General features: G+C 42.2%; 43 protein-coding genes and 1 pseudogene (1 of these 44 cut by a window edge). 20 read left to right on the top strand and 24 right to left on the bottom strand.

The window, feature by feature from the left end; genetic code table 11:
- Positions 1-496, bottom strand: partial view of an ATP-binding cassette domain-containing protein gene (locus tag PY091_RS09350; RefSeq protein WP_275614580.1) — the 5' portion only. It extends 1,847 nt beyond the left edge of the window; only the first 496 of its 2,343 coding nucleotides appear in the window; its start codon is at positions 494-496; its stop codon lies beyond the left edge, outside the window.
- A 13-nt stretch (positions 497-509) separates the two neighbouring features.
- Positions 510-1,340, bottom strand: a complete 831-nt coding sequence (locus PY091_RS09355) for a M48 family metallopeptidase (protein ID WP_275614581.1) — start codon at positions 1,338-1,340, stop codon at positions 510-512.
- Between the two features lie 34 nt (positions 1,341-1,374).
- On the opposite strand from PY091_RS09355, the gene PY091_RS09360 reads away from it, so the two are divergent.
- Together PY091_RS09360 and PY091_RS09365 are read left to right on the top strand one after the other, a co-directional pair.
- Complete coding sequence (locus PY091_RS09360) at positions 1,375-1,572, top strand: hypothetical protein (RefSeq protein ID WP_275649424.1); 198 nt, start codon at positions 1,375-1,377, stop codon at positions 1,570-1,572.
- Positions 1,573-1,788, top strand: coding sequence for a hypothetical protein (locus tag PY091_RS09365; protein ID WP_275614582.1), 216 nt, complete (start codon positions 1,573-1,575; stop codon positions 1,786-1,788).
- An 88-nt stretch (positions 1,789-1,876) separates the two neighbouring features.
- On the opposite strand, the gene ppk1 is transcribed toward PY091_RS09365, so the two are convergent.
- From ppk1 to PY091_RS09390, 5 genes are all read right to left on the bottom strand, one after another.
- A complete protein-coding gene (gene ppk1 / locus PY091_RS09370; protein WP_275614583.1) occupies positions 1,877-3,940 on the bottom strand; it encodes a polyphosphate kinase 1 in 2,064 nt (687 codons plus the stop codon).
- Between the two features lie 455 nt (positions 3,941-4,395).
- Positions 4,396-4,575 (bottom strand): SDR family oxidoreductase, encoded by a 180-nt coding sequence (locus PY091_RS09375; RefSeq protein ID WP_275649425.1) that lies wholly within the window; start codon positions 4,573-4,575, stop codon positions 4,396-4,398.
- The gene (locus tag PY091_RS09380) at positions 4,572-5,153 is read right to left on the bottom strand and encodes an SDR family NAD(P)-dependent oxidoreductase (RefSeq protein WP_275649426.1); all 582 of its coding nucleotides are present in this window, start codon (positions 5,151-5,153) and stop codon (positions 4,572-4,574) included. Before PY091_RS09380 ends, PY091_RS09375 begins: the two co-directional genes overlap by 4 nt.
- Positions 5,154-5,183: 30 nt before the next feature.
- Positions 5,184-5,894 carry a DsbA family oxidoreductase gene (locus PY091_RS09385; protein ID WP_275614584.1) on the bottom strand — a complete coding sequence of 237 codons (711 nt, stop codon included), beginning with the start codon at positions 5,892-5,894 and terminating at the stop codon, positions 5,184-5,186.
- A gap of 93 nt (positions 5,895-5,987) precedes the next feature.
- On the bottom strand, positions 5,988-6,929 hold the full coding sequence (locus PY091_RS09390; protein WP_275649427.1) for an alpha/beta hydrolase: 942 nt from the start codon (positions 6,927-6,929) through the stop codon (positions 5,988-5,990).
- 85 nt (positions 6,930-7,014) lie between these two features.
- Here PY091_RS09390 and PY091_RS09395 point away from each other — a divergent pair, with 85 nt between their 5' ends.
- Positions 7,015-7,347, top strand: a complete 333-nt coding sequence (locus PY091_RS09395; protein ID WP_275614586.1) for a winged helix-turn-helix transcriptional regulator — start codon at positions 7,015-7,017, stop codon at positions 7,345-7,347.
- Between the two features lie 368 nt (positions 7,348-7,715).
- Here PY091_RS09395 and PY091_RS09400 read toward each other — a convergent pair whose 3' ends face one another.
- The 3 genes from PY091_RS09400 to PY091_RS09410 are packed head-to-tail and all read right to left on the bottom strand — an operon-like array spanning position 7,716 to position 9,866.
- Positions 7,716-8,294, bottom strand: coding sequence for a YceI family protein (locus PY091_RS09400; RefSeq protein ID WP_275614587.1), 579 nt, complete (start codon positions 8,292-8,294; stop codon positions 7,716-7,718).
- Positions 8,295-8,347: 53 nt separating this feature from the next.
- On the bottom strand, positions 8,348-8,980 hold the full coding sequence (locus tag PY091_RS09405) for an NAD(P)-dependent oxidoreductase (RefSeq protein WP_275614588.1): 633 nt from the start codon (positions 8,978-8,980) through the stop codon (positions 8,348-8,350).
- 16 nt (positions 8,981-8,996) lie between these two features.
- The gene (locus tag PY091_RS09410) at positions 8,997-9,866 is read right to left on the bottom strand and encodes an SDR family oxidoreductase (protein WP_275614589.1); all 870 of its coding nucleotides are present in this window, start codon (positions 9,864-9,866) and stop codon (positions 8,997-8,999) included.
- Between the two features lie 123 nt (positions 9,867-9,989).
- Here PY091_RS09410 and PY091_RS09415 point away from each other — a divergent pair, with 123 nt between their 5' ends.
- A complete protein-coding gene (locus tag PY091_RS09415) occupies positions 9,990-10,319 on the top strand; it encodes a winged helix-turn-helix transcriptional regulator (protein ID WP_275614590.1) in 330 nt (109 codons plus the stop codon).
- A 182-nt stretch (positions 10,320-10,501) separates the two neighbouring features.
- On the opposite strand, the gene PY091_RS09420 is transcribed toward PY091_RS09415, so the two are convergent.
- The gene (locus PY091_RS09420) at positions 10,502-11,413 is read right to left on the bottom strand and encodes a lysophospholipid acyltransferase family protein (protein WP_275614591.1); all 912 of its coding nucleotides are present in this window, start codon (positions 11,411-11,413) and stop codon (positions 10,502-10,504) included.
- Between the two features lie 311 nt (positions 11,414-11,724).
- On the opposite strand from PY091_RS09420, the gene PY091_RS09425 reads away from it, so the two are divergent.
- The 7 genes from PY091_RS09425 (at position 11,725) to PY091_RS09455 (ending at position 18,437) form a co-directional block, all read left to right on the top strand.
- Positions 11,725-12,321 carry a TetR/AcrR family transcriptional regulator gene (locus PY091_RS09425; protein ID WP_275614592.1) on the top strand — a complete coding sequence of 199 codons (597 nt, stop codon included), beginning with the start codon at positions 11,725-11,727 and terminating at the stop codon, positions 12,319-12,321.
- A 126-nt stretch (positions 12,322-12,447) separates the two neighbouring features.
- Positions 12,448-13,647 (top strand): TolC family protein, encoded by a 1,200-nt coding sequence (locus PY091_RS09430; protein WP_275614593.1) that lies wholly within the window; start codon positions 12,448-12,450, stop codon positions 13,645-13,647.
- Positions 13,648-13,650: 3 nt separating this feature from the next.
- Positions 13,651-14,544 carry an HlyD family secretion protein gene (locus PY091_RS09435; RefSeq protein WP_275614594.1) on the top strand — a complete coding sequence of 298 codons (894 nt, stop codon included), beginning with the start codon at positions 13,651-13,653 and terminating at the stop codon, positions 14,542-14,544.
- 2 nt (positions 14,545-14,546) lie between these two features.
- Entirely contained in the window at positions 14,547-15,455 is a 909-nt protein-coding gene (locus tag PY091_RS09440; RefSeq protein ID WP_275614595.1) for an ABC transporter ATP-binding protein, read from the top strand.
- 7 nt (positions 15,456-15,462) lie between these two features.
- Positions 15,463-16,209 carry an ABC transporter ATP-binding protein gene (locus PY091_RS09445; protein WP_275614596.1) on the top strand — a complete coding sequence of 249 codons (747 nt, stop codon included), beginning with the start codon at positions 15,463-15,465 and terminating at the stop codon, positions 16,207-16,209.
- Positions 16,210-17,316 (top strand): ABC transporter permease, encoded by a 1,107-nt coding sequence (locus PY091_RS09450; RefSeq protein WP_275614597.1) that lies wholly within the window; start codon positions 16,210-16,212, stop codon positions 17,314-17,316.
- Complete coding sequence (locus PY091_RS09455; protein ID WP_275614598.1) at positions 17,313-18,437, top strand: ABC transporter permease; 1,125 nt, start codon at positions 17,313-17,315, stop codon at positions 18,435-18,437. The genes PY091_RS09450 and PY091_RS09455 overlap by 4 nt, the downstream gene beginning before the upstream one ends.
- Positions 18,438-18,773: 336 nt before the next feature.
- Here PY091_RS09455 and PY091_RS09460 read toward each other — a convergent pair whose 3' ends face one another.
- Positions 18,774-19,661, bottom strand: a complete 888-nt coding sequence (locus tag PY091_RS09460; protein WP_275649428.1) for a helix-turn-helix domain-containing protein — start codon at positions 19,659-19,661, stop codon at positions 18,774-18,776.
- A 134-nt stretch (positions 19,662-19,795) separates the two neighbouring features.
- Between PY091_RS09460 and PY091_RS09465 the strand changes: the two genes are divergently transcribed.
- The 7 genes from PY091_RS09465 to PY091_RS09495 all read left to right on the top strand — a co-directional run bounded on the left by PY091_RS09465 (position 19,796) and on the right by PY091_RS09495 (position 29,774).
- Positions 19,796-20,839, top strand: coding sequence for an efflux RND transporter periplasmic adaptor subunit (locus tag PY091_RS09465; RefSeq protein ID WP_275614600.1), 1,044 nt, complete (start codon positions 19,796-19,798; stop codon positions 20,837-20,839).
- A gap of 12 nt (positions 20,840-20,851) precedes the next feature.
- Positions 20,852-23,962 (top strand): efflux RND transporter permease subunit, encoded by a 3,111-nt coding sequence (locus PY091_RS09470; RefSeq protein ID WP_275614601.1) that lies wholly within the window; start codon positions 20,852-20,854, stop codon positions 23,960-23,962.
- Between the two features lie 33 nt (positions 23,963-23,995).
- On the top strand, positions 23,996-25,342 hold the full coding sequence (locus tag PY091_RS09475; protein ID WP_275614602.1) for a TolC family protein: 1,347 nt from the start codon (positions 23,996-23,998) through the stop codon (positions 25,340-25,342).
- Positions 25,343-25,393: 51 nt separating this feature from the next.
- Positions 25,394-25,984, top strand: coding sequence for a DUF6134 family protein (locus PY091_RS09480; protein WP_275649429.1), 591 nt, complete (start codon positions 25,394-25,396; stop codon positions 25,982-25,984).
- A 43-nt stretch (positions 25,985-26,027) separates the two neighbouring features.
- Positions 26,028-26,801, top strand: a complete 774-nt coding sequence (locus PY091_RS09485; RefSeq protein WP_275614604.1) for a patatin-like phospholipase family protein — start codon at positions 26,028-26,030, stop codon at positions 26,799-26,801.
- 754 nt (positions 26,802-27,555) lie between these two features.
- A complete protein-coding gene (cls, locus tag PY091_RS09490) occupies positions 27,556-28,980 on the top strand; it encodes a cardiolipin synthase (protein ID WP_275614605.1) in 1,425 nt (474 codons plus the stop codon).
- Positions 28,981-28,997: 17 nt separating this feature from the next.
- Entirely contained in the window at positions 28,998-29,774 is a 777-nt protein-coding gene (locus PY091_RS09495) for a patatin-like phospholipase family protein (RefSeq protein ID WP_275614606.1), read from the top strand.
- Between the two features lie 34 nt (positions 29,775-29,808).
- Here the strand turns inward: PY091_RS09495 and PY091_RS09500 are convergent.
- Together PY091_RS09500 and PY091_RS09505 are read right to left on the bottom strand one after the other, a co-directional pair.
- Positions 29,809-31,461 (bottom strand): annotated as a pseudogene (locus PY091_RS09500) (ABC1 kinase family protein).
- Positions 31,462-31,572: 111 nt separating this feature from the next.
- On the bottom strand, positions 31,573-31,908 hold the full coding sequence (locus PY091_RS09505) for a DUF308 domain-containing protein (RefSeq protein WP_275614608.1): 336 nt from the start codon (positions 31,906-31,908) through the stop codon (positions 31,573-31,575).
- A gap of 587 nt (positions 31,909-32,495) precedes the next feature.
- Here PY091_RS09505 and PY091_RS09510 point away from each other — a divergent pair.
- A complete protein-coding gene (locus PY091_RS09510) occupies positions 32,496-33,245 on the top strand; it encodes an SDR family NAD(P)-dependent oxidoreductase (protein WP_275614609.1) in 750 nt (249 codons plus the stop codon).
- A 597-nt stretch (positions 33,246-33,842) separates the two neighbouring features.
- Here PY091_RS09510 and PY091_RS09515 read toward each other — a convergent pair.
- From PY091_RS09515 to PY091_RS09535, 5 genes are all read right to left on the bottom strand, one after another.
- Positions 33,843-34,877, bottom strand: coding sequence for a bestrophin family protein (locus PY091_RS09515; RefSeq protein WP_275614610.1), 1,035 nt, complete (start codon positions 34,875-34,877; stop codon positions 33,843-33,845).
- Between the two features lie 709 nt (positions 34,878-35,586).
- Complete coding sequence (locus PY091_RS09520; RefSeq protein WP_275614611.1) at positions 35,587-36,648, bottom strand: LLM class flavin-dependent oxidoreductase; 1,062 nt, start codon at positions 36,646-36,648, stop codon at positions 35,587-35,589.
- A complete protein-coding gene (locus tag PY091_RS09525) occupies positions 36,629-37,204 on the bottom strand; it encodes a YceI family protein (protein WP_275614612.1) in 576 nt (191 codons plus the stop codon). The genes PY091_RS09520 and PY091_RS09525 overlap by 20 nt, the downstream gene beginning before the upstream one ends.
- A 50-nt stretch (positions 37,205-37,254) precedes the next feature.
- Positions 37,255-37,590 carry a hypothetical protein gene (locus PY091_RS09530; RefSeq protein WP_275614613.1) on the bottom strand — a complete coding sequence of 112 codons (336 nt, stop codon included), beginning with the start codon at positions 37,588-37,590 and terminating at the stop codon, positions 37,255-37,257.
- A gap of 817 nt (positions 37,591-38,407) precedes the next feature.
- Positions 38,408-39,175, bottom strand: a complete 768-nt coding sequence (locus PY091_RS09535; RefSeq protein WP_275614614.1) for an NUDIX hydrolase — start codon at positions 39,173-39,175, stop codon at positions 38,408-38,410.
- A 132-nt stretch (positions 39,176-39,307) separates the two neighbouring features.
- On the opposite strand from PY091_RS09535, the gene PY091_RS09540 reads away from it, so the two are divergent.
- Positions 39,308-41,617: a glycoside hydrolase family 3 protein gene (locus PY091_RS09540; RefSeq protein WP_275614615.1), complete on the top strand. Its 2,310-nt coding sequence runs from the start codon at positions 39,308-39,310 to the stop codon at positions 41,615-41,617.
- 379 nt (positions 41,618-41,996) lie between these two features.
- On the opposite strand, the gene PY091_RS09545 is transcribed toward PY091_RS09540, so the two are convergent.
- The 5 genes from PY091_RS09545 to PY091_RS09565 all read right to left on the bottom strand — a co-directional run.
- Entirely contained in the window at positions 41,997-42,896 is a 900-nt protein-coding gene (locus PY091_RS09545; RefSeq protein WP_275614616.1) for a diacylglycerol/lipid kinase family protein, read from the bottom strand.
- A gap of 12 nt (positions 42,897-42,908) precedes the next feature.
- On the bottom strand, positions 42,909-43,856 hold the full coding sequence (locus PY091_RS09550; RefSeq protein ID WP_275614617.1) for an App1 family protein: 948 nt from the start codon (positions 43,854-43,856) through the stop codon (positions 42,909-42,911).
- An 8-nt stretch (positions 43,857-43,864) separates the two neighbouring features.
- Positions 43,865-44,461 (bottom strand): HdeD family acid-resistance protein, encoded by a 597-nt coding sequence (locus PY091_RS09555; protein ID WP_275614618.1) that lies wholly within the window; start codon positions 44,459-44,461, stop codon positions 43,865-43,867.
- 95 nt (positions 44,462-44,556) lie between these two features.
- Positions 44,557-45,249 carry a DUF1269 domain-containing protein gene (locus PY091_RS09560; RefSeq protein ID WP_275614619.1) on the bottom strand — a complete coding sequence of 231 codons (693 nt, stop codon included), beginning with the start codon at positions 45,247-45,249 and terminating at the stop codon, positions 44,557-44,559.
- Positions 45,250-45,423: 174 nt separating this feature from the next.
- The coding region (locus PY091_RS09565) for a lipocalin family protein (protein ID WP_275614620.1) at positions 45,424-45,959 on the bottom strand (536 nt) is incomplete at its 5' end.

Consider the following 45,959-nt stretch of genomic DNA (forward strand, 5'->3'; position numbering starts at 1 on the left):
AGGTCTTATTGGTGGAACCCAGGTCCTCGATCCAAAATTCACCCTGCGAATAGGAAATTATGGCGTGTTCCCGGGTCACCGTGGGATCGTCCAGAACAATGTCATTATTTTCCAAGCGGCCAATTTTATAAGCACCTTTGGAAACGATTTTTTGTTTGAATCCGTTGAACTCCTTTTGGGATTCTGAGGGTTTTGGAACCTTTTCTTTTTGGTTTTCAGTAACTACTTGCAGCTTTTGCGATGCAATAGTGAAAATCTCGTCAGGTGGAATCTTGACCCATGTATTTGGGGCTATCGGCTGTTCTTTGACCATGGTCCCATTGGAGCTTTCAAGGTCCATGATGTAGATTCCGTCCGTCCTGGCTTCAATTTGGGCATGTTTTCTCGAAGCAAGTCTACTGTCTATCTCAACTTGGGCGCCATGACCTTTTCTTCCAATCGTAACAATTTCATTTTTAGACAGGGGAACAGACTGTCCGTTGCAGATGAGGTGCATTTCCGGTATCATTTTATTGGTCGATATAGGATTGGATGCATTTTTTACGATGTTCCGCAAAAGGATGCGTGGAAGTCAATTTTTTTATGAGGTCTTGCTTTTGATAGCGTTCCAATTTCCTGAAGAAATCCGCAAATCGGTTCACATCATATCCAGCCGCTTGGGCCAATTCAAACCCGACCTTGTCGGCCTCATATTCATCAATTTGATCAAAGGGGGGCGAAAAGGTCCTATTGATCTTATTGGCAATATCGGTAAAGCCTTCCATACGGGTCATTCCCTCAAGGTCTGTGGAGAGCGTGAGTTTTGTTACTTTCCTTTGGGTGTGGAGTTTGTCCTCATGGGCCACTTCATGTCCTATGATGAACGCCAATTCATCATAAGAATCAACGAAATTGAGCAAGCCCGTGGTAATGTATAGGTAACCGCCCAAAGTGGCAAAAGCATTTATTTCCTCGGATTTAAGGATGCTTATTCGGTAGGATACATCGTTTCGGGACACATTTTTAACGATACGTTGAAGTATTTCCTCTACCTTTGGTTTGGCAAAATGGTTGTTGTCCAATTGGCCAAGGGCAACATACCTGTTATACATATCCCTTCCAATATTTTTTTTGGAATCACTGGAGATGTTCAGTGCAAAGTCCAACCAATTGTTCTCCACCTGTTTGTAAAAAAAAGCGGGTCCATCAAGGGCATGGCCACAATCTTGGAGAACAGTGGCATGTTCTATTTTTGTCGTGTAATCAGAAAGGGCCTCTTCCAATTTTTCAACGGAGATTTCCTGTGCCAAAGAAATTTGTAAGAAGCAACAGAAGAAAATGGACGATAATGCGTGTCTCATGATGTTTTTTAGTGTATATAACCAAAAATAACAAATGTCATCTTTTTGTAGGGCAATCATTGATTTTCTGTTGCTTTTTTACCATGGAAAAGTTCAAACGGCTATGGAAGGCTTTCAAAAGTTTAAAAAGCCATTGTTCATTTTTGAAGAAACCACTGATCATTTCATCATAAAAAGTTTTATCGATGATTGGTATGTTTTACATATTGCAGAAGGTGCAAGGGCAAAATGAATGACTTTTCCAATCCTGCAAGGTCTTCCCCTTAAAAATGGAGCCAATGGACAGGGTAATGTGGGAGTGTCAGGGCCTTTGAATTTCTTGTTGGCCATGGATGCGTTGAAACCCGAACACTCTTCCCAATTTGTAGATGTCATTGAGCTGGGCAGAGCGTCCGGTTCGGTCATCGATTTTCATTTACACCATGGTTTTATTCTTTCGACCCCCTAGGTGGGGCAGCGTATATTTAATAGACCGGTATTGATTCGATGAGAAACCGGCCATAGGTGGGAATCGATACTTTTTTATTCCGGAATTTTCATTCAAGCATAGCATCAGCCAAGTAATCATAAATGGCATATTGGGACCTGATGGGTCTTTCCCCCTTTTTTATGGGATGGTATAGGTTCATATTGTCCCCTGGAGCGACCCTTCTTGCCTTGACATTGTCAGAAAATTGTAGGGCAAGGATTTGTTTTAGTTCATTGAATACATTTGAATCTAGGATAGGGGTGATGACCTCAATCCTTCTATCAAGGTTGCGGGGCATCCAGTCCGCACTGCCCATAAACATTTTCTCGTCTCCGGCATTATGGAAAAGGAATACCCTTCCATGCTCCAAAAACCTGTCGACGATACTTCTTACCACTATGTTTTCGCTCAAATTGGGCACCTCGGGCACTAAACAGCAAAATCCCCGAACCAGAAGATGGACCCGAACGCCGGCTTTACTGGCCCTATATAGCCAATCGATCATATTCTTATCTTCAAGACTGTTCATTTTTAGGGTTATGCCCGCAGGAAAACCGTTCAGGGCATTTTCAATTTCTTTCAGCACTAAATGTTCAAATGTAAGTCTACTATTATATGGGGAAGCCAAAAGGTGGTTTAATTTTGGAACCAAGACTTTTCGTTTTAGGACTAGAAATACTTGGTCAAGGTCGTTCGTGATCCCACTATGGGCCGTAAACAATCCATGGTCGCAATAAATTCGGGCGGTTTTTGCATTAAAGTTACCTGTTCCGATATAGGCATATGCTTTGGATTTACCATTTTCCCTTCGCTTGATCAAAAGTATTTTTGAATGGACCTTTACATTGGGGAAACTATAAAATACAGTGCCGCCCTCCTTTTCGAAAACCTGTCCCCAGCCAATGTTGTTTTCTTCATCAAAACGTGCCTTGGCTTCAACGAAGACAGTCACTTCTTTTCCATTTCTGATGGCCTTTAGTAGGGCAGAGGTCAGTTCGGAATCCTTGGCTATTCGGTATAGGGATATTTGGATGGAGTGGACATTGGGGTCGGTGGCGGCCTGTTGAAGCCATTTTTCCACATATGAAAAGCTCTGGTACGGAAAATGTAGTATTCGGTCTTTGTCCGCTATCAATTGGAAGTAGTCATCGGAGTCCTCAAAGGCTCTGTGGACAATTGGGGGCATTGGGTCATTAAAAAACTCTTTCCGGTTTCCATAGTAAGCCGTAAAATTAAAAAAGTCGCTAAAATTGTGATGCCCTCCACCTTTTACCAAGTCTATTTTGTCCAGTCCCAATTGTTCTTCCAAAAGATGTTGGACATGTTTTGGCATGGACCCCTCAAAAAGAAGGCGCGTGGGTTGTCCATCCTGTCTTTTTTGGAGCGCATCGTAAATTCGTTGAATCCACTCTCCTTGATAGTCATCGTCCAAATAGAGTTCCGCATCCCTTGAAACCTTGATATTGTACATCCCTAAAATGCTCTTGTTGGGGAAAAAGAAAGAAGCGTTGAGTTTTAGGACATCTTCAAAAAAAGCATAGGATACAATACCATCTTTGGATGGGATTTTTATAAACCTGTCCCATTTCTGTTTATCCACGGAAACAAATGCCAGCTTGGTGGGTTTGTCCAGCAAAATGGCAAGATACAGTTGACCATCCATAAAATTGTCGATTTTAAGATCCGTACCCTTTAACAGGTTGAGTCCGGGCTTTATTTCCTCTTTGAAAAGCAAGTTTAAATAGGAACGGTGGGCGTCATCATATTCTGATATTTCAAGGATTTGAATGTTATTTTTGTTAAGCTCCGGTAGAATGGAATCCCTATATATCCTGCCAAATTCTTCCTGTAGGAAATGGACCCTTTCAAGAATGTGCCGAAGGGTCTTTTTTGGTTTTATCCCCAAGGGACTTCTCATGGATTTATCGACTTTTCCAATCTGTCGAAGCTTGGATACCCTTACCTTAAAAAATTCATCAAGGTTGGATGAAAAGATGGCAAGGAACTTTACGCGTTCCAAGATAGGGTTGGATGTATCCTTGGCTTCCTGCAATACACGTTGGTTGAAATTTAACCAATCTACGTCGCGATTATTGTATCTAAACCCTGATTCCAACCACAATTTTTCCATTGATTAAAAATAATTGAGGTTCACCAACATGTGATTAAATTAATGTTAATTTGAAGTGGAGTGAAGATCGGCTAAGAACGGGCTTGGGGATTTTTCAAAAGACAAGTGCCTATCAAGCCCATTGGAAGGATAACTTGATGTTCGTGCCATTTTACTGTAATGGCGGAAAACCCAACGAAAGGTACTAACGGAAGCTGAACTGTAAACGGGATGGGAAAGGAACTCAAATCACATCGTTTGGAGCGGACAAGAATTCTTTATAAATACTTTGAAAGCGCTGAAAAAAAGGAGGTATTTCCACAAAGCACAAAGATTCCATACGATTTTTAATCGTTTTGGGATTGATGGTTTGGCCACTGTTTTTAATACAGGAACACAAGGGGAACGTCGGTCAACAAAACACAACCAGTGTGCCGACGGGGCTTTACTTGTGCTCCTGATTAAACATACTTTTATTAAATGATGGTCAATCCACCGTCCACTACCACTTCGGACCCAACCATATACGAAGATTCATCGCTTGCCAAGAACAAGGCAACATTGGCTATTTCCTCCGCTTCACCAAACCGTTTTGTGGGTATTCCCTGTACGGCCTGCTGATATGCATCTGCATTATCGACCAAAGCCTGGTTCATCGGCGTCCTAAAAATTCCTGGATGTATGGAGTTGACACGTTATTGTGCTCTATCAATTCGGCGGCCGCTTGCATGGTAAGTGCTCTGACACCTCCTTTGGAAGTTGCATACCCTGGGTCTCCACCCGGCAGGGCAACTGTAGCGCCTACAGTGGATGACATGTTAATGATGGAGCCGCCCTTTCGTTCCATCATTGCAGGTGCAACAGCCTTGATTCCCAGGTATTGGCTATTCAGGTTGACGTCCATTATTTTTTTAAATGTATCATAATCGCTTTCCATAAAAGAGGAATAACTAGCTATGCCCGCATTATTTACCAGGATATCAATTCCGCCAAATTCGGTGGTGGTTTTTTCCACAACTTTTTGCCAATCATATGGGGAAGTGACATTGAGTGTCGCATATATGGCTATGCCACCGTCCTGTATGATTTGTTCCGCAACCTGTTTTAGATTTTCTTCGTTGATATCGGTAAGCACTATTTTTGCACCTTCCTTGGCAAATAATTTGGCGTCCACTGCCCCAAATCCACTGGCCGCCCCGGTAATGATGGCCACTTTGTTTTCTAAACGTTTCATTTTTGTTTACTGTTCTTTAGGTTTCTATTTTTAATCACACTCACCCTCAGGCGTACACGATTGGCCTTCAATAATGTCCATTGGACCTTCCATGTTGTTCTCCCTCCATTCAGCAAAGGTTTTTTCCAGAGTCTCCAAGAAAGTTTCAGGTTCTTTTGCACCTGATATGGCCAGCTTTTTATTGAAAACAAAATAAGGCACTCCCCTGACACCCGCTAGCTGGGCCTCATAAAGGTCCGTCTGTACGTCATCCGCATAGTGGTTGTTTTCCAGGGCAAGCTTTACCTTGTCTCCGTCCAAGCCTATGGCCTCGCCCAATTTAACGAGCGTAGGAATATTGTCAAGGTTTTTACCCTCCACGAAGTATGCTCGGAAGAGTTGTTCTTCGGCCTCATCCTGTTTGCCATTCCCTTTGGCATAATGGGCAAAACGATGTGCATTGATGGTATTGGCCGGGATGGCTTGGTCAAGGCGGTAGTCCAGACCTATATCCTTGGCTATTTGGCTCACATGGTGGTTCATGGAACGGGCCTGTTCAATGCTCACTCCTTTTTCCTTTGCCAGAAACTGGTCAAGTTTTACGTTGGCATCTGTTTTGAGCCCTGGCATTAATTGGAAACTTTTCCATTCTACCTTGACCTTGTCCCTTTGGGGGAATTGTTCCAAGGCCGCCTCAAATTTTCGTTTGCCGATATAACAAAACGGACACATCACATCACTCCAGATTTCTACTTGCATCATAGTTTTATATATTTAAATTCATCAATGGTGGTCCATGGTGGGACCGTTGTTCCTTGAATATTTGGTGGGTTTAAAATACCCCCCCCCTTTTTTTTATCCGAGGAAATCCAATAGTAGTTTCAATAGTTCTTCGGGTTTTTCCTCGGCTGGGAAATGTCCCGAATCGGCAATGATCGCGGATTGGACGTTCTCAGCAAGGTTACGCCATTCATGTTCTACCAGGGGGCCACTGGCCAACGCACCAGCGAATGTGAATACCGGCATGGTCAATTTGGTGGATATCATTTCACGTATTTGTGGAATGGTTTCGTCAATACTTCGATAGTATTCAAAACTTGCTTTTAAAGTGCCGGGTTTTCTGCGCAACAATTCAATGTAGAAATCGCGTGCATATTTCGGTATGGCATCGGGTGTTCCACTTTTGGACTCAAATTGATACCCAAAATAGATGTCTTCCTTGCCTTCTACCAATCGTTCGTTCACTTCAAGGGCTCGGTTGAAATTGAAATGCCAAAGGAAATCGCTTAGACCACGTTCATCTGCAATCAGGGGAGGTGAAGGGGAAGCCCCGGGGATTATGGCCTCACCAACGGCAAGTTTGAGGATTCTCTCCGGGTGCATGGAAGCCATCGCGTAACCCACTATGACGGCAAGGTCATGTCCTACGAATTTGAATTTATCATATCCTAAAACATCCATCAACCTGAACATGTCATTGGCCAAGGATTTTGCATCAAAACCTTTATCTGGCCTACTCGAAAGACCAAAACCGCGTGGATCGACCGCTATCACGGTATAGCGTTCGCTCAAGGGGAGCATTAAATCACGCCAGGCATACCAGTTCTGGGGCCAACCGGCGTGCAACAGCAAAGGCTCGCCCTTACCGCCGATTACAGCATGGATCTTTATATCACCTGTGTCAACGACCATACTCTTGAAAACTTTCTGAAATCCTTTGGGCAGACGCGGAACGTTGCCTACGGAGCCATATTCATCGGTGGTCGTAACCTTCTCCGAATGTTTGATTTTTTCCATTTTTTTGCTTTTATAATTGTCTAAAATTACCAAAGTAATTACTTTTGTACAAGTACCTACATAAAAGTAAAAATTAAGGATAGCGATGGATTATAGCCCAAAAAAAATTGATATATCTGATGAAAAGTGCCCGGTAAAGGCAACATTGTCGATATTGGGGGGGAAATGGACCTTGATTATTTTGTACCAGATAAACAATAGGGTCATACGGTATGGTGAATTGAAAAGGTCTATTCCTGGGATTTCGGAAAAAATGCTCATCCAAAGTCTGAATCAACTGATTGAGCACGGATTGGTCGACAAAAAGGCCTATCCTGAAATTCCTCCAAGGGTCGAATACAGTTTGACCGAAATTGGCTTTAAATCTTTGCCGATCATTGATAAGTTGGAGGAATTTGGCAGGGAAAACCTTATATGAGTATGCTCTAGGGCCATAAGTGTCGATACGTTTGGAAAGTTTTATGTACAGTTTGGAAGTGTAGAGCGCCAAAGATGGATTGATCATCGGGCATTTGTTTCGTGCATCGACCCGAAAGTGGGGAAGTCTTGGAGAAAAAGAAACCTTTCCAAAAATGGGGTTTACCACCATAATGATAACGGGTTTGGCAAATGGAACATATTCCGATGAACCTTACTATGTGATAAAAACACCCTGATTTGAAACACTGAAAGATCAGGGTGCAGGTTGTTGTAGAGACCTATGAAAAGGTCCTTTGTGCAACACCATAAATCAAATGAATTTGCATTTCCATATGATATGGGGCCTACCACCGGGAAAAGAACGGGCTATTGCTTTTGATATTCGGCATTGATGTCAAGATACACCTCTTCACCCAACATTGGTGCCGGGTATGCCGTACCTACGCCAAAATCAGAACGTTTAATGGTCCCCGACAATTTGATGCCTGCTGTCGGTTTTTTGGTCTGCGGATTCTCGACGGTCCCCCTATACCACATGTCAAGGCTTATCTTTTTGGTTTTGCCCTTTATGGTAAGGTCCCCTTCCAGTTTGTATCTACCGGTCCCGAGACTTTTGATTCCGGTACTCTTAAAAGTTATCAGCGGGTATTGTTCCGCCTCAAAGAAATCCGGCCCCTTTAGATGGTCATCCCTATAGCTGTTGTTCGTGTTGATGGATGCCACTTGAATCACCGCTTCAACTTGGGCATCACTAAAATCCTCTTTTGAACTCTTAATGGTCGCTTCAACGTCATTGAAGGTTCCCGAAATGTCGGATATGCCCAAATGCGTGATGCTGAACCTCAATTGGGAGTGGGGAGGGTCCAATGTCCAAAATTGCTGTTCGGTAAATGCCGTCAAGGTCAGCAATGCAACCAAGGAAAGTAATAATCCGTTTTTTTTCATTGTGTTATTGTTTTAAAAGGTTCGGTTATACGTCTTTATATTAGGATTACGGTCTATTTTTTCGCACGGATTGAATAATAGGTCCTTGGTTCTTTGGGTTCCTCGGCCTGTTTGATTAAAAAATCAGCCACATCGGCTCGGCTTATTTCACCCACTTCGATACCTTCGAACAAGCTGTTTTCAACATGATAGTTTTCGGTCAAAGGTCCGTCCAGCAAGAGACCGGGACGGACGATGATCCAGTTCATATTTGAGTTTTCAATGATTTCTTCCATTACGGTCTTGTCGGCATATACGTCCTTTAGGACTGTTTCCATCATTTGCCTTACTGGTTGCGGTACATAGTGCATACTTTCTCCGGCACCAAATCCGGTCACGAAAACAAAAGGGATGTCAAAAGCTTTTTCAGCTTGGATATCGACCAATAGTTTTGCGAAATCGGAAAACAATGTGGTAGCTTTGGTGCTGGTACCCGTTCCCAAGGTCACAATGACCGCATCGGCACCTTCCATGGCATGGAGCAAGTCGGTTTTGTTCGTGGCGTTACCTGAAATGGACAGGAAATCCGTATGGTCCATTGTTATCTCTGAACGGGAGAGGGTCTTTACCTTGTGGTTTCGGTCCAATGCCCTTTTTATGGTTTCCAGGCCTATGCCTGCGGATGCTCCTATTATGGTAATGTTCATTTTTTGTTTTTTTAGATTAATAAACAGTTTCTAAATACGCTTTTAATGTGGTTGGCTTTCTACCCAGCAAATTTTCTAGATCGGTACTGGTGACGTCCAGTTCCCCTTGCTTCTGCGCCACGGAAAAACTTGATAAGATGTCTATTCCTTCGGAGGGAACCCCTGCACTTATAAGGGTTTGTGTGAACTCATCGACAGTTGGGGAGTGGTATTGGATGGTTTTGCCCGTAATCTCTGAAAGATAGTTGGCCACTTGGTCATATCCGAAGGCTTCAACATTGGTGAAATCATACATTTTGTTTCTGTGGAGCGCCGGTTCAACAAGTATGTTTGCGGTGGCCTCGGCATATTCTGAACGCAATGCCACACTTATCTTTCCATTTCCTGCGGGCAAATATATGATCCCTGTTTCCATCACCTTTTCGCCTATAAAAGATGGGATAAAGTCCATGTACAGGTTATTTTTAAGGACCGTAAAGGCAAGTCCACTTTCCTTCAACCATTTTTCTGTCAGCAAATGCGAATGGGCCAAAAGTCCCAACGGGGAGGTATCGGTTTCGTTCCTGCGCTGAAAGCTTGTATACACGATATGTTGGATGCCAGCACTTTTAGCGGCCCTAACGACATTCTCGTGTTGATGGAGACGGGTGGATATTTCCGTGCCAGAAATAAAGAGAAGGGTGTCCGCTCCCTCAAAGGCATCCACCAATGATTCGTAATCCGAATAATCCCCGACTTTTATATGAACGCCCTTGCTTCTTAAGTCTTCTGCTTTTTCCAAATCCCTGACAAGGGCGGAAATTTGATGGGCCTTGATTCCTTTTTGTAAAAGGGAATGTATGACCGTACTTCCATAGTGCCCTGTGGCACCTGTTATAAGTATCATATTTGTTTGAATGAAATTATATATAGATTACATTTGTTTCGCAAAGTAACCAATAATAGTTTATATAAGTTACTTATTAATAAAAGAGAATGGGAAATTGTGGTAACAAAAAGGTAACCAAACATGAAAGTCAACAATGAGATTTATGATTGTCCCGTGACGGCAACCCTTGAGGTCATTGGAGGTAAATGGAAGCCGATTATTTTGTATGTGCTCATGTCGGGGACCAAGCGATTTGGGGCATTGTCGGTCAGGATTCCGACCATTTCCAGAAAAGTACTTACCGAGCAATTAAGGGAGTTGGAATCGGACGGCCTATTGATCAGGAGACAATATAAGGAAATCCCCCCGAGGGTCGAATACACCCTGACCCCGGAAGGACAGAGCCTGTGGTCCGTATTTAACGAAATGGCAATTTGGGGAAACAACAATAGGAGAGTAAGCCAAAAGTAGTCTGAAACACCCAAAAGGATGCCAGGCCGCATCTGGACCTTTGGTTTATTTGTTTTCACGATCTGGTCCCGACTATGGGGGAATACCTTGATTGGGACGGTGCCATTGCAAAAACACGCACAGGCCTTTCACATGTATAAAAATCTGTTGATAAACTTTACATGTCCAGGCACAAAGTCAAGTTATGGCCTTATTTTTTGGCTTTGATAGGCTTTCTTTGGTTTTTTGTCCATGTGCTTCCAACGTTTGTGGGTCCATAGATAATATTCTGGAGCTTCTTTAATGGATTCCTCCACCATTTTGAGGAAGGATTTGGTAAGTTCGAACTTATCCATTTCTTTGGGATGCTCCGTTATCAACTTAAAGGTTCCGTGATAATGGCCACGCTTTACTTTGTTGACCTTTAAATAGACCGCAGGCAATTCAAATTTTTTGCACAGTGTTTCAGCTCCGGTGTGGGCAGGAACAGTGATGCCCATAAAGGGCGTCCATAACAAAGCTTTTTTCACCATAGGTGATTGATCGCTCAAAATCCCGTACATACCCAACTTGCCATCACGTTTGTTTTGGGCCACGATGCCCCAGGTGTCCTTGGTGCTGATCAAGGTAGTTCCAAATTTTTGGCGGATATTACGGACCAGTCTATCGAAATATTTGTTCCCGACTTTCTGGTAAATCGCATATCCCTTGGAAGCAATGTGCCTGTCCAGGGCAATTACCCATTCCCAACTGGCATAATGGGGAAATATGAGCATGACACTTTTGTTTTTGGCCTCAAGGCGGTGCAGCACCTCTAAATGGGAGAAGGTAAACCGTTTTTGAAGTTGTTTGTTGGAAATACCTATGGTCTTGATCATTTCCAAGAACATGTCGCACATGTGCCTGTAGAACTTCTTTTCAATATACAGCCGTTGTTCTTCTGACTTTTCCGGAAAAACAAGAGCCAAGTTATTTCGAACTACACTTTTACGGTATCCTATTGCATAATACATAAGAAGGTAGATGCCATCGGATATAAAGTAGATGATTTTAAAGGGAACTTTGGAAATCAGCCAGAGCCATGGATAGACAAGGATGTATACTGCAAGTTGCATCGATTGTTATTGGAACAAATATAATGGATATCCTTGATTAAATTACCAGTTTGGGTGTAATTAGGTCGTTTATACTTTCAAAAAAATCAAGGTGCGTCTTTATGGGGAGCAAAGATAACAGGCGCGGGAAGAGCACCTATCCCTATTGATGGTACACTATGATGTGTAAGTGTCCCCCCTGCTGTTTTTAAGAGGGGTACGGCAAACCACGTCCATCATCTTCAGTAACATTGTGCACCGGTTTTTTTAGGTGAATCATTTGATTAAATCAAATATTTAATTTATATCTTTGGAATGAATGAAGGATATACATGGTAACTAAACTGGTTGACACTGAGGAAAAAATCAAAATAGCTGCGAGGAAGATATTTACTCAAAAAGGCTACGCGGCAACTCGGACCAGGGATATAGCGGAAGAAGCGGATATCAATCTTTCCCTCCTAAATTATTATTTCCGAAGTAAGGAAAAGCTTTTTAATATTATTATGATTGAAAAGCTGCAGGAATTCTTTGGGGTTATTTCCCCGATCATTACGGATTTCAGGTTGTCGCTGGAGGAAAAAGTCGAAAAAATTGTTGAGAATTATATCGAAATGATTCTCAAAAACCCGGATTTGCCAATTTTTGTTCTCAGTGAAATTCGACATAACCCCAAAAATTTCGGAATAAAAATGGGTGTACTGCACTTGCTGAGTAATTCCTCCCTAGTGGTTCAAATCGCCGAAAAAAACAGTAAAGTGGATCCAATTCATTTTTTGCTGAACATTTTGGGGATGTCGATTTTTCCTTTTATTTCAAAACCCATAATGATGGCAGGTGGGTTATTTGATGAAGAAAAGTTCAAAAGTTTAATGGAAGAACGGAAAAGACTTATACCTATTTGGATAAAGGCCACTTTGGAAACATAAAAAATTTGCCTATATGTTGGTCAATTGATTAAATCAAAATATCGATATGAAATGAAATGGAGTAAACTGTTTGTATGCGTTACATTTTCAACAAGTTTTTTTGGATTTTCCCAATCCGTTAAAACCTTGAGACTAGATGAATGCTATAGATTGGCAGAAGCGAATTACCCGCTTATCAAACAATATGCGCTTATTGAAAATGTGTCAGACTATAAAGCAGAGAATGTTCTGAGGGATGGATTGCCCAAAGTTGCCGTCAATGGTCAAGCGACCTATCAATCGGATGTCACTGCAATTCCTATTGAGGTTCCCGGTATGGATAAGCCGACAATCGATAATGACCAGTATAAACTATATGTGGAAATCGACCAAACCATCTATCAAGGCAATAAAATCAATAAGGAGTCCAAGATAGTTGATGCCCAAAGGGAAATAGACAAGGGGAGGTTGGCTATTGAAGTGTATGGAATCAAAAAAAAGGTGAGTCAGTTGTTTTTTGGGATTTTGTTGATCAACGAACAAATACAACAGAATGCCCTGCTTGCCGAGGATATTGAAAAGGCAATTGAAAGAATTAGGGTCGGTATTGATAATGGTACGGCCATAGAAAGCGATTTCTACGCGTTAAATGCCAATCTACTTTCGACCAAACAAAGGGACACTGAACTCTTGTTACAGAAAAATGCACATTATGAAATGTTGGGCGTATATATCAATGAAAAGATCGATGACAATACGATTTTGATAAAGCCCGGACAGATTGAAAGTGGAAATACCTTGATCAACCGTCCTGAATTGGACGTGATCGATAGCCAAATACGGCTATTTGACCTACAATCCAAGTTGCTTACATCCAAAGTGTCGCCCAAACTCTCGTTTTTTGCCCAAGGAGGATATGGGAAACCAGCATTAAACATGCTCAGTAATGAATTTGATTCCTATTTCATGGGAGGTGCCCGTTTTCAATGGTCCCTGTTCAATTTCTACACGAATAAAAATGAAAAGAAAATAATTGGATTGGAAAAACAAAAGCTATCAGTACAGAAAGAAACCTTTTTGTTCCATACCAATCTTGAACTTACCAATCAAAATTCAGAAGTTGAAAAATACCGACAACTTTTGGCCATGGATGATGAAATAATAGAAATGTACTCCAAAATCAAGGAAGCATCCTTGTTTAAATTGTCCAATGGTACCATCGATGTCAACGACTATTTACGTGATGTGAACCAAGAAAGCCGGGCCATTCAGAATAAATTGCTACACGAGCTAAAACTCTTAATGATATTGGAAGAATCAAAAATTACCCAAGGAATCAAATACTAAACCATGAAACAAAATCAATTAGCAATCATTGTATTATTTTTTCTGTTCCTATCGTGTCATGACAAAAGTGGCGAATATGATGCTTCAGGGACATTTGAAGCAATTGAGGTCAAAATTTCATCGGAAGCCAATGGAGTTATCAAAAGGCTTTCCATGGATGAAGGGGAGACATTGGAGATAGGCCAATATTTGGGTTATATAGATAGCACCCAACTTTACTTGCAAAAACAACAGTTGCAGGCTAAAATAAACGTACTTCTTGCAAAAAAACCAAACATAGCCGTACAACTTTCATCACTGGAGGAGCAGTTAAGGCAGGCAAAAAGAGAACAACAAAGGGTACAAAATTTAGTCTCAGGGAAAGCTGCCCCCCAAAAAATGCTTGATGATGCCAATTCACAGGTTGATATAATCCAAAATAAGATCAAAGCACAAAAGTCGACCTTATCCATTAACACGGCCAGTCTGGTAAACGAAACGGAACCATTGCAAGTTCAGATCAGACAACTGAACGATAAGCTGGAAAAATGTAAGATCATTGCTAAAGTCAAAGGTACCGTGCTGTCAAAGTATATCGAAGAAAATGAAATTGTATCGGAGGGATTGCCCTTGTACACTATTGCAAACTTGGATACCTTAACGCTCCGTGCGTACATTACCGGTAACCAATTGCCACAATTAAAGATCAATCAAAAATTAAGCGTATTGGTGGACAATGGATCGGAGGGCTACAAAAATTATGAAGGTATTTTGGAGTGGATCAGTGATAAGGCGGAATTTACACCCAAAACCATCCAAACAAAAGACGAGCGTGCCAATTTAGTATATGCCATGAAGGTCCGGGTGGCCAATGATGGTTATCTCAAAATAGGAATGTACGGCGAGGTAAAATTTTAATCATGCATAGTGTTGTTGTTGAAAACCTAAGGAAGCAATATAAAGAGAATGTTGCCGTGGACGATGCTTCATTTAAAGTAAATGAAGGTGAAACATTTGGGCTTATCGGTCCTGACGGATCTGGAAAAACCAGTATTTTTAGGATGTTGGCAACCTTATTGGTCCCAGATGGGGGAGAAGCACATGTATGTGGATGGGATGTGGTAAAAAATTACAAGGAAATTAGAAAAAGTGTAGGGTACATGCCAGGTACCTTTTCCCTATATCAGGACCTGACGGTGGAGGAAAACCTCCATTTCTTCGCAACGATATTCAATACCACAATTACGGAAAATTATAGTCTGATCAAAGATATATATGTCCAACTGGAGCCCTTTAAAAACAGGAGGTCAGGAAATTTGTCCGGTGGTATGAAGCAAAAACTGGCACTATGTTGTGCGTTGATACACCGACCGGAAGTTTTATTTCTGGACGAACCCACAACCGGGGTGGATACTGTCTCCAGAAAAGAATTTTGGGAAATGCTGAAAAAGTTGAAAAAGGAGGGGATTACAATTTTGGTGTCAACCCCCTATATGGATGAGGCCACACTTTGTGAAAGGATAGGTTTGATACAAAAGGGTCGGTTATTGTCGATAGATCCCCCTCAAGTCATCATTGAAAAATATCCTAAGGCCTTGTATGCCATAAAATCACATAACATGATCGAATTGCTGTCCGCATTGCGAGAACTACCCTTGATAGGGTCGGTTCATTCTTTTGGTGAGCATCATCATATTACAATAGTAGATAGAACATTGACCTTGTTGGACATAAGGGCTACTTTGGAAAAAGAATTACCGTACCCTTTTCAAATAGACAAAATCGAGCCTTCAGTGGAAGATTGCTTTATTCAATTAATGGAAAAATAGATGTCATATGGAGAAAGAAAAGGTTATATCGGTTAGTGGACTGACAAAAAAATTTGGGGATTTTACGGCTGTTAATGGGATAACCTTTGATGTTTACAAAGGTGAAATATTTGGATTTCTGGGGGCAAACGGCGCTGGTAAGACAACAGCTATGAGAATGTTGTGCGGCCTGCTGAGCCCAACATCGGGGGATGCAACTGTTGCTGGTTTTGACTTGTACAAACAGACCGAAAAGATAAAAACCAAAATAGGGTATATGAGTCAAAAATTTTCACTCTATGAAGACTTAACGGTAAAAGAGAACATCACTTTTTATGGAGGGATCTATGGTTTGGGCAACCGTGAACTAAAATTCCAGTCCAAACGGTTGATCGAATCATTGGGTTTGCAATCTGAGGCGAATCAGCTTGTCGGTTCCCTGCCTTTGGGCTGGAAACAAAAACTGGCGTTCTCGGTTGCTGTTATCCATAAACCTTCCATCGTGTTTTTGGATGAACCCACAGGCGGGGTGGACCCGATAACGCGACGTCAGTTCTGGGATTTGATATACGAGGCCGTGAAAAATGACATCACGGTTTTTGTCACAACCCATTATATGGACGAAGCAGAATATTGTAATCGAATTTCCATGATGGTGGACGGGGATATAGCTGCTTTGGACAGCCCTTCAAATTTAAAGCAAGGGCATGGGGTGGACAGCATGGATGAAGTCTTCTATAACTTGGCTCGCACGGCAAAAAGAAAATCAGATTAGGTGAAACGGTTTGTAACATTTGTGAGAAAGGAGTTTTATCATGTGTTCAGGGACAACAAAACCTTGCTTTTACTGTTCGGCCTACCGGTGGCGCAAATAGTATTGTTTGGCTTTGCACTGACCAATGAGATCAAGAACTCAAAAATTGTGGTAGCCGATCATGCTAGGGACGAAGTGTCGTTTCAAATTATCGAAAAATTGTCCGCATCCCGGTATTTTGAAATTGAAAGCACTTTACTCAACAATGCGGAAATAGAAGAGTATTTTAAAAGAGGCGATATAAAACTGGCGGTTGTTTTTCCCAATAAGTTACAACAGGAACTTTCTAGTGACCATGTATCCCAAATACAGGTAATTGCTGATGCTACAGATCCCAATACAGCATCGACCTTGACCTCTTACGTTTCATCGATAATCAATGATTACCAACAGGATTTGAACATCTCGCTGGGTTTTCCAGTTCAAATTGTTCCCGAAGTGCGCATGCTCTATAATCCCAATCTCAAAGGGACCACCAACTTTGTTCCCGGTGTCATGGCATTGGTCCTTTTATTGGTGTGTGTGCTTATGACCTCGGTTTCCATAGTCAAGGAAAAGGAAAAAGGGACCATGGAACTACTATTGGTTTCCCCCATGCAACCCTTTGTCATTATAATTTCAAAAGCCATACCCTATTTCTTTCTATCCTTGATCAATCTTACAGTCATAGTCATTATGAGTGTGTTTCTTTTGGGTATGCCCTTGAAAGGAAGTGTGGTTTTGTTATATACCATGAGCAGTATTTTTATTTTATGTGCCCTCTCGCTTGGTTTGTTAATTTCCAATAGTACAAATTCCCAACAAGCTGCCATGTTGATATCCCTTATGGGAATGATGCTTCCCACCGTGCTTTTTTCCGGTTTTATGTTTCCATTGGAAAATATGCCCTTGCCACTTCAATGGTTCGCGAACATAGTTCCTTCCAAATGGTATTACAATATGGTCAAAGCCATAATGATCAAAGGGGTAGGTATCACTGCAATCTGGAAAGAAGCAACCATTTTAATGGGCATGACGATTGTTTTATTGATCATAAGTTTCAAGAAATTTAAGATAAGGATGTCATGAGAACATTGCGATTTTTATTGGTAAAGGAATTCAAGCAGATTTTTAGGAACCGGACTTTGTTGCCCATGATCTTTTTAATGCCCCTGATACAATTGTTGATTTTGCCTTTGGCGGCAGATTACGAAATAAAAAATATCAATGTATATGTTGTCGACCACGATAAGTCCACCTTTTCCAGAGATCTGATTTCCATGATTATCTCTTCCGGTTATTTTAAACTCGTCGACTACGATTCATCCTATAAAAGAGCACTTTCTGAAGTTGAAAGGAATAAGGCGGATTTAATACTTGAAATCCCAAATGATTTCGAAAGAAATTTAAACAGGGACAGGGTGCAAAAGGTTTTTATCGCCATAAATGCAATAAATGGTACAAAAGCGGGTCTGGGGGGGAGCTATTTAAGTACTATCCTTAAAGAGTTCAATAAAAATATTGTGATGGAATTGGACCACTCCTTTGATGGGAAAAAAGCATTGAAAAGAATTGATGTTGTCAACTCCAATTGGTTCAATCCATATTTAGACTATAAAACATTCATGGTTCCTGCCATACTTGTAATCCTTGTTACTATGATAGGTGCTTATATGTGTAGCCTGAACATTGTTAAGGAAAAGGAGATTGGGACCATTGAACAGATCAATGTGACGCCAATAAAAAAACATGTTTATGTTCTGGGCAAACTTATACCATTTTGGATAATTGGGATGGGCGTTTTTAGTATTGGGTTTTTTGTAATTTCCTGGGGGGTGTATGGCATAGTGCCAATTGGAAACATCCTTTTGCTCTATGGTTATTTGGCTTTGTACCTAGTAGCACTCCTTGGCTTTGGTCTTTTAGTTTCAACATATGCCGAAAACCAGCAGCAAGCTATGTCGGTCGCCTTCTTTTTTGTTATGATCTTTATTTTGATGAGTGGTCTTTTTACACCCATAGAGTCAATGCCCGAATGGGCAAAGTGGATAGCCAAGGGTAATCCTGTGACTTATTTTATCGAAGTTATGCGTATGGTTGTTCTTAAAGGAAGCGGTTATAGACACATACAAAACCACTTTTTGATCATGATGGGTTTTGCTGTTGTTTTGAATTTTTGGGCAATAGCCAATTACAGGAAGACATCTTAAGGAGTGTACACTTAGATGGGTTGGAAAGATGCGTTGTTTGTAATGGTTCTTTCTGGTGTACTCTGGTCTTGGTTCATTGTATTTAAGATATTGGATTTTCCTACTGGTTAAAGAGTGGTGTTGTTGTTTTCACTGGAGTATTTGCAGGATCAGGAAGCTATCCGCCTGGTCACATGGTTATGCTACAATGGCCTTTGCTCTCAATCTTTTTAACCCACGCAATTTTTCTTTCCGGGGTGCCCATTGAATTGGGTTGGGGATGAACTTCAACTTATCAGTGGAGGCGAGAGCCTATGTGCATTATGGACTTACTTGTAAAGTCCATCACGGACCCCTTTAAAGATTTCGATATTGATTGGGGGTTTGGCAGGTTGCCTTTTTGAAAAATGTTCCAAAAAAGGAAGGGTTGGCAAAATTCAGCTCATCCGCGATCTGGGCTATGGTCATGTCCGATCCCTTCAAAAGGGATTTGGCCGCCATGATTACCATGTCATTTATAAGTTTGGACGCTGAATGCCCACTGACTTCCTTTATGACCTTGGAAAAATACTTTGGTGTTATGAACAACTCACCTGCATAAAACTGTATGGACCGTTCAATTTTGTAATGTTTGAACAATAGGGAAATGAACTTTGTATAGATTTCTTCCTTACGACTGAAATGCTCCTTTTCATTGGAAGTGGCACTCACGGCATAGATCTGCAAGATTCGATATACGATTGTAAATACCAGATTTTTGACGATATCTTCCTTGTAAATATCGTTTCCATTGATTTGTTTCACAACCAACTTATGGAACATGAGCAGGTCTTCAAAATCTGCTCTAGGGGTTTTAAGACATTGCCCCTTTCCAAGGTCATTGGCAATGCTCCCTAATTCTTGGTTCAGCTTAAGGTTGGAAATGTAATCAAAGGTGAAAAAAAGAAATTCGGCTTCAAGTTCTTCTTGCTCCTTGATTTGAAGAATATTGTTTGGAAGTACAATCAAAAGGCTGTTTTTATCCAGTGTATATTCATTCAGGTTGAGCAGTATCCTCCCATGGCCCCTTACACATAATATGAATGCGATGCCCTCCACAATATGGGGGTAGTTAAAATCAAAGTTATGGTCCTGTACCGTGGATGGCTTTATCGACACGGCAAGCCCCTTGTTCTCCGAGATTGTGCCAACATTGATCTGTCTGGCAAAATTTTGAAGTGAAATCTTATTGTAACCGTTTTCCATATCACCTTTTCTCTATGGGCGAAGTAAGTAATAAAAAGCGATATTTTGAACAGTAAAGGGGCAATATCGGTTTTATATGATCTATTTATTATGACAATTTTTGCCGCTTGGAGGAACGCAAACATTTCAACCCTATGAATACAAATGCCATTTACAGGATCAAATTTATCGTTTTAGTTGCCGTTTTTGTCGCAACTTCTTGTAATACAAAAGATACGAAAAAGGAAGAGAACAAGGCCGTGTTTGTGAAAACACTCGGTATATCGGCGGATAGCGCGATAACCGCCCAGGAATATATCGGTACGATGGAAGGCCTGAACACGGTTGATATCAGTTTTTTAGTTGCGGGAAATATTGAACAGATGTATGTTAGGGAAGGGGAAAAAGTGGCCAAAGGCTTGCCTTTGGCCAAATTGGATGCATCATCTTTCAAGAGTGCACATGAACTGGCATTGGCGGCCTACGAGCAAGCGGAGGATGCCTACGAAAGAATGTCCGCGATGTACCAAAGAAACAGTATTCCCGAAATACAATATGTGGATGTCAAAACAAAATTGGAGCAGGCAAGGGCAAGCGAGGCCATTGCCAAAAAAAATCTTCGTGATGGCACTTTGAAAGCACCCTTTTCCGGTATTATCGGTACCCGTTATCTTGAGCCGGGCGCAGGGGTGTTGCCGAATACCCCGGTATATAATGTAATGGACTTGACCCAAGTTATGGCAAGGATACCCATTCCTGAAGGGGAAATATCCAATATTAATGTCGGTGATTCTTGTAAACTGAAAATTTCGGCCTTGGACAATGCAATGTTTTTTGGCTCGGTAACGGAAAAGGGTATTGCCGCAAATCCGGTTTCGCATACCTATGATATCAAGGTCAATGTTGACAATTCTGAAGGTAAGATCATGCCCGGTATGGTCTGCAGGGCATATTTAGGCCAGGATGAAGCGGCCGACCGGATCGTTGTTCCCATTAAATCGGTTCAGGTAGCATATTCGGGAAAAAGATTTGTATGGGTCAAAAGCAAGGAAGGCAGGGCCGTATACCAACAAGTGGAGTTGGGGGGGCTTTTTGAAAATGGGGTGCAGGTAATCAGCGGGTTGAAGGTTGGGGACGAACTGATCGTTGAAGGTTACCAAAACATCAGTGAGGGAGCGTTGGTAACCGTTAAAAATTAAAAAAGGGATCCTATGAAAGAACATAAAGGCCCCATAGCCTTGGCTATGAAGTACAACAAAATTGTTTTGCTCCTTACCGGAATACTTGTCATTTGTGGAGTGTTCGCCCTATATAAAATGCCCAAGCAAGAGTTTCCGGTGTTTACCATTCGGCAAGGGGTGGTGGTCGCGGTATACCCGGGGGCGACCTCTGGGGAAGTAGAGGAACAGGTGGCAAAACCACTCGAAAGATTCCTGTTCACCTACAAGGAGGTCAAAAAATCAAAAACCTATTCCAAATCCAGGGACGGGGTGGTATACGTCTTTGTTGAACTTAATGATGAGGTCAACAATAAAGATGAGGTGTGGTCCAAGATCAAGCACGGGCTGTCCAGTTTCAAGGCCCAACTGCCCTCCGGGGTGCTGGCTTTGATCGCCAATGATGATTTTGGGGATACATCGGCCCTACTGATCGCTCTGGAATCCAATACCAAAACCTATAGACAATTGCAGGATTACCTCGAAAATCTTGAGGATAGGCTGCGTAGAGTCGAGTCCGTATCGAATCTTAGAAGGTATGGTCTACAAAACGAACAGTTAAGTATCTACGTGGATAAGGAAAAAATAGCCAGTTATGGCATCAATATCTATTCCTTGTACCAAACGCTGCTTTCCAAGGGGATGATCGGTCCCTCCGGGACAATTGACAATGATGAAATGGTGGTCCCCATTCATATCACACGCCCTTTTAACTCTGAAAGGGATATGGAGGAACAGATTGTGTATTCCGATCCGCAGGGAAACAACATACGGCTAAAAGATGTGGCGCAGCTGGTCCGGGAATACCCAAAGGCTACGAGCTATACCATTAATAATGGCAATAAAAGCCTGATACTTTCCAGTGAAATGAGGGAAGGATATAACATTGTGGAATATGGAAAGGACGTAAATGAGGTTTTAGAGGAATTTGAAAGGACACTTCCCGATGACGTGAAAATTTTTCGTATCGCCGATCAGCCCAAAGTTGTGGAGGCATCCATAAACACATTTCTCGAAGAGCTGGGAATAGCCATCCTAGCAGTGATTTTGGTGACCATGGTGTTACTTCCTATCAGAGTAGCTGGGGTAGCGGCATCCACAATTCCGATAACCATTTTCATTTCTTTGGCACTGATGTTCGCTTTTGGCATTGAGTTGAATACGGTTACATTGGCCGCATTGGTCGTGGTGCTTGGGATGATTGTGGACAATTCCATAGTCATTGTGGACAGTTATCTGGAAAAAATTGATGAGGGCATACCCCGTCATGATGCCGCTATTGAGAGTGCACAGGAATACTTTAAAGCAATTTTCTCTGCGACCCTTGCCATAGGCATTACCTTTTTTCCATTCTTGGTGACCTTTACCGGTCAGCTCTTCGATTTTGTAAAGGCCTTCCCTTGGACCATTTTGATCACATTGGGGATTTCCTTGATTGTTGCGGTTTTCCTTGTCCCTTACCTCCAGTATGTTTTTGTGACCAAGGGTCTCCATAAAACGACGGATGGAGACAAGCAGAAAAAGAGTATTTTGGACCACGTCCAATCTTCTTATGACAAAACCTTGCGAACGGTCTTCAGTTATCCATTGGTATCAATGGGTCTCGGGGTACTTTTCATAGTATTGGGGGTTTTCATGTTCGCCAAGCTTCCCTTAAAACTTATGCCCATAGCCGAGCGAAATCAATTTGCCGTGGAAATATATCTGCCACAGGGAAATTCGCTCCAGCAAACGGAGGAGGTGGCCCATGCCATGGGGCAATTGCTGCAACAGGATGGGCGGGTGACCTCCCTTACTACTTTCATGGGAACGGGATCCCCCCGTTTCCATACCACCTATGCCCCAAAGATTGGAGGTCCTAATTTTGCACAGTTCATTGTCAATACCGAATCAAGTGAGGCCACCGTCGAGATGCTGGATGAATATTCGGAAAAATATGCCAATTACTATCCCAATGCCTTTGTGAAATTTAAACAAATGGACTACCAAGCTGGGGTTGATGCCGATGTTGAAGTACGATTGAGCGGTGACAATATCGGTGACCTAAAAGCAATAGCGGATAAAATTCAAGCAGAGGCGAATTCTTGGGATGAACCGATACGGGTCTATACGAACTATGAAGAAATCCTTCCCGATATCACAGTGGCCCTCGATCCCATTGAATCCAATCGTTTAGGGGTCTCAGAGGGGATATTGGGGGTTGGGTTGGCTTCACGCTTTGGTGGTGTGCCCATAACAACGGTATGGGAAGGTGATTATCAATTGCCTGTCGTGCTGAAATCAAAATGGGAAGGCCATAAGGACCCATTGGCGGGCGATGTGGAAAATGAATATGTTTCTGGTCTGTTTTCCCCGGCCATTCCTTTGCGACAAATCGCTAACGTTGGTACGGGTTGGAATGAAGGACAGATCGTACGGCGAAACGGGGTGCGTACCCTTTCTGTATATATAGATCTTAAAAGAGGCTTTAAGATAGACCCCATTCAACTGCGCACAGAGGAACTCATGGATGGGTTACAGGCAGAAATCACGGACAGGAACATTGCGGTTGCCTATGGGGGAACCAAGGAAGACACTATGGAAACCTTGCCGAAAATAGCAAGTGGTCTATTGATCTCTGTGGGCATCATATTCTTTATTTTGGTTTTCCACTTTAAAAAAATCAAGCTTGCATCCTTGGTATTCGCCTCGACTTCATTCAGTTTCATTGGAGCCGCTTTGGGTTTGATGGTGATGGACATGGCTTTCAGTGTTACCTCGGTTCTTGGGCTTGTCAGTCTGATCGGGATCATAGTCCGTAATGGGATCATCATGTACGACTATGTGGAGGAATTAAGGGCAAAAGGCAATCTGTCGGTCAAAGAAGCTTGTTTGAAGGCGGGCGAAAGAAGGATGAGACCTATCCTTTTGACCTCGATGGCCGCTTCGATGGGGGTCATCCCCATGATCATCAGCCAAAGCCCTTTGTGGGCACCAATGGGTACTGTCATTTTCTTTGGCACACTGGTATCCATGTTATTCATCCTGACCATGCTTCCACTTATATATTGGCTAGCGTATAGGAAAGAGGACAAGGAACACCAAGGGATGGCCGTGGCACAATAAATCAATTCTAAAATGAGAGGAAATTTTATATTCATGAAGTGTTTTGTTTTTCTTGTTCTGGGATTGGGCTCAATGCTCAACCTAAACGGACAGATGCGACTGACCTTGGAGGAAAGTAAAGCGATGGCCCTGGAAAATAATGGGAACGTAAAAAACAGTAGATTGGAATTGGACGCAGCATGGGAGACCAAAAAGGAGGCCTTTACCAATTACTTTCCAAAAATAAGTGCCAGTGCGTTCGGGATGAAGGCTATGGACCCATTATTGGAAATAGGGATGAAAGGTGGGGATTTGCCCGTATATGATGGAACCCCGGCAAATCTGGCCAACCCATTACAGTACGCCTATATGCCCGATGTCAATATAGGGTTGTTCAATCAGATGGCCTTGGGAATTGTAAACATACAACAGCCATTGTATGCCGGAAGCAAGATAAAGACAGGCAATCGTCTGGCTGAACTCAATATTGAGGTTAAGGAAATGCAACGGAAACTTTCAGAGAATGATATCATACTAAAGACCGAACAACAATATTGGCAAGTGATCGTCATTCAGGAAAAGCAAAAAACCGTTGACAGTTACCTTGACTTTTTGGACAGGCTCCATAATCAGGTGAACAATGCCTATGAGAATGGGCTTACCATCAGAAACGATCTTTTGAAGGTGAGCATCAAACAGCAGGAACTGAAGGTCACCAAAATACAGTTGGAGAATGGAAAGAAGCTGGCCCTTATGCAGTTATGTCAGACCATAGGATTGGAATATCGACCTACACTCCTATTGGAGGGGAACTTGGAAGAGCTTTCCTTGCCGGACAGCTATTACATCCCAACGGGGGATGCTTTGCCAAATAGGGCCGAATACCAGTTACTCGAAAAGTCCGTTGATGCAACCGGACTTCAAAAGAAAATGCAAAACGGCAATTATCTGCCCACATTGGGCGTAGGAATTTCAGGATATTACTTAGATCAGCTGGAAAGTGGTGTAGATGGCACTTTCAATGGTTTGGCGTTTGCCTCATTGACAATCCCCATTTCGGATTGGTGGGGCGGTAATCACAAGCTGAAGGAGTTAAGGATACGTGAATCCATGGCCAAGAACAACTTGGAAGAAAACAAGGGCCTGCTTCGCCTGCAGATGGAGAAAGCTTGGGTGGACCTGAACGAGGCATATGATAAAATACAGTTGACGAAAAGCATATTGGAGCAGACAACCGAAAACCTTAGGGTCAACCAAGACAGTTATGACAATGGATTGATCCAGCTATCCGATCTATTGGAGGCCCGTGCGCTGAAGGCGGAGACGGAGGACAAACTTATAGAGGCAAAAAACCGGTACAAACTGGCCGTGACCGATTATCTGCTTCTAACGGCCAGGTAGTCATTAAAAAGATTATGATTAAATTGTAACCTATCCATAAAACTGAATTTTATGTTTTCACACTTCATCACAATCTGGTTTTTGTTGAGTGCTGTCAGCCATAAACCCTCGGAAGGCAAGGTTCTTTATTTTGATATCTATATGAAAGACTCCATGGTGGGCACCCTAAGGGCGGCCATAGATCCGATGGGGCCACAGACACAATATTCCAGTGATACCTCGGTCAAAGTGAAGGTGCTCAAAAAGCTCAAGGTCGACTATGAATACTTGGTCACCTACGAGGATGGTTACCTCTTTGAATCGAATGTTGATGTTTTGGTCAATGAAAAACCACATGCGGAAGCTTATACGAAATGGAACGGTACGGAATACAGGATAATTAAGAATGGCAAAAAGGAACTATCTTTTAACGACAAGGTACCTTATTCCACTATTCTGCTCTTTTTCAGGGAACCTGCCGGGATCGAACATTGTTATTCTGAAATGGATGGCAGCATCAACACCATCATCCCATTGGGTAACCATAGCTATAAAAAAATCAATTCAAAGGGAAGGGAGAATATCTACAGTTACCAAGACGGTAAGCTGAAAAGTGCTTCAATAAGTGGTCTTGTGGCATTCACTATCATGGCTAGGGATTGAACTGGTTGGAAATGTACAAGAACAGAAAATAAAGATAGTAGTTATGGATATTGGTCTGGTACTTTCAGGAGGTGGCATGAGGGGTGTGGCGCACATTGGGGCGATAAAGGCGATGGAGGAATTCGGCATAGTTCCCACCCATATTTCGGGCACCAGTGCAGGCGCGGTAGTCGGGGCCCTGTATGCCAACAACATTGGTTGGGAGGGAATTCTGGATTTCTTTAGGACAACACAGATTTTTCAAGGTGGAAAATATGCAAAGGGAAAACCTGGGTTTATTGATAGTGAAAAGTTCTATAAGGAATTTATAAAAATGCTGCCCGAAGATGATTTTATGGCCTTGGACAAGAAATTGTTCGTAACGGCCACCGATGTTGTAAATGGAACACCGTCCATCTTTGAAGAGGGAGAGCTCATAAGACCCATATTGGCGTCGGCGTCCTTCCCAGGGATGTTTACCCCTACCAAAGTCAACGACCATCTCTATGTTGATGGAGGTATTTTGAACAACTTTCCAGTGGAACCCTTGTTGCTCCTTTGTGATCGAATAATAGGCGTATACGTAAACCCATTGAAAAAAATAAGTACGAAAGACCTCAAACATTCCTATAATGTGTTGGAGAGATCTTATAAGATTAAAATGGCCTATGATTCCATTGAAAAGTTTAAGCATTGTGATTTGGTCGTCCATCCTGATAGACTTGATGGATATAGCACCTTTCAAAAACAAGGTATTGATGAGGTTTTTGAAATTGGATATACAAACACCAAGGAACTGTTGCTGAAATCCAGTTTTTATGGTACACAGGAACCTTGAATTGAACTGGCTTTTTACCAGAGGTTTTTTTATAAGCTACTGTTTTTGTATTATGTTGTTCGGGAAAGGCAATACCATTTTGGGTCAAGAACAGTCCGATTAAAAATTTGGGTTGGAATGTTTAAAAATTCCTGCTTCCTCTTCTGGGTTTTAGGAATGCAATAAAAATGATGTTTAAATGAGCTTTGCTGTTTTTTACCGGCAAGTATTTTGATTTCGGGCAAAGGCTTCTTGGTGTTACCATATCCGGCCAAAGACAATCGTGGATCGAATAAAAGCCACTTGTCGCAATCGTTGATGGTGATGGAATCAATAGGATGGGGAAGGTCAAGGTTCAGTCATAAATATGATATTCCTTTCGAGCGTACCGCCCTGTGAAGGGTAGACGTTGAGATTCTCAACAATGAAAAAGCATATACCAAGGCCTCAATGGAATGGAAAGCTCCAAAATATTGGATTGTACAAAACGGAAAAAGTAACACCTCGTCAAGGATGCTATCGTGTATTCCACAATTCTTTCGTATTTTGAAAATGTAAACTTGGATTTCGGTTACCCGGTTAAGGACGGGAATTTCAATGAATTTTTTTTGGGATATGACTACAGAAAATAAATTGGAAGGGGATGGGGGTTTTATTGCCGTGAAAGCGGTATCCTGATAAAAAGGGCGAACAATGGAAGGCCCAAAGAGTCGCGGATGACAGTAGGAAAATAGGCTTTCCTTCGGTGTATGGTGGAAAAAATGCATATGTAGCTATGGAAGTAGCATTGATTTTATATTTACTTCTTACGATGGCGACGGCCATTAGGCTGTTGGTCTATGGGGCAAGACCGACCAAAACACTGGCATGGCTGCTCGCCATTTTTGCACTTCCTGTAAGTGGCATTCTTCTGTACCTGGCCTTTGGGCGAAACAGGAAAAAGAACAAATTCTTCAAATTGAAGAAGACCAAGGCCGTTTCCGAATATTTGGCAAAGGTGGAAACCTACTATGAGAATGCACATATCGAAGCCCCTGTATCTGTCAAGGACCATATCAAATTGGTAAAGGCAATTACCAAAAGTTCAAGCTCCATACCGCTCATGGGCAATCGGTTGACGCCGTTAAAAGATGGCCCTTTAACATTTGATACTATTTTTGATGCCATTGAAACTGCCGAAAAATTCATCCATATCCAATATTACATCTTTGAGGAAGGGGAACTGGCAGATAGGTTCCTTTCAATCCTCGAGCGCAAGGCAAGGGAAGGCGTGCAGGTACACTTTATATATGATGGGGTGGGAAGCAGGGCCCTATCGAAAAAATACATAGCATCGTTAAAACGGGCCGGAATCAAGGTATATGGGTTTTTGCCGATGCGTTTGGGCAGTTTACTTTCATCCATCAACTACCGCAATCACAGAAAAATTGTGATTGTTGATGGTCTGATTGCCTTTACAGGAGGAATCAATGTATCGGACAAATATATCAAAGGTGACCCGGCTCTGGGAGTTTGGCATGATATGCACCTACAATTGGAAGGGCCCATTGTAAATGGCCTTCAGGCAGTATTTGCGGTAGATTGGAGCTTTGTGAGCAGTACCGATGACATGTTGACCCCAAAGTATTTGTCGACCCCACCCGATATGGGCAACTCGGTGGCCCAGATCATTGCCAGTGGACCGGACTCCGATTTTGCCGCAATCCACCATCTCTATTTTTCAATCATCAATATGGCTAAAAAATATGTGTATATAACCAATCCCTATATCATCCCAGGAGATGCCCTGATGGAAGCATTGCGGGTTGCGGCCCTTGGTGGGGTTGATATCAGGCTGCTGGTGCCCGAAGCTTCGGATAGTGCTGTGGTAAAATGGGGAGTGCGTTCCTATTTTGAGGACCTGTTGGAGGTAGGAGCCAAGATTTTTCTGTTTCAGGATGGCTTTTTGCACAGTAAGGTCATCGTCTGTGATGACCAGGTGACCACTATCGGGACCGCAAATTTGGATATTAGGAGTTTTGAACAAAACTACGAGGTGAACGTTCTGGTCTATGAAAGGGAATTTTCGGAAAAGCTGAGAGATGATTTTTTGGAGGATTGTAAAAAAAGCATTCAAGTCGATTATCAGGAATACCTTAAAAGACCGAAGATGGATCGTTTAAAGGAAGGGATGGCCAAAGTGTTCAGCCCAGTCCTGTGACCAATAGAATAGCATATATGAAAAAAAACATGAACATCGGGTTGGTTTTATCAGGGGGCGGTACCCGTGGAGTAGCACATATAGGTGCCATTAAGGCCATGGAGGAACATGGTATATTCCCTACCCATATTTCGGGTACAAGTGCTGGTGCCGTAGTTGGCGCTTTTTATGCAAGTGGGGTAGAATTGACCCAAATATTGGATTTCTTCAAGACGATTCCCATCTTCCACCCGCAAAAATATGCCAGAGGAAAACCTGGGTTCATCGACACGGAAAAGTTCTATCCCGATTTCAAAAAGCTGCTCCCAGAGGATAACTTCAGGGCCCTCAAAAAAAAGTTGTTCATAACAGGGACCAATGTCATGGAGGGCACGTTGAAGATTTTTGACTCCGGCGAGGTCATCCGCCCCATATTGGCCTCGGCATCCTTCCCCGGGGTTTTTACCCCGACCAGGATTGGAATGTCGTATTATGTGGATGGTGGTGTATTGAACAATTTTCCCATAGAACCCTTGCGGTTATCCTGTGATAGGATTTTGGGGATATATGTAAACCCCCTGAAAAAAATTGGGACAAAGGATTTGAACAGCGCCTATAGCGTACTGGAAAGATCATATAAAATAAAGATGGCGGCAGATTCCATCCAAAAATTCAAGGAGTGTGATCTGGTGGTCCATCCAGAGGAACTCAGCAAGTATAGCACCTTCAACATGAAAGACTTGGAAGTGATTTTCGATATAGGCTATGCCAAAACAAAAAAAGTGCTCGAAGAATCCGGGTTTGCCATGGATTGAGTCAAACCCAGGTCCTTTACGCCCGGGACCATGATCAGTGGTTCCTGTTTCGTATCATGGATATCACAATCCCGACTCCCAGCACAAAGGAAATCAGAAACCCCACAAACCCCAGCAGTGGAACACCGTATACCTTTGGGGGCATGTCAGCCAATACCAAAATTGAGGAACCGATCGATAGGGCCGAAATGATCAAGGCCAGCACCAAACGGTCCAACGAAGTCTTTATCTCCATCAGGCCGTCCACTTGGTGGTGTATGATAAGGGCATTTTTCTTTATTTTTTGGATCAGGTCCATGATTTCCCCGGGCATTTCCGTCCAGGTTTCCGTAATGTTCCTGAAATTTTTGAGCCCTTTAAGGATTCGGTATTTTGGGGAAATCCGCTTTTGTACGATTTGCGAGGCGTATGGGCGCATAAGCTCAAGAATGTTCAAGTCCGGATCCAGTTTTCTGCCGATACCCTCGATAAGTACGATACCCTTGATCAAGAGGTATACATGTTGTGGAAATTCCATTCCATTTTTTCGGAAAATCGCTTTCAGCTTTTTTGTAATAGAAGCTATGTCAAGGCTTTTCAGGGAAGATTGATCGATCAACCCGAACATGTCATGGATATCACGTTCCAATTGTCTGTCATTTTCTATGGAATGCTCCAGTGACATCTTCTTGATGGTGGTAATCAGGGCGGACGCGTTTTTTTGGACAAGGTATTGCGTAAAATCCTCAATTAGTTCCTTGTCCGGGGGGGACATCGTCCCCATGATCCCAAAATCGATAAAGGATATCTGACCGTTATAGGTCACCAGTATGTTGCCCGGATGCGGATCGGCATGGAAATACCCATGTTCGAGAACCTGTTGCATATACAGGTCGTATCCGACACGGGCCACCATTTTGGGATCGAAACCCGCTTGGAGCAAATGCCCTACATTCGACACCTTTATACCTTCGATATATTCCAAACATAGGATATTATTGTTGGATAACTCCCTATAGGTCTTATGTACATAGATGTCTTCATTTCCCCGAAAATCCCTTGTAAAGCGCTCGACGTTGTCTATTTCCTATAAAAATGAGAGCTCACGGTTGATGGACTGTTCAAAGGTCTCGACCATGTTCAAAAGTCCTATCTTCTTTATTTCGTCGTTATGGTTTCCCAACATTCTGGCCAAGTCCTTCATGATCAAAAGGTCTGCCGCTATGATTTCTTCTATACCAGTTCTCTTTATTTTCAAGATGACCCATTCGCCGTTCAGCAATTGTGCCTTGAATACCTGGGATATGGAGGCCGAGGCAAAAGGGATATTCTCGATGATATGGAAGTAATCGGCAGGGTCTATACCAAGCTCATTGGTAATCTTTTCATGGACATCCAATGGTTCTTGGGCCACATCGCTCTGAAGTTTTTTTAGCTCGTCTGTCATGGCAATGGGAAGTACATCGTCCCTGTCACTGAAGAGTTGTCCCAATTTAACATAGGCAGGCCCCAGTTCCTCCACGGCCATTCGGATACGCTCGTAGACTGAACAAGAAAGGATTTTGTCCGATGTTTTGTTTTTCCCAGTCGATTTCAGCGGGACCCATTTTCCAATGTTGTACCGGGCCATGGTATCCTCGAAACCGTACTTGGCCAAGATGTTCACCACCTTTACGGTTCTTTTTAGTTTTCTTGAATTTTCCTTCATTTTTTTATCTATAGGTTGGTCTTGGATACTTTTAAGGGATGTGCCGATACAGTATCGTTCGTTCTAATCCTTTTGGCCCGTAGCCCGTCCTATCAGTTGCCCTGGCTTTAGTCACGGTTGAATATTCCATATTCCGATCATAAAAGAAAGCAACATCATGCCCAGAATCGGGGTGATCGGCAAATAGGTTCCGATAAGGACTCCCGAAATACCGCTGATCGGTTTCCACGCCCATTCCTTCATTTCCCTTCGATTCGAAACGGCAAAATAAGTATCGGTGGCCCTCAAAACAACGAATGTTGTGGAAAAAACCGGGACCAAGATTAAATATGTTTCAATGGGGACGATTAAAACATATGGGCCCAAAGCTATGAAAACAATCCCTGCGATAAAGGGGAGGAGCCTATATCTAACTGTGGGCTCTGAATTTTGAAGTAATGCGGTCATGTTCTGTTTGATTTTTAAAGAACTCCTCGAGGTTTACCTCTGGGCAGTTTATTTATAAAAGTGGTTTCATCTTTTTTACAAGTTCGCTAAAAAATAGCTGTTTTGCACTTTTATTTCATTTTCTTTCTTGGTAGCCCGGTAAGCAGTTTCAAAAGTCTTCGGCCGAATAAAGAATAATCGATTTTCGATTCGATCCAGAAAGTCGGAATGGATTTATTATCCTGTCCATAAATCCGTTCAAAATATGTGTCACAAAGGCCACGTGGCCATGACGAGTGGCGTTACGGGATCGCTTGCATTGGCTTACGAAAGCCATTAGGTGCAATTGTTGGGGGGTATACCCCTGCTTTGGGTGGTCACAATGATGCCTTTTTATGGTCGATCCCTGAATAATATAGCGAATAAGCAGCCGTGTCGTAGGACTGTTGGGAAATAAAAGGCACGGCTGCAGGCAGTTCCCCGGCAGAATGATAATGTCCGCAATGGTATTTCTGCTTGAAGAACAGTTCTAGTATGGGTGACTTATGTCACTTTATAAAACATCTTTATCAAGTAACTTTAGGAAAGTAACATTTGAATTAGTAATTATGAAAACATTGGAAAACAAGGTGGCCCTTATTACAGGAGCTGCACAAGGAATAGGTAAAAGTATGGCCCTGCTTTTTGCCGAGAACGGGGCAAAATTGGTAATTACCGATTTGAATGCTGAAGCTGGGGAAAATGTGGTAAACGCGATAGAAAACAACGGAGGTGAAGCTATTTTCGTGAAAGCGGATACGTCAAATCCCGAAGACTCCCGAAAAAGTGTGGATGCGGCTTTGGCAAGATTTGGCAAATTGGATATTGCCGTCAACAATGCGGGTATTGTTGGTCCCGTACAGTCCATCGAGGAATATGATCTCAATGCATGGAACAAGGTATTGTCGATCAATCTATCTGGCGTATTTTATGGAATGAAGTATCAAATACCCGCCATGCTCAAAAACGGAAGTGGCTCCATTATTAATATGTCCTCAATTGTAGGAAGTGCCGGTGCAGCAAATTTTTCTGCGTATGTATCGTCTAAACATGGGGTGATTGGCCTGACCAGAACGGGTGCTTTGGAATATTCCAGTCGAGGAATACGGATAAATGCAGTTGGCCCTGGATACACCGATACTTCCATGATTGATTTTTTAGACAGTGAGCAAAAGGACATAGTCGGTGCTTCGCACCCTATCGGACGTTTGGCAAGGGTTGAGGAAATTGCCGAATTTGTGCTTTGGTTGGCGAGTGATAAAGCTTCTTTTGCCACTGGAACATACTATCCCATAGACGGTGGTTATTTGGCCCAATAAGTGTGTAAGTTAATTGGAGGGGGTTGGGCCTTTCTATGGCCTGACCCTCTTTCATTTTATGACAGTAATTGCACATGGCCCTTTCGGAAACAATGGCTATTATCTTCAAGGATTAACATGCCCTCACGGTTTCAATGGTCTTAAAACTACATTCGGTCATATCGATATTGTGTGTATGATCATCATTCCCATAAATACCCCTTACACCGAAGTGTTTTGTGTCAATATAACCAAAGGGTAGTCAAAAAATCGGTTGCGCATCTAAAGTCTTCGGGACGTATGGCAGGGCCCTTCAAATTATGTGATGGGCTTTCACTGGTTCCTTGGCAAGAGACATCAAGGGAAAGGATCATGCAACCTGTTTCTGACAATGTACATGTCCAAGGCAGTCTTTTTCTTGGGGATATACAAACAATGGCGTGGCGTTTTTTGCTTTTGTCAAGATCGTTTGCGAATTGTGGTCTATCCGCATTCCGATCCATGCTCTTAAAAGTCAATATTTTTATTATTCTGTACTTTAAAATAGTTTGACAATCAATTACGGCACAATTTTATAGTTCGGGCATTCCCTTGGTTTTTGACGTTTTACTCTACTAGCTACATCAGGACTCCTTTTTTTGCCTCAACGGCGGGCGGCAGATTTGTTTCGCCCAACATTTCCCTTAAATCTATTTCAATTACCCTGCAGAGGGACAACATGGGAATATCGTTGGCCATACTGGAAAATGGGTTTTCAGAATAATCCCCTACCAATTCCATGGCAACGTAGACCCATCCTATTAGAGCTACCACCGGAACTGAAAGCCAAAAGCCAAGTTGTCCCACATCCATCATTTCAGGAACCATGCTAAAAGGTAAAAAAGCAATGAATATTCCCACGAAATAACGACTCATATTGGCATACTGCCTAGGTAGCGGGAATTTTTTAATACGTTCGTTCTTGCCTTGCAACCCATATAGCGCGCGCAACACGTTCACCATTTCCATATGGCGGAAGTCATCGATAAGACCATCGTTCCTTAACTGGGTCAAATCCCTTGACTGCTCGTTGACAATCTGGGTTGCCGTATTCACGGCATTTATCAAACGATCGTGCTCACCAGGCTCCAAAAATGTGTTGAGGCTGCTTCGTGTTTCTTCGTCATCAATAAGACCTACTCCAAATTTCCTTTGGTATTCCTTTGCTGCCCTACCAATGTGCCCTGACTGCGCAATATGTTCCCAAGAAGTAGCTACCAATAATTGACTGCGGTGAGCATACAGCCAGGCAATATGTCGATAAACAAGTCTTTTTTTAATGTGCTTTAATTCTTGGTCCGAAACGTCGTCCTTTGTAAACTGATTTGTAACAAAGCCATCGACCATCAAACCCCAGGTGCGACTATCATTGACAATACCGCCCCAAATTTTACGGGCTTCCCATAACCTGTCATAAGACTGGTTGTTTTTGAAGCCTACGTAAAATGCAACTGCCGTACCGATGACCGATACAGGAATCCAAGGTATTTTGAAAGTGATCAGGTTAAAATGGTACAAGGTGGCAATACTGCCCATTAATGGGATAAGCCATAGGAAATGGTGCCCTGTCATTTTCATCAAACGTACAAAGCTTATGTTCTTGGTTACGATCATGGTTTTTAAGCCTTACGGATTTTAACCGTTGGATACAAGTCTCAAGATAGTGTTTTAAGATGGATGTACAATAATAACATGGGACACCTTCAAATGCAATGGTCAAAAGGTTTCCCTGTCCTTCCATTTAGTGGGAATTTGGAAAAAGATAAGGGATTCACCTCTACAAGTAAGGATTATAATTGTACCACTTTGGGAATTTCTGGGGCTACGGGAATTTTGCATGTCTAAAACCATGTGAAAAACCAAGAGCCATAGTTTAATCCTAATGATATATTCTTGCAGACCATATACAGAAAGTGTAATTGAATTGATTGGTGTCTTACCATTCTTCCTTTTGATATCCGGGGTCGTTTTTTCTCAGGGAGCCAGTTTTCTTTTTTTTATTTGGAACCACCACTGCAGGGAAAGGAAAATCCAGAATGGGTTCGGGATGGATACCCTCATTAGCAGGTTGGCCATTCCCATGCCCCCAAAGCCGAAAATGTAGAGAGCTTAAGAAAAGGGATCATGAACGCCAGCGAAAAGGGATTTGTTAAATACTTTGAAGTAAGAAAACATTGACTGGTTAAACATGGCTGATTGATTTTTTTTGTTTTTGGATATAGTATTAAAGTAGGGTGGGTCAAGGTCTATGGGGCCTGAAGTTGTAATATTCAAATGATTGAATGACAACGATTTATTTGTTTTGATATGCATAGGGCGGTAGCTACCTTAAAAGCCTTTTCACAAGAGGAATTACCTCTGTGGCGTATACTTGAATGGCCTCTTTTACGATTTCATGTGGCATGGTCGCTATGGGCATTTGGATGATAAAGCGGTCGATGCCCAATTGTTTTCGCAGTTGTAAAATCTTGTTGGCCACTTCTTGTGGACTCCCTACGAACAACCCTTTTTCCGGAGAACGGGCCTCATCAAAATCACCCCTCGTATAAGGAGGAAATCCACGATCGGCCAATAGATGGTTTCGGTAAAGTTGTATGTAGGGAAAAAAAGTTTCGGCAGTTTCCTTGCTGTCGTTCAACACGAATCCATGCGCTTGTATACTGAACTTTAGGGTATCCGGATCATGCCCACTTTCCTGTGCGGCATAACGATACAATGTTGCATAGTGACCAAAATCGGCAATATTGCCCCCGAGCATGGCCAATACCGCCGGAAGCCCCAATTTACCTGCCTTTATCACGGTGCTTCTCGAACCGCCCAATGCCAGGGATATATCCAACGGTTTTTCCGTACGTGGATAAATACCGAGGTTATCAATGGAACTGCGTGTTTTTCCGCTCCATGTCACATATTCATGGTCCCTGGCCTTTAATAGCAGGTCGAGTCTTTCATCAAACAAAAGATCGTATTGGTCGAGATCGAAACCAAATAGGGGAAATGTCTCGGTGAACGCCCCACGCCCCACCAATAATTCCGCACGTCCTTTGCTGATAGCATCTATGGTTGCAAAATTTTGATAGACACGAATGGGATCGCTCGTGGATAAAACCGTTACGGCGGTTCCCAACGTAATGTGTTTGGTTTTGGCCGCGGCCGCGGCCAAAATGATGGCCGGGGCAGAGGCGGCAAAGTCAGGGCGGTGATGTTCACCGACCCCGTAAAAATCGATTCCCAATTCATCCGCCAGTACGATATCGTCCACTACCTGCCGTATCCGCTCCGCTTGCGATATGGTCTTGCCGGTATGCGGGTCAGGCATCACATCGGCAAAAGTGGAAATCCCAAACTCTAATTTCCTGGCCAAATCACTGCTGGAATTCGGCATTGACCGTAATCTCTACCTCGTCGCTCAGTAAAGGGGCCGGAAACCCGCTACCTATCCCATGATCAGATCGCTTTATGGTCCCAGATAGTTTGAACCCTGCCGTCGGTTTCTTGGTCATTGGGTTTTCGACGGTTCCCCTATAGTTCAAATCCATTTCTACGGTTTTAGTAATACCTTTAGCCGTTAGGTCTCCGGTGAGTTTATACTTTCCGCCTCCTACACTTTTTATACGGGTGCTTTTAAAAGTGATTTCAGGGTATTTCTCCACATCAAAGAAATCGGGACCTTTAAGATGTGCATCCCTGTCTCCAATTCTGGTACTGATAGATCCTACATTAATCGTAGCTTCGACAACGGCATCGCTAAAGTCTTCTTTACTGCTGCTGATGGTCGCCTCAAATTCGTTGAATGTTCCCGAAACATCAGAGATGCCCAAGTGGGTAATGCTGAAACCTAATTCAGAATGCCCTTTATCTGATTTCCAGAGGTTTTGTATGGTGAATGCCGTTAAGGCCAGCATCGATAACATTGATAAAATTAATCCTACTTTTCTCATCTTTATTTATTTTGATCAATTGATTTATTTACATTTTGATGAAGCATCTACTATACTCTATCCATCATCATAAAACTAAAGGTAATGGCAAAAAATACAATACCAGCAAAAAATACCAATAAGCCTAATTTTCTTTTTGGGTTAATCTTACTTGTCCTAAAGAGAAGATACCCCGCCAGAAAATTGAATAAAGCCCAAATAACATTTGTCATTGGTGATGAAAGCCCTATTGTTGGTGGGTCTGCAAAAGGTGTTGGGAATGGGTGCCCCGAAATTCCATTGATGTAATGTGGTGTTGCATTTGTAAAAAATACTCCTGCAAAAAAACCGGCAATATAATGGTACCATTTCATAGGTTTTTCGGATAATGGGCCTGTTTTTGCCATAGTTATAGATTTTTAATTTTCACTTCATATAAAAAATACCTTATACCTTCTTTACAGTACTCAGTTTTTTCATACTAAATATAGGATATAATCAGCAGGGCACCTGCAATGATCGGAAAAATAATGCACCTGGTGACACCATCTGTAGAAATATGGGCCAACGTGGCGGTAACGAGGGTGGGATTGCGGCAGGACAGAGTTCAAACTTTTTGAAGGAAGACATTGAAATTATTATCAATAAGTCATTTCATATTAGAAGTGCTTGATTTTTATTCATCAGTATCCATCCGTTTAAGCACATCTTTTTTCGATATTTTCTAAGGGTATAGTTTACAAAGCCCCATCGATTTATTTAAGAGGGCAGCTTGACAGTTATACTAGTTTTGTAGAAAACCTATCCTAAAGATCGGGGTATCTACAGTAAGGGAATATCTGAAAATTTCCCCAGCCCTATTGTTGTACTTTGTCCATAAATTCTGTTACATCTTCTACCGTAATGGCGCTTTTGTAATCCCATATTCTATTGTGTTGGTTTGTTGGAATAGATTTAAATGTATCTCCAAACAAAACTAGCAATGCGCACGTAATCCAGAAGACAGGCAAGCTAGAGAAAGAATAGATGTCTGGGAAGCCCAATCGATTTTGAAAATTCAATTGATTATAACCCTTCAAAGGTTAAGTTGTACGAACCCATAGAAGAAAATCATCCTTTGTAGGGATCATACGTGCAAGGATTTTTATACACATCTTCCCATATCCTTGTTAATAATAAGTATAGGATACCAACAATTGAAAAAACAATTTTCATGCAGGTCTATTATAAAGCAAACCCAAACCCCGTTTTTAGGGTTTTTTCGTAAGCCGCAATATTGAAGGTGTATAGATAGGGGGCTTTGTGCGCGACCCCGGGCTTGACCTCATTTAAGCGGTTTAGGATGCCGGTGGCCAACATCTTTCGCTGGAAATTCCTTCGGTCGAGTTTTCGGTCGAGTATGGTCTCATAAAGCTTTTGTAGGTCTGGCATCGTAAATTTTTCTGGCAATAGATTATAACCTATGGGATAATGGTTGATCCAGAATCGCAAACTTTGCCAAGCTTCATCAAAAATGTGTCGGTGGTCATGGGCAAGCTCGGGCAAATCGTGGACGTTAAACCATTCGCATTTTTCCGAAAGAATATCAGGAATTGGTTTAACCTTGGAATATTCGACCAGGGCATAATATCCCACGGAAATAAATCGGTCGAACATCCAACTGTCCTTTTTGATCTGTAAATTTTTGAAGAATAGTTCGGGAACCGTAAAGGAAGAACGACTTAATCCACCGAACGTTTGGAACTGGTGCAAAAAAATATCTGTAAGACCTGTTCGTTCCGTTAATATCCTTTTTACGGCTGTTTCCATTTCCTCATCCTTAAGGATAAACCCGCCCGGTAACACCCATGAGTTCAGGTTTTTCATGTTCAAAAGTAAGACCTTCAACTCGTTTTCATGAAAACCGAACACCACGCAGTCAATGGAGATATGGGATAAATAGTGTTTGTGGCCCTGATTGAAAAATTTCTCGATATATTCTTTGTATTCCATCCTTCAAAGGTAAGTAGCTCTTGCATGAAAAATAATTTTTTTATCAAACGGATCGTTGCAATCAATCATTGCGTATATTTAACACAATGAAAAATAATTTTGATTCTAAAATATGATTAAATGATTTTCGGTATGAAATTGACTAATATACGATATAGGTTAGGTAGTGTTGTGTTGGTTGCACTTATGGCAAGCTGTGGCCCAAGGTTCACGGAAGAAAAGAGGGACGGTTTTGTCCTGCTCCACAATGAAGAAGGGAGCACTCTTGGTTATAGCCCGAATTCGGGGGTCGCCATTCTTACCGTTGATCGATTGGCATTTAAGGATTTGAACCAAAATGGGGTATTGGACCCTTACGAGGATTGGCGCCTATCAGAAACCGAAAGGGCCCAAGATCTGGCCACAAAAATGAGTACAGAACAAATAGGTGGATTAATGTTGTACAGTGCGCACCAATCCCTTCCCGGTATGGGCAATCCCTTGTTCGGTCCCGTTACCTATAATGGAAAGCCTTTTCCGGAAAGTGGTGCCGCTGCAAGCGATCTTTCCGATGGGCAGAAGAAATTTTTAAAACAGGACAATCTTCGGCACGTACTGATCACCTCGGTTGAATCGCCAGCCGTTGCGGCCCGATGGAACAACAAGGCACAGGAACTGGTGGAAGGTATCGGGTTGGGGATTCCCATCAATAGCAGTTCGGATCCCAGGCATGGTAGCGATCCCATTGCGGAATACAACGCAGGGGCAGGGGGTAAAATTTCCATGTGGCCGGGGACATTGGGACTTGCTGCAAGTTTTGATCCTGATGTGATGCGGGAGTTTGGAGAAATTGCCTCCAAGGAGTACCGGGCCTTGGGAATTACCACAGCCCTGTCTCCCCAAATAGACCTGGCCACTGAACCACGATGGTCGCGTTTTGACGGTACTATGGGGGAAGACCCAGTTTTGGCAACCGATATGGCAAGGGCCTATGTGGATGGCTTTCAGTCTTCGGACGGTGGCGGTTGGGGCTACCAAAGTGTAAATGCCATGGTAAAGCACTGGCCTGGGGGAGGACCCGAAGAAGGGGGGCGTGATGCCCATTTTGGCTACGGGGCCTATGCGGTATATCCGGGGAACAACCTGAAGGACCATTTAAAACCCTTTACCGAAGGTGCGTTCGCCTTGGAAGGAGCTACCGAAAAAGCTGCGGCCGTTATGCCCTATTACACCATTTCCTATGGACAGGACACAAAGAATGGCGAAAATGTGGGCAATGCTTATAATAAATACCTGATTACCGACCTTCTCAGAAACACCTATGGATATGACGGGGTAGTTTGTTCGGATTGGGCGATTACGTGGGAAGTTTCTTCGGTGCATGAATTCCAGGGAAAGGCTTGGGGAGTCGAGAATATGAGCATAGCGGAAAGGCATTATAAGGCCCTAGAAGCCGGTGTTGACCAGTTTGGGGGCAATAATGACATGAAGCCGGTGGTTGAAGCCTACCAAATGGGAGTGGAGGAACATGGAGAGGAATATATGCGGCAACGGTTCGAAACTTCGGCAGTGCGTTTGTTGAAAAACCTATTTCGGACAGGGTTGTTCGAGAATCCATATTTGGATATTTCTGAAACCGAAAGTATTGTAGGCAATACCCAATTTATGGAGGCCGGTTACAAGGCGCAATTGAAATCCATCGTCATGCTGAAAAACCAGGAAAAGACTTTACCTGTCAATACTGGGAAAAAAGTTTATGTTCCCCAAAGACATGTAGCTGCCAGCACAAACTGGTTCGGTTTTGACACCCCGGAACGCATGGAGAACACTTTTTCCATGGAAGTAGTGGGCAAGTACTTTGAAGTTGTGGACGATCCGAAAGAAGCTGATTTTGCGCTGGTCGGCATAAACAGTCCTGATGGCGGGGTGGGCTATGATATTACCGATAAGGAGAAAGGGGGGAATGGGTACGTTCCCATAGCTTTGCAATATGGATCCTATACGGCTAAGGAAGCTAGGGAAACGAGTTTGGCTGGGGGAAGTCCCTTCGAGGATTTTGCCAATCGTTCGTACAAAGGCAAAACAACAACGGCGGTAAACACAACGGATATGGATTTGGTCAGGGACACCAAAGAAAAAATGGGAAATAAACCCGTCATCGTGGTGGTCAAGGCTTCCAAACCCATGGTCTTTTCTGAAATAGAATCCGCAGCCTCGGCCATTTTGATCAATTTTGGGGTACAGGACCAAGCATTGATGGACATCATTTCAGGAAAAATGGAACCTTCCGCTTTATTGCCTTTTCAAATGCCTAAGGATATGAATACGGTGGAGCTACAATTGGAAGACGTTCCCAGGGATATGAAACCCTATTCCGACTCGCAAGGCCATACCTACGACTTTGGCTTTGGTTTGAACTGGAACGGGGTCATTGCCGATGAACGCACCCAAAAGTATAAATAATCAGGAGATTCAATGACCAAAAGTGCAAACAGTATGCGGTATTTCCCAGTAGAATAGAGTATGACTTCAAAAACGAGCTGGTTCGAACTTTTCGGGGCAATAAAATTTTTGGCGCGGTCTCTTTATTGATAAGAAGCCTGAAGGAAATAAAAAAGGAGATTTCCTGCACTATTTTCAGAAAATAGGCTTAAGTGCCCAAAAAAAATTGTTCAAACCCTTTTCAGGACATTGCAGACGAGGAATGCCAAAGCCAACAAGAGCTTGGTGGCGGCAAGCCCTACTACAAAATAATCCAGAAATTCAGGCTATCCACACGGTGAGCACCAATACGAAGGATTAGATAATTTTTACTAGGAAAGCCTTTGTCGGGATGGAGTTGTTAGGAATTTACATACGTATTTTCGTTATGGGTAATCAGCTTGACGGCTCCTTTTAAGATTTTGACCTTTATTTCTTTAAAATGGCCAATGACTTCGCCATCCAATTGTAACAGCCTTGGTTCTTCAAAAAGAATAGATGCACTATCTCCGTTTAAAACCTTTCCGTTCTGGCTATCATGGAAGCTTTCATCAAATTTTGATAATCCCGCCTTTATCAATGAATTTGCATCTATCTTATTGACAATTACAATTTCAAATATTCCATCCATTGGGTTTCCTGTTACGTTCAAGGGTACCCCTGTACCGTATTTCCTGGAATTACAGATACCCACCATCAGAGCTTTTTCCCTAATTTCTTTTCCATTTATATTCAATGTAACTCCAAATGGAGTCAAATTTTTTAGTTCTTGAAGAAAATATTTTGCATAAGTGGCCATTCCACGATTTTTATCTTTTTCATAGGAATCCACAATTTGTGCATTTATACCAATATCACCTATATGAATGCAATAATGTGCATCATTCACCAACAGCATATCCAGAGATCCAATAACATTGGACAGAATAACATCTTTTAATGCCTTCATTGGTTCTGGATTTACACTTAGCTCTGTAGCCATCCCATTGGCCGAACCCAACGGAATGATTCCCATGGGTATGCAAAAATCCAATAAAGAGATGGAAGTGAACAGCGTAGTTCCATCCCCGCCTACAGATACCACTCTATCAGGCTTGAATGTTTGTACCACCTTTTTTAATTCAATTTGATCATCTTTTCCCGTGGTTTTAAAGATGTGGTGATCAATTCCATATTTCTTGCAAAGGGTTTTTGCCTTTTTAAGGAAGGGTTCCTTATCGACTCCACCCGATATTGGATTTACTACAAATAATAGTTTCATAAAGGTTTTTGATTATGTTTTTGATGATATATCCGATTCCTCTAAATCGTCATCGGCTTTAAAGTATTTTACAGGTATCCCTGTGTTTTTTAAACTTTCTATCCCTTGTTTTTTTGATAAATTAATTTTAGGTTTGGTCTGCCTAATGTAAATCTTAAGTATATTTTTGGGAAAGGCCTTTGCGGTCTCAAAGTATATTTCCATATCACGCTGACTGTCGTCACCAAGCAGGATATATTTTTCTTCGGCTGAGTTTTCTATAAGAAAACGAATTCTATTCATCTTAAAATCTTTTGCTTTTTTGGTGCTCAACAATTTCCAAAGACTCATATAAGGTGTGAGAAAAAGCACTCCTTTTGGCAAGCCGCTATGTTCGATAAAGTTGGTCAAGGTTCCAAAAAGATTGCTTTCACTTTTAGAAACATAGTAGGTGTTGGCTTTCCGTTCTTCAAAAACCTTAAATAGTTTATGGGTAAAGTCAATTGGCTTTCTTTTTTTGGGTGTTTTAAATAAAAGAACGGAAACCCGTTTAAAGAAATCGGCAGTGAACGATTCAATTATGGTATCGTCAATATCGGATATTACACCCAAAGTATTTCCTAGACTTTTATGGGCAATGGGGTAGTTGTGTATGATTCCCAAAGGTCTATTCCTGCCATGTACCATTACATCTATTCCTCTCCGATGCTGGTAATCGGCTATTGTCCAAAAACTTCCGTTCGCATCGGTTTTTGTTTTTGTTGTTACACCATCTGCTATCAACGAAATATTTTTGTTGCTGTAAGGTCTAACAGAATAAGTTTTGGTGATGTTGATTAAATTCCTGAAACTACCCGATTTTCTAGCTACATCATATGGAACATTTGTTAAAAGGACACCCATTATAAGTGTCCTTTTGTCTATAAGTGGCAATGCGGATAGTTGCCAAACAACAGGGGAAGGCCTGGGGGTTCTACCCATAATAGTGTTTATTTTATTGATTTTTCTACCTGCACTATTTTTTTATTTACTTTTTTAAGTTTAAACGACAAGATAATATTCGCCACTCCTGTCACAATGAAAGCTATGGCAGTCCATGCTACAATGGTCACACCCCCAAACAGAGGATTTAAAATAATGAACCATGACAAGGGTACCAAAAGTAGTCCGAAAATAAGATAATAGCCCCAATCCAGTATTTTATATGTTTTCAGTTCGAAGGAAAATCCTATTAATGTAAATGCCCTGAACAGTAACCAGAACCCAACATAAAATGGCAGGATAACCAAAGTCAACCCAAAATTGGATATTAGAATCACACCTAAAATCAATTCCATGATGCCTAATGCGAGTTGCCATCCCCAACCATCAATTTCGTTGCGATTTGTGGTGGCAAACCAAATCTGTAACAAACCTGAAACTATGGCGCTTACCGCAAATAAGACGGAAAGTGACACATAACTCTCCAAGGGATAGGCAAATACAGTCACGCCCAGGACGATGAACACCAATCCCAATATAAGCAGTGCCCACCAGTTTTTAATATCTGTTCTAATTTCTTTTAATGCTGATTTTAAATTTTCCATGATTAACTAATTTTAGTATTGAACCCATTATATACCGGTGTATATTTTGATTTGCAAAGGAAAAATTGCACAACCTACTGTTGTGGTACAAAGAATTAATTCTTGTCAAAATTACTTTTGATCTTCTCTTGGGTTTTGGCCAACCAAGTTTTCAACGTATTTTTTTGTGCTTTCATCTTATCTCGATACTGCTTTTGCTTTTTGTCCCTCTTGTCCCTAAGCTCATCTAACTTGGCCTGGGCATTTTGCTTGGCGTTCCCAACGGCTTTTTTGACATTCTCCTTGGCTTCTTCTATTTCCTTGTCCATTGCATCAAGGTCTGCTTCGATAGCCTTGGAGAGTTCTTCATCAACATCTACACGGGTGATTTCTGCCAAATCTCCAATACTTGAATCAAGCGGGGTTTCCCATTGTTCAAAAATGTGGGCGACCACTACTACTTTACCATTGGGCAAATTGGCAGATACTTTTTCGAGTAGTTCGTCGGTACTCATTGAATTCATAGTGTCAGCGGTCAGACCTGCCAATGAACCAAATGTTCCACCAAGCAAGAACCCATAGGGGCCAAACAAGGCTCCGAGCAAAGCACCTGCGGTGCCACCTACCAGTGTTCCCCCAAGTGAATTGGAAGCATCTTCCTTAAGGGCAATCTTCCCGTCTTCTTCCTTTTTGATAATTACATACTCCGAAAGGTTTAAGTCTTCTTTGTCGTTGAGTTCCTTTAGCGTTTCCAATACTTTGTAAGCATCGTTTTCATTGTTTGTCGAAAGTTGAATGATTTTTTCCATTTCTTTGTTTTTTATGTTGTTCTAATTTCAACAGGATTAAAATTATAGTATTGATAAATTATCGATGTTTTCTTGAACCTATTATTCTCTTATAGCTGTTGGCGTTTAGAAAGACGGGTTGAATTTATAAAAATCCAACCCGGTCAGACATTTTATGAGGAGATACACGGAGAATCAGAACATTCTGTCCTTGTTCCAGTTGCCCACCATTTCAACAAGGTTATAGCCTGTTACGGGTTTTCCCCTGAAAGTTCCGGTAATATTGCATAAGCCTTCGTATTTAGGTAAAATGTCAGAAGGTACCTCCTGTTCTTTTTTGATTGCCCTTACGATCAGTTCAGCCTCCAGTTCGGGTATCTTGACGACCCAATTGGTCGGATAGCGTTGCCCCATAGGGCTTATCCAGAACTCGCTTGCAGATTCGGCAAGAGGTTCGACATTTGCAACGATATGGGAACCATCCGGTTCTGCCATGGTCACCCAGCTGGATTGCTTTCCATAAAGATAGATATCCCATAAACCCAATACATCTCCGTTATCGAGTGTAAGGTTCATCCATGTCCAGTACATGTCCTGTTCCTGAAAGGTTCCTTTCATTGGCTTTTCTTTGTTTCCAAAGAAATCATGGCGCCAGAACCATTGCCTGTCATACCATGTTTTGCCAAAAACCTTATGTGTCTCGCCGTTGAAGTTTAAAGTGCCACTGCCCA

The sequence above is a fragment of the Flagellimonas okinawensis genome (assembly GCF_029194005.1).
Classification (GTDB): domain Bacteria; phylum Bacteroidota; class Bacteroidia; order Flavobacteriales; family Flavobacteriaceae; genus Flagellimonas; species Flagellimonas okinawensis.

Excerpts from the sequence above, each read along its gene's own strand:
- PY091_RS09355 (WP_275614581.1), bottom strand. The coding sequence starts at position 1,340 with ATGAGACACGCATTATCGTCCATTTTCTTCTGTTGCTTCTTACAAATT.
- PY091_RS09415 (WP_275614590.1), top strand. The coding sequence starts at position 9,990 with ATGAAAGTCAACAATGAGATTTATGATTGTCCCGTGACGGCAACCCTT.
- PY091_RS09510 (WP_275614609.1), top strand. The coding sequence starts at position 32,496 with ATGAAAACATTGGAAAACAAGGTGGCCCTTATTACAGGAGCTGCACAA.
- PY091_RS09400 (WP_275614587.1), bottom strand. The coding sequence starts at position 8,294 with ATGAAAAAAAACGGATTATTACTTTCCTTGGTTGCATTGCTGACCTTG.
- PY091_RS09540 (WP_275614615.1), top strand. The coding sequence starts at position 39,308 with ATGAAATTGACTAATATACGATATAGGTTAGGTAGTGTTGTGTTGGTT.
- PY091_RS09495 (WP_275614606.1), top strand. The coding sequence starts at position 28,998 with ATGAAAAAAAACATGAACATCGGGTTGGTTTTATCAGGGGGCGGTACC.
- PY091_RS09405 (WP_275614588.1), bottom strand. The coding sequence starts at position 8,980 with ATGAACATTACCATAATAGGAGCATCCGCAGGCATAGGCCTGGAAACC.
- cls (WP_275614605.1), top strand. The coding sequence starts at position 27,556 with ATGGAAGTAGCATTGATTTTATATTTACTTCTTACGATGGCGACGGCC.
- PY091_RS09545 (WP_275614616.1), bottom strand. The coding sequence starts at position 42,896 with ATGAAACTATTATTTGTAGTAAATCCAATATCGGGTGGAGTCGATAAG.
- PY091_RS09555 (WP_275614618.1), bottom strand. The coding sequence starts at position 44,461 with ATGGAAAATTTAAAATCAGCATTAAAAGAAATTAGAACAGATATTAAA.
- PY091_RS09515 (WP_275614610.1), bottom strand. The coding sequence starts at position 34,877 with ATGATCGTAACCAAGAACATAAGCTTTGTACGTTTGATGAAAATGACA.
- PY091_RS09460 (WP_275649428.1), bottom strand. The coding sequence starts at position 19,661 with ATGGAAAACGGTTACAATAAGATTTCACTTCAAAATTTTGCCAGACAG.
- PY091_RS09520 (WP_275614611.1), bottom strand. The coding sequence starts at position 36,648 with ATGCCGAATTCCAGCAGTGATTTGGCCAGGAAATTAGAGTTTGGGATT.
- PY091_RS09470 (WP_275614601.1), top strand. The coding sequence starts at position 20,852 with ATGAAAGAACATAAAGGCCCCATAGCCTTGGCTATGAAGTACAACAAA.
- PY091_RS09390 (WP_275649427.1), bottom strand. The coding sequence starts at position 6,929 with ATGGAAAAAATCAAACATTCGGAGAAGGTTACGACCACCGATGAATAT.
- PY091_RS09440 (WP_275614595.1), top strand. The coding sequence starts at position 14,547 with ATGCATAGTGTTGTTGTTGAAAACCTAAGGAAGCAATATAAAGAGAAT.
- PY091_RS09410 (WP_275614589.1), bottom strand. The coding sequence starts at position 9,866 with ATGATACTTATAACAGGTGCCACAGGGCACTATGGAAGTACGGTCATA.
- PY091_RS09380 (WP_275649426.1), bottom strand. The coding sequence starts at position 5,153 with ATGAAACGTTTAGAAAACAAAGTGGCCATCATTACCGGGGCGGCCAGT.
- PY091_RS09375 (WP_275649425.1), bottom strand. The coding sequence starts at position 4,575 with ATGAACCAGGCTTTGGTCGATAATGCAGATGCATATCAGCAGGCCGTA.
- PY091_RS09465 (WP_275614600.1), top strand. The coding sequence starts at position 19,796 with ATGAATACAAATGCCATTTACAGGATCAAATTTATCGTTTTAGTTGCC.
- PY091_RS09420 (WP_275614591.1), bottom strand. The coding sequence starts at position 11,413 with ATGCAACTTGCAGTATACATCCTTGTCTATCCATGGCTCTGGCTGATT.
- PY091_RS09425 (WP_275614592.1), top strand. The coding sequence starts at position 11,725 with ATGGTAACTAAACTGGTTGACACTGAGGAAAAAATCAAAATAGCTGCG.
- ppk1 (WP_275614583.1), bottom strand. The coding sequence starts at position 3,940 with ATGGAAAAATTGTGGTTGGAATCAGGGTTTAGATACAATAATCGCGAC.
- PY091_RS09385 (WP_275614584.1), bottom strand. The coding sequence starts at position 5,894 with ATGATGCAAGTAGAAATCTGGAGTGATGTGATGTGTCCGTTTTGTTAT.
- PY091_RS09435 (WP_275614594.1), top strand. The coding sequence starts at position 13,651 with ATGAAACAAAATCAATTAGCAATCATTGTATTATTTTTTCTGTTCCTA.
- PY091_RS09365 (WP_275614582.1), top strand. The coding sequence starts at position 1,573 with ATGACTTTTCCAATCCTGCAAGGTCTTCCCCTTAAAAATGGAGCCAAT.
- PY091_RS09445 (WP_275614596.1), top strand. The coding sequence starts at position 15,463 with ATGGAGAAAGAAAAGGTTATATCGGTTAGTGGACTGACAAAAAAATTT.
- PY091_RS09455 (WP_275614598.1), top strand. The coding sequence starts at position 17,313 with ATGAGAACATTGCGATTTTTATTGGTAAAGGAATTCAAGCAGATTTTT.
- PY091_RS09360 (WP_275649424.1), top strand. The coding sequence starts at position 1,375 with ATGTCATCTTTTTGTAGGGCAATCATTGATTTTCTGTTGCTTTTTTAC.
- PY091_RS09475 (WP_275614602.1), top strand. The coding sequence starts at position 23,996 with ATGAAGTGTTTTGTTTTTCTTGTTCTGGGATTGGGCTCAATGCTCAAC.
- PY091_RS09395 (WP_275614586.1), top strand. The coding sequence starts at position 7,015 with ATGGATTATAGCCCAAAAAAAATTGATATATCTGATGAAAAGTGCCCG.
- PY091_RS09505 (WP_275614608.1), bottom strand. The coding sequence starts at position 31,908 with ATGACCGCATTACTTCAAAATTCAGAGCCCACAGTTAGATATAGGCTC.
- PY091_RS09530 (WP_275614613.1), bottom strand. The coding sequence starts at position 37,590 with ATGGCAAAAACAGGCCCATTATCCGAAAAACCTATGAAATGGTACCAT.
- PY091_RS09560 (WP_275614619.1), bottom strand. The coding sequence starts at position 45,249 with ATGGAAAAAATCATTCAACTTTCGACAAACAATGAAAACGATGCTTAC.
- PY091_RS09480 (WP_275649429.1), top strand. The coding sequence starts at position 25,394 with ATGTTTTCACACTTCATCACAATCTGGTTTTTGTTGAGTGCTGTCAGC.
- PY091_RS09525 (WP_275614612.1), bottom strand. The coding sequence starts at position 37,204 with ATGAGAAAAGTAGGATTAATTTTATCAATGTTATCGATGCTGGCCTTA.
- PY091_RS09535 (WP_275614614.1), bottom strand. The coding sequence starts at position 39,175 with ATGGAATACAAAGAATATATCGAGAAATTTTTCAATCAGGGCCACAAA.
- PY091_RS09550 (WP_275614617.1), bottom strand. The coding sequence starts at position 43,856 with ATGGGTAGAACCCCCAGGCCTTCCCCTGTTGTTTGGCAACTATCCGCA.
- PY091_RS09485 (WP_275614604.1), top strand. The coding sequence starts at position 26,028 with ATGGATATTGGTCTGGTACTTTCAGGAGGTGGCATGAGGGGTGTGGCG.